The organism is Lunatimonas sp. (assembly GCF_020832325.1).
GTDB lineage: Bacteria > Bacteroidota > Bacteroidia > Cytophagales > Cyclobacteriaceae > Lunatimonas.
The window spans coordinates 1-57,671 of record NZ_JAFIEU010000029.1 but is presented as its reverse complement, the minus strand read 5'-3'; the positions used below and the strand labels follow the sequence as shown (position 1 = coordinate 57,671).

The following is a 57,671-nucleotide window of genomic DNA, read 5'->3' as shown; positions in this document are numbered from 1 at the left end:
GGTATTTTGATCGTGGAATTTGCCAATCAGCGCAAAGCTCAGGGCATGAGTGTGCGTGAATCCATCGAAGGAGCCGCTTCGGCGCGCTTTAGGCCTATATTAATGACCAGCTTTTCCACCATTTTGGGAATCCTCCCCATCGCATTGGCTTTGGGTGCAGGAGCGGAAAGCCGGGTGCCGATGGGTGTGGCAGTTATCGGTGGGATGTTGATCTCAACGGTGCTTACACTATTCGTAATCCCCGGTATTTACACATATTTAACCTCCAAAGAAGGAAGATTAGCAAGAGTTTGATGAAGAGACTATTTTTAATGATCGCGTGCGGGTTTTTCCTAGCCCAGGATTTGTATGCTCAGGAAATCGAAGAACTTAATTTTGAAAGGGCCATTGAGATCGGCTTGGAGCGTAATTTTGACGTCAAGATCGGCATCAATGAGGGCCTCTTAAGAGAAAATGACCGCCGGGTTGGAGAGAGTGTGTTGATGCCCAGCCTTGGACTCACAAATATTCGGACCTTTAGACGGGAAGATACCGAGCAGCGCTTTGTAAACGACCCGCAACCCCGTTTGATTCCCGGTGCCGAGACCCGTACCAGCAACTATAGTCTAGTAGCCATCTACGGTTTTCGACCCGAAGCAGTAGTAGCCCTAAAGCGTCTTGGGAAGCTAAGCGAAGTGGGTGAGTTGGAGGCCAAAGTGATCATGGAAAATACCGTGGCCGCAATCTCAACGGCCTACTACCGGCTGGTACTTGAACTGCAGCGATACAATGTGTTAAACACCACGCTGGAGTTGTCTAATGAGCGAAAGGAAATCGCCAAAGCTCAATACGAGTTTGGCAGGGCTTCCAAACGGGATTTTTTAGCTGCTCAGGTAGATTACAATGCAGATTTGACAGCACTGGTTAATCAGGAGCAGATTATTCAAAACTCCCGTGTCAATTTAAATCAACTGCTAGCGCTGGAGCCCAGTAAGGAGTTTGCCGTCAAGGACACCATTCTGATCCAGGAAAACTTAAACTTTGACGATTTGATCGATAATGCGTACGAGCACAACAAGCAATTGCTCATTACGCAACGTATGCAGAATGTGGCCTACCTACAGCTGCGCGAAATACAAGCAGAGCGGCTCCCATTCGTCACTCTCAATGGTGCCTACAACGACAATACGTTGAATTCACAGGCGGGCTTTTTGATACAAAACAAGCAGGATGGGTATACGCTGGGCGCTACCGTTGGGATCAATATTTTCAGTGGATTCTCCATCAACCGCAGAGTGCAAGGTGCCAAAATTCAGATGCGAAATCAGCAGAACATGCTGGACCAATTTGAGCTTCAGATGAAATCAGACTTGCAGCGTACCTACAATATTTACCAAAATAGTAAGCGATTGCTGGAGATCGAAAAAGCCAATTACGAAGTGGCCATCGAAAATGCAGACATCGCGTTGGACAGGTTTCGCTTGGGGATTGCCAATTATTTGGAGTTTAGGGACGCACAGGTAAACCGACTGACCGCGGAAAGTCGCTTGATCGAATCCCTGTATAATATCAAGGAAAATGAGATTGAACTGATGCGACTTTCAGGTCGGATTTATTTTGCAAGCCCCTACGAAAATATCTATTGATTAAGTTGTTTTTTGTTGTTTTTTAAGCAGTATATTCTAGTTATTTTTCAAAAAGTTTGGTATCCTGTCAATTATCCCGTATAATTGAGGAAATCAATTCCTGAATGACAGGAGCTACTGCATGAAAAAACATACATGGCACGTCTTTGTATTCGGAATCCTCGTTTTTTTTCTCCCCGCCTGTAACAACAGCCAACCAGCAGAATCAGATTTTTGGGATAACCCGGTAGAGATAGACTTTGACGCCATCAAAGAAAGGGGTTTCATCCGGGTGGTGGTGGATAATTCATCCACTAGCTATTACGTGTACCGTGGGCGTACCATGGGATACGAGTTTGAGCTTCTTCGAAACCTATCCAGCCGTTTGGGCCTGGGGCTTCACTTGGTTATTAGCAATGGGCTGGAAGAGTCCTTTCGGTTTTTGAACGAAGGGAAGGCAGACCTTATTGCGATCAATTTTGAGCTATCTGAAGAACGCGAGAAGTATGCCGCTTTTACCCAACCAATCAACGAGATCAGCACGATCTTGGTACAGCGAAAGCGGGAAGATCTCATTACTTCTTTTGAAGAGCTAAGAGAGGCCGAGATGCATATTAAAAGAGGTACCATCTACAAAGACAAGTTGAGTGCGTTAAGTGATTCCCTCGCACTCGGGATGGATATCGTCGAAAACGATGAGTCTTTAGAGTCTCTGATCATGAAGGTAGTGGAAGGTGACATTCCACATACGGTGGTTGATGAGGATATTGCCTTGGTAAATGCGACTTATTACGACGAGCTCGATGTGAGCTTTGCAGTAAGTTCTCCCTCTCAGGTGGCTTGGGCAGTCCGGAAAAATGCGCCACAATTATTGGAAAAAGTAAATGAATGGATTGCTCGTATCCATAAGACTGGCTATCAGGCTGTGTTATATCAGAAATACTTTCTAAATAAGAAAAACAGCTATTTCCGCAGTAGTTCCGCTTTTTCTTCCGTGTCGGGTGGGCGGATATCGGCCTTTGACGAGCTGATCAAAGAGGGGGCAGATATGCTCGGATGGGATTGGCGTCTGCTTGCCTCTTTGGTGTATAAGGAAAGCCGGTTTGACACCACAGCCGTTTCTTATGCCGGTGCTGTAGGCTTGTTGCAGTTGATGCCGGTCACGCTCAGGCAGTTTGGAGTCACCAATCCCAATGACCCCAGAGAAAGCTTACGCGGAGGGGTCAATTATTTACGGTATTTGGACGGGTTTTGGTTAGAGCGAATTCCAGACAATAACGAGCGCATCCGCTTCATCCTCGCTTCGTACAATATTGGGCACGGGCACGTGCAGGACGCCTGGAGATTGGCCTTGAAGTTTGGCAAAGATTCCCGCCTTTGGTCCAGTGCTGCATTTTATTTGGAGCGCAAATCCAAGCCTGAGGTGTACCGGGATCCATTGGTTACAAGCGGCTATGCCAAGGGGCATTTGGCAGTACAATATGTGACCGACATTATGAGCCTGTACGAGTCTTACAAGGTACTGGTCAGTCCATAACCTGCTTTTCAAGGATCATTTCTGTCATGATTTTTGCCGATAGGAGGCTAAGGGGTATGCCGCCTCCAGGGTGTACACTCCCTCCGCAAAAATACAACTGATCGATGTCTGAGGAATCATTGGCATGGCGCAGAAACGCGGCGTATCGGTTATTGGAGCTATTGCCGTAGAGGGCGCCTTGCGAACTGGAGGTCTTGGATTCGATGGTCCTTGGGTCCAGTACCTCTTCCACTTCAATAAGGGGCTCTAGGTTGGTGTTCAGGATACGGTTTACCTTTTGAATAATGCTTTTTCGCGCGTCGGAGATCAGTTTTTCCCAGTCCTGTCCTTGGTTATTGGGCGTATTGATCATGGTAAACCAGTTCATGCCCCCCTCTGGAGCGTCATCAGACTTGTATACTGAGGTGATGTTGATATATACCGTTGGGTCGTGGTAGATACTGCCCCGTTGGAAAATGTGGGAAAATTCCGCTTGGTAATCCTCGCTGAAAAAGATATTGTGCAGGTCCAGCTCGGGAAAGGATTTTTTTATGCCCCAATAAAATATCAGCGCTGAGCTTGATTTGGGTTGTTTGAGGAGGTATTTCGGTTGTTTTTGGTCGGTAAGAAGGTTCCGGTAGGCATTGACCATGTCCATGTTATTAACTACTAAGTCTGCGCTGTGGGCTTGGTCTCCGATCTGTATCCCCACAGCCTTTCCCTCTTCTACCCGGATTTTGTCCACTTTTTGATTAAAATGAAAATCCACGCCCAGCTCCTTTGCTAGCTGGTAGATGCTCAACGTGATATCGTGCATGCCTTTTTTGGGAAAGAAGGCGCCAATATTGTATTCCAGGTGGGGGATGATGTTTAGGGTGGCGGGGGTTTGGTAGGGATCGGATCCGTTGTAGGTGGCGTATCGGTTGAAGAGTTGCACCAGCTTAGGGTTGCGAAACTGTTTTTGGTTGGCCCCATTCATGGTACCAAATATGCCCAGCTTACCCATTCTCAAGTAAGAGGCCATTGCCTTGCGGTTGATCCATGTTTTCCAGCGGTGCAGGGATCGGTGCATGAACAAGGGGGCTAGGTGTCGGTACATGTAAGCGGACCTCTCAAGGGACTGCCGTACGTTTATTGCTGGTTCGCCCAGTTTTTCTTCCACTTCCCGAGCAAACATTTCCGGTTCGGCATGGGCCGTTAGCCGAGTGCCATCTTCCCAGAAATACTGACAAAGCACAGGCAATCGCACATACTCGAAATGATCTTTGGGCTCCCTTCCGGAAAGCTGAAAGAGTTCTTCAACCTGTTCGGGTAGGGTAAAGAGTGAAGGCCCGGCATCGAAACGGTAGCCTCCGAGCTGAATTTCGGAGAGTTTCCCACCCGGATAGGCATTGGCTTCAAACACCTCCACGGCATACCCCAGGTTTCTTAGTCTTACGGCAGCTGCCAATCCGGCTATTCCGGATCCGATAATGATGGCTTTTTTGCTCATGGTGATACAACCTCAGCAGTCAGAAAGTGTTTTGGGGCAAATAGGGGACGATCTATTTAGTTAAAGATGATGGTGCGATTGCCGACCACTTGGATCTTGCGGGCCAGGTGGTATTTGATCGCTCTTGAGAGTACTACCTTTTCCACATCTTGGCCCATCTGAACCATCTCTTCTACGGTGTTGTGGTGCCTCACACGGGCCACATCCTGCTCGATGATAGGTCCTGCATCCAGTTCTTCGGTCACATAGTGGGCGGTGGCACCGATGATTTTTACTCCTCGTTTATGCGCAGCGTGGTAGGGCTTAGCACCCACAAATGCCGGTAAGAAGGAATGATGAATGTTGATGATGCGATTGGGGTAGTTGCGGATAAATTCCCCGCTCAGGATCTGCATGTACCTGGCCAGCACCACGAAGTCTACCTGATGTTCCTCCAATAGTTCGAGTTGTTTCTGTTCCTGCTCCTGCTTGTTTTCTTTGGTGATTGGCAGGTGATAAAACGGAATGCCAAATCCCTTCACCACCCGTTTCAAGTCGGTGTGGTTGGAGATGATCAGGGGAATTTCTACCTGAAACTGCCCCGAGTAGTACCTGCTGAGGATATCAAAGAGGCAATGCGATAGCTTGGAAACAAAAATAGCCATCCGTGGCTTTGGGGTATTGAACTCCAGCGAACAATTCATGGAAAACTGCTTTCCGACTTCTTCGTGGAACACTTGGGATATCCGATCTTTTGGTATGGCAAAGCTTTCCAATTCCCATTCGGCCCTCATGAAGAAGTCACCGATCTCTTCGTCTATGTGTTGGTCCACTTCGATGATGTTGCCATTGTATCTGAATAGGAAATCCGATACCGCAGCGACGATTCCCTTGTCGTCTCTGCACTGAATGATCATAATCGCTGTTTGCATGGATTATTCGTTGGATAGGAATATTAGGATAGTAGCGCGGAAATATCCTCGCTGTTAAGGCTTTTGATGAAGCTCTCTTCCGTGTGGATCAGTTCACCCGCCAGGGCCATCTTTCGCTCTTGAAGGGCCATGATTTTTTCCTCCACGGAGTCTTTGGTGATGAATTTGTAGATGATCACCTTGTTTTCCTGCCCGATGCGATGTGCCCGGTCTATTGCCTGCGCTTCCACGGCAGGGTTCCACCAAGGATCCAACAGGAACACGTATTCCGCTTTGGTTAGGTTGAGCCCCACGCCGCCAGCCTTGAGGGAGATGAGAAACACCTTGATATCCTCGTTCTGCTGAAAGGAAGTCACCTGTGCCTGTCGGTCCTTGGTGCTGCCATCCAAATAGGCGTATTGAATATGCGCTTTGTCCAAGACCTCCCGGATAATGGTAAGGTGTTTTACAAATTGGCTAAAAATCAGAACCTTGTGTCCTTCACTGGCCGTGGAAGCGATCATGTGGGTGATGTCCTCCAATTTGCCGGAGTCTCCGATATAGCCTTCGTCGGTCAGCTTAGGATGGTTGGCGATCTGTCGCAGTTGGGTCAGCCCACGAAGCAGGGTAAAGGAATTTCTGGAAAAACCGGGAAGCGATGTTTCGTCCATGATCTTTTCCCGGTAATACTCTTTGGTCTCCTCGTAAATTTTAGCCTGATCTTTCGACATGGTGGAGTACTTGACGTTCACTACCTTTTCCGGAAGGTCTGTGGCTACCTGCGTTTTGAGTCTGCGTAAAATGAACGGCTTGATCATGGCTTGGAGTTTCTGGGTCTTATCCATGTCTCCTTTTTTCTCTATGGGCAGTAGAAACTGTTTTTTGAAGCTGCCTCTCGATCCCAGCAGGCCGGGATTTATAAAGTTTACCTGAGACCAAAGGTCCATGGTGCCGTTTTCCACGGGTGTACCGGTGAGTATCAGTCTGTAATGGCTTTTAAGCTGAATCACAGATTTCGATATAATGCTTTCAGGGTTTTTGATTGCCTGTGATTCATCCAGGATTACGTAGTTGAACAGAAAGCCCTGTAGGATATCGATGTCAATGCGGGTGATGCCGTAAGAGGTAAGCACCAGGTCGTACCGGCTAAACTGCTCCACGTCCTTTACCCGTTGACTCCCTGTGTATACCAGAATCTTGAGTTTAGGGGTAAATTTGCGGGCTTCCAACTCCCAGTTGTATATCAGGGAGGTGGGCATCACAAGCAGGGAGGTAGAGCCTTCGGAAAATTCCTTTTGGTGGGCCAGTAGGGCTAGGGTCTGTACCGTCTTGCCCAGACCCATGTCGTCGGCCAGGCAGCCACCAAACTGGTATTCGTTCAGGAAGCGAAGCCAGTTGTACCCTGCTTTCTGGTAGGGTCTCAGCTTGCCTTTGAAATACCGTGAAAGTTCGTAGTCTTCAAACTCGGTGAAATCTTTGAGTCTGGCCAGTCGTTCGCCCAGTGACAGTTTCACCAAGTTGGATTTTTGAAGCTCCTGGGCCAAGGCTATGTGATGTTTTTTTAGTTTCAGATTGCCAGCATTGGCTTCCTCTTCTTCCATGAAGGAAAAAATCTCCCCGTAATTAGCAAACCAAGATTTGGGGATAATGGCGATTTCCTTATTGGGCAGTTCGATCTCCGTGCGCCCATTGAGCAGCATTTTCCGGAATTTCTTAAACGGGATCTCGTAGTCGCCAAAAGTGACCATGGCTTCTACGTCAAACCAATCTATTTTTTCTGAAATACGAATGGAGATGTTGGTTTTGCCGATAAAGTAGCGCTTATTCTTATCTGTATTGGACTGTATCAGGGTGATGCCCAGTTCGTCCATGGATTCTTTATGAACGAGCACCCATTCGTAAGCCACCCGTTTGGACATCGCGATCTTTCCGTTGCGGAACGACAGGCCCCGGCTTTTGAAAAATTCACAGATGTCTGCTTCCACTACTAGGTTCCGAATGATCTTGTGAAAGGTGTATTCATCGCCCTGTTTTTCCAAGGCTACGTTGGTCGTGGTCAGCTGATCTGCCCGGTAGGAATTTGACCCATATTGAAAACGCAGGTCAAAAACCAGCTTCTCTTCGTCTTCCACCTCGATTTTCTTTCCAAACAGATCGGTGGTTGGGCTTCCAGGTAGGTCGCTAAGTATCAGTTGCGGATCCGGTTTGGATCGGTCAACCTTAATATCGAAACCCTTTGCAAATACATCAAACGAGGCTACCAGCTGGGTGACGAACTTGCGGTAGTAGTCCTCCTCCATCTTTCGGGGGATTACGATAAATTTCTTATTCAGGAAAGGGGCTAGCTTCTTTCCATCCACGTTTTTCTCAAAGCTGTAGAGTTTGCCATTTACCACCAGCCACGCAGGTTCCTTGCAGATGAGGAAGCCACCACGGTATTGCCAGTCCAGCTTTTCATCGCCGTATTTCAGCGTGGGAAAGTAGTGTGTGTTTTCTTCGTTTCGGCGAAAGTGGAATAGGACCGTGGCTTTTTCAGGGAGGATTTCAATCTCCTTCCACGCGGGGTTTCCATCGCTACCGGTTTCAAAAAGCCGTTTACCTCCCAGAAGGTTTAGGATCTTCGCCCGGGTGATTTCCAGTCGATTTTCAATGAGTTTTTGGGTTTCTTTGCTATAGGCGCTCTGCGGTTGCTCTTCGTAAATCTTACGCAGGAAATCTTTGGGTTTGACGTTTTTGCTATTGAATTTTTTGACTATGGCTTCCTGCTGCATGCTGTCCATCAGGCGGATGAGTTCGTAATCTGCCTCGTCCAGTTCATTGGCAAATTCCGCTGCATTTTGATAGGAAATGTTCTGGTAGGCAAACGAAAGCCGCCCCTTTTCATCCAACTGTACCGCATAGGATTCAAACAGAATTCCCAGGAATTCGTGGTTGAAGAGGGCGTAAATAATCTTGAACGGCTTTTCAGCAGAAACTTTCATGATAATGTGCTATTACGGTCAGAATCTGAAAAAATCACGGATTCTCGAAATTAACCAGTTTGCAAATTACATAATAAATTAAACATTCCTCCATGCCGGGGGTATTATTTGGCACTAGAGGTGGTCCACTGTGCGGACCTTAGAGGCGATCAGTGCCGGCCTGTAGGAGGCCAAAAAGGTAATGATGATCACGCTCAGGCTGGTAAACAAAAAATCGCTGAGCTGCATCTTTACGGGGTAGCTGTCTACGACAGAGGAGGTGACGCCAAGGGACACGATACCAAAGGTGTCCTGTAGCCAGCAGACCACAAAACCCACCACCAGCCCGATCAGCGCACCGGACAGAGCGATGATAGCGCCTTCTTTTATATAAATGGTTTTGATCAATTTACGGGTAGCCCCCATCGCAAAGAGGACCGCAATGTCTTTCTTCTTTTCGATGGCCAACATACTAAGGGAAAAGAAAATATTGAACGAGGCCACGGCTAGGATAAAAGTGAGGGTAATAAATACAAAGAGTTTTTCCAATCGGATGGTCATGAGCAAACTAGCGTGCTGCTCGTCGGTGTCTTTGACAGTAAACTCCTCGCCAAGCTGGGTGCGGAGCGTACGCTTTACTTTCTTGATATCGTAGCCGGGACTCACCTTGAGCTCCAGGGCCGTCCGCTTGTCGCCGTAGTTCATCAGGCGCCGAGCAAAGTCCAGAGGCACGATGATGTATTCGTCGTCAAACTGTTTTTCAATGCTGAAAATTCCCACAGGGCGCAGCATTTCCCGGTTATACATGCTGCTAGGGTCGATGCTGCCTGCGCGCGGCGCTTTGGGGTAATAGGCCTGCAAGAGGTCAAATTCGTTTTCCAAGTCGATCAATAGGTAGTAGGAAACGCCTCTTCCTACCAGCGCAAAAGGCTTGGTATCCGTTCCGAGGGACATTTCTCCGGCAAATAGGCCTTTTTCAAATCTCCCTTGCTCGAGGAAATTGTCCGATACGCCCTTGATGGTGGCTACCAGTTGGTTTTCGCCGAAGCGGAACAGCGCATTGTCTTCAATCACCTCGGTGAGCACTTCCACGCCCGGCGTTTGGCGGATGCTTTCCAGCCATTCCTCGGTTACCTCAAAGGACTTACCCCTGCTGGCTTCGACTTTTAACTCCGCGTCAAAGGACGCATACAGGCTTTTGATGAGATCCTCCAGCCCGTTGAACACCGATAGCACGATGACCAACGCCATGGTGCCCACGGCGACTCCTATCATGGAGATCCGGGAGAGTACCGTGATGAAGTTCCGTTTCTTTTTACTCCGGAAGTACCTGGCCGCTATGAAGAAGGAGAGATTCAAATGCTTTGTACAATAAGACCTTGGTTATGCTTCTTCTTCTTCCTCATCGTCCTCGTCCTCGTCCGAGGCCTCGGGGATGTCCAGTTTGGAAATCACCCCATCCATATGTTGGGCGTAGGCTGCGGATTCATCCAAGAAAAAAGCAATCTCTGGCGTGATGCGGACAGACTTACCGATCCGCTTTCCCAAACCACCCCGGATCGATTTTTTTGCCGAATTGATCTTGTCAAAAAGCACTTGGTTGTCGGCATTGAGAAAGCTCAGGTACACCTTGGCTACGCTCAAATCAGGGCTCATCTGTACCCTGGTCACCGTCACCATGGCGTTTCCGATCAGGGACCGGGATTCCCGCTGAAAAATATCCCCCAGCTCTTTTTGGATAAGTTTTGAGTACTTCAACTGTCTTTTGCTTTCCATGATAATAAAGTTAGGACAAATTTAGTGAATTATATCCTTAACGCTTAATTTCGTATCCTTCAAATCAACCATACGGTTCCCTTGCTGCAATTTTTCAAATTAAATGATCCATTTAGGCTGGTTGGAATCCTGCTGTTCCTAGGGCTTTTTAGGGTGCCTTACTACCTGATCGGTATGCCCCTGATCCAACCTGAAATGGTATGGCTGATTATTGGAGAGCGCATCGCAGATGGGTTCCCGATGTATGGAGGGATCATGGATGATACAGGTCCTTTTTCCGCCCTTACCTACGGGCTGCTGCATGTGCTTTTTGGCAGGTCTCCCGCTGCGCACCACCTGTTAGCAGCCATGGTGATCTTCTTTCAGGTATTGTACCTCAATGTTCTCTTTATCCGTTTCAAAACCTACAAGGAGAACACTTACCTGCCGGCAATTGTTATGCTGTTGTTTTTTCATTTGTCTTATGATTTCCTGATTCTTTCCCCCAGCCTGCTGGGCAATACGTTTATCTTGTTGGCTTTTGGGCAGTTGTTTTCACAGACCGCGGTGAATAAGAATTCCACGGAGTCTATCCTGTTGCTGGGCCTGTTTGGCGGGATCGCCCTGTGCTTTCACTTTCCCTTGGTGGTATTTCTGCCTCTGATGGTGCTGTTTGGTATCGTCATCGGGGGATTTAACTTTCAGCAACTGCTTTTATCCGTTACAGCTTACCTCTTACCTTTTGCGCTGGTGGCGGTGTATTTTTTCTGGATTGATGGGTTGGAGGAGTTTTTTGTCGAATTTGTACTGGCCTCGCGCAAAATCGACGGGCTGGTTCATACCAGCTTAGGTGAATTGGCTTTTGTTTTTTTTCTGCCCCTGCTGCTTTCTACGTTGGGTTTCTTTGCTATCCTGCTGGTCAAAAAACTCTACATCAACCAGCAAAAGCAAAATCAGTTGATGATCTTGTACCTGGTATGCGCCTCCTTCACCGTTTTCTTGGCCAATCGTACGATTGGATACCAATTCTTGGGGCTCATACCGGTATTTACCTTCTATACCGTTCATTATTTGGTGTCTATTCGTAAGCCCTTTCTACAATCGATGCTTTTTTATGTGCTGTTTTTGGGTACGCCGTTTATAGGAATTAGCTGGTTGTTTTACAAACAAAACGACCCGACTTTCTACGAATATGCCGTCAAGGACGGGCCAGCATACGAATTCACCCAAGGGGCGTCCGTGCTGGTATTGGGTAGGGATCTGGGGTATTACCGTCATGCTTCCTTGGCCACTCCCTATCTGAACTTTGCCATGGCCAAGCCCTACCTTTCTGACAGGGGAAGCTTTGAAAGCATGGCGAAGATCAACCGCTTTTTTATAGAGGAAAGGCCCGAATGGGTAATCGATGAAGAGGGGATCTTTGGCGAATTACTGCCTTATTTCCCTCAAATTAAAGCGCTCTATGAACTGGATGGGGAACTTCGGTACCGGTTAAAAAAATAAAGAGGCCGTTTCAGGAAGCGGCCTCTCGTAGGATGTTTATTCGATAGCTTGCAGCGTTAACAGGGGATCTTATTCACCCGGGTGGCATGCCGCCCTCCTTCAAAGTCCGTCGTCAGGAAAATTTCTACCATTCGGACGACCAGATCAAATGCTACAAATCGAGCCGGGATGGAGATGAGATTGGCGTCGTTGTGCTGACGGGACAGGGCGGCCAAGTCTTCGTTCCAACAAATGGCCGCTCGAATCCCTTGGTGTTTGTTTGCGGTGATCGCTACGCCGTTTCCGCTGCCGCAGATGATGATGCCGCGTTGGTGCTGTCCAGCCTCTATGCTGTTGCAAAGCGGGTGAATATAGTCGGGATAGTCCACCGAAGCATCGGAACTGGGTCCAAAATCCCGAAGCTGGTACCCTTTTTTTTCGAGGACTTCAATGAGTCGCTGCTTGTATTCAAATCCGGCATGATCGCCGCCTATGGCTATGATTTCAGACATGATGGAAGTTAATAATCGTTTTTCAGTTCTTCTTCCCGCTGCTGACGCTCCAGTCGCTTGGCGATAAATATGCCCGCCTCATACAGTACCAATATGGGCATCGCAATCAGAATCTGACTAATGACGTCCGGTGGAGTGATCAAGGCAGATACCACAAGGATACCTACGATAGCATGCCTGCGGTAGGTTTTGAGTAGAACAGAGCTCACCAAGCCTGCCTTGGTCAGAAAGTAAATTACGATCGGCAATTGGAACATCACCGCCGACGCCAGCACCAACATGGCTAGGGTTGAAATATACGAGGTGATGTCAAACTCGTTGGCAATGGATGGATCCAGTTGGTAGTTCGATAGGAAATTGATAGAAAGTGGGGCGAGGATAAAGTACCCAAAAGCAGCGCCCATGAAAAACAGCAAGCTTACGAAGAACACGGCTCCACGGGCGGCATTTCGTTCTTTGTCGTAGAGACCCGGAGAGATAAACCTCCACACTTCCCAAAATACATAGGGAAAAGCTACAATAAGCCCCACTATCAGACTGGAGGTGATGTGCATCGAAAACTGCCCGGTCATCTGCCGGCTCTGAATGATAAAGGGCAGCTCCTGTATGCACAGGGCTGGTATGGACAATGCGTCAGAGATTTGGCATAGTACCCGGTAAGTGATGAAGTCAATCTTGGATGGACCTAAGATGACTATCCCAAACACAAAACTTTTGGATAGAAATGCGGCCACCATAAAGATAAGGATGGCCGAAATAGACCGAAGCAGGTGCCAGCGAAGCTGCTCCAGGTGGTCCAAGAAGGACATGCCCTCTTCTTCCTCGTCGTCTTTGTATTGATCCAGTGCCACGTGCGCTCGTTAGTCGTTTAGTACAAGGGAAATTGAACCATCCACTCGTTCACTTGCTGCTTGATATCGGCAAGGAGTGACTCGTCCTGATGGTTGGAAAGGGCTCTATCGATCAGATCCACAATCTTACGCATATCGTCTTCTTTCAATCCTCGGGTGGTAACGGCAGCCGTGCCGATGCGCATGCCGGAGGTGACGAATGGGGAACGGGTATCGAAGGGCACCATGTTTTTATTGATGGTGATGTCTACTTTGCCGAGCGTCTCTTCAGCCAGTTTGCCGGTCAGGTCTTTGTTTCGCAGATCGATCAGCATGAGGTGGTTGTCCGTGCCTCCAGAGATGATTTCATAGCCTTTGGCCACGAAGGATTCCGCCATCACGGCAGCATTTTTCTTCACCTGTAGGATGTAGTGCATGTACTCGTCCGAAAGGGCTTCCTGAAAGGCCACCGCTTTGGCAGCAATGATGTGCTCCAGCGGTCCACCTTGGGTTCCGGGGAATACACCGGAGTCCAATAGGGAAGACATCTTTCGCAGTTCGCCTTTCGGCGTAGTAAGTCCAAAAGGGTTGTCGAAATCTTCCCGCATCAATATAAGACCACCACGAGGACCTCGTAGTGTCTTGTGCGTGGTAGTAGTTACAATATGGCAATAATCGAGCGGGTCGTTTAACAAGCCCTTGGCTATAAGTCCGGAGGGGTGCGAAATATCCGCCAAAAGGATAGCACCCACTTCGTCGGCAATTTCACGAAGGCGCTCGTAGTCCCAGTCCCTGCTGTAGGCTGAGGCGCCACATATTAATAGTTTGGGTTTTACCTCACGGGCTTTTGCAGCCACTTTGTCGTAGTCAATCAGGCCGGTTTCCTGCTCCACCCCGTAGAAATTAGGCTGGTATAGTTTGCCAGAAAAGTTTACCGGTGACCCGTGGGTGAGGTGTCCGCCATGCGAAAGGTCAAAGCCAAGTATGGCATCTCCCGCCTGTAGGCAGGCCAAAAAAACCGCCGCATTGGCCTGAGCTCCGGAGTGCGGCTGCACATTGGCCCAAGTAGCTCCAAAAAGTTCCTTGGCACGGTCAATGGCAAGCTGCTCGATTTCGTCTACCACCTCACAACCTCCGTAGTATCGTTTATTGGGAAGACCTTCTGCATATTTGTTGGTCAACACACTGCCCGCAGCCTCCATGACCTGTTTGCTGGTAAAGTTTTCGGAGGCGATCAGTTCGATTCCCCGCCGTTGTCTGTCTTCTTCTTTTGCAATTAGGTCAAATATTACCTGATCTCTTTCCATTTGGATGTACGCTAATTTGTATCTTTGGTGCCCTAACCATCGATGGCATGCCTGGCAGTCGGTCTCAGCCGCCCCAAACATAAGGCTTATTTTTGGATGGGCAAAATTAGTCCGAATCGCTGTATATTCCAATCGAATAGGGGATTTGATGGGCAGGGATCCCGTATATTTTTAAATATGTGTATCTTTGGATATCTACAACCGATTATGAAAAAAATACTGATAAGTACCGGAGGGGGTGATTGCCCCGGTCTGAATGCAGTCATCCGGGGAATTTATAAGCGTGCCAAACAGGAAAAGGGCTGGGAGGTATATGGCAGTATCGAGGCACTCAGCGGAATCATGCGCGACCCCCCTGAGGTCGTCAAACTGACCCGGTCTAAGACAGCCGGTATTCACGTTCGGGGAGGTACCATCCTAAAGACCACCAATAAGGGAAATCCCTTGATGTATCCCGTTAAAGACGAACAGGGTCAGATCATTTTTCACGACATCACCGACCGGGTAGCCGCCCGGATCCGCGAGCTGGGTTTTGACGCGGTGATCAATATAGGGGGTGACGGCTCCCAAAAGATATCCGAAGCCTTGCACCGCCACGGCATCCCGATTATCGGCGTGCCGAAGACCATCGATAACGACCTGCGGGGTACCGACATGACCTTCGGGTTCCAGACTGCCGTGCAGATTGCCACCGACAGTTTTGATAAGCTGGTAACCACGGCGGAAAGCCACCACCGGGTCATGATTATGGAGGTCATGGGAAGGGATGCCGGCTGGATTGCGCTGCATACCGCCATCGCCGGCGGCGCCGAAATTTGCCTTATTCCGGAAATCCCCTACGATGTTCATAAGGTTTTAAAGCGGATCAGTGACCGCTATGAAAAAGGCCGTGGCTTTATCAACATCGTCATCGCAGAAGGAGCCAAAGCCAAAGATGGTACCCTTACTTTCTCGGCAGGAGAAGAAGGCTCCGAGCACGTGCGGCTAGGTGGGGTGGCCTTTGAGTTGGCACGTCAATTAAAAGCCATTGGCTGCAAGCAGGAGATTCGGGAGACGGTCCTGGGCCATGTACAGCGTGGAGGCACTCCGGTGGCTTTTGACCGGGTATTGGCCACCTTGTTTGGGGTCAAGGCGTTTGAGTTGGTCCTTGAAGGAGCCTTTGGCAGGATGGTTTCGTTTCAAAACAACACCATTGTCTCTGTGGAGCTGGCAGAAGCCACCCAAAGCTACAACCACGTGGATCCGGAAGGGTTTCTGGTCCGGGCGGCCAAGGGAATGGGTGTCTCTTTTGGAGATTGATCCAATGGCAAAGCCCTGGTTACTCCGAAAGGCTTTCATCAAAGGGTCGCTTGGATGGCGCTGGTCTAGCAGGTAGGAAATTTTTATTCTTGACTGGCAGCGTTGTAGGTGAATCTTGCAAAAAAAAAGGGGGGCTGACTCGTGATGAGCAGCCCCCTTTTTCGATATATAAGAGAGTAAAAAAATGCTTACCAACTTCTGGCGCCGCCAGGTCGCATGCCTCCACCTCCACCAGGTCGCATTCCGGGGCCAAATCCTCCTTGGCCAGGTGCTTCCTCGGCTTTCTTGAAGTTGCCGATGATGTAAGTGAAGCTAAGCATGCCGTATCGGGTCAGGACATTTGAGAAAACGTCTGTGATGGCCACATCGGATACGGTTCGCGAGATGGCGTTGTTTTGGCTCAGTACATCGAACACAAACAGCTTCAGCTCGGCTTTGTTGTTTTTCATAAACCGGTAGCCGGCCTCTATGTTCCAAAGCCATACCGACTGGTCCAACCCTTCGGAGAGACCCCTATACAGCATGTTGTTGGCACTGTTGGCGATGAACAACTTGCCGTCGTTGGGGGAATAGTAAAACCGTAGGTTGCTGCTTTGGATGTAGTAGTTGTTATCCAGGTTGCTTTGCAGGCTGCTGTTTACCACGGTGTAGGTACCGTTGGTTGACAGTGTGAAGTCGACGTCTTTGCTGATGTTGCTGGCCAGGGTCACGCCACCACGGAAGTCGAAGTTTTCGTTTACATTCATCTGTCCGTTGATGATGCCGGGGGTGCGTCCGTAGCTCAAGCCTGGGTTGAAATTAACCTTGGTTTTCAGCTTGGGGATGCTGGTCCCATAGTTCACGAAAAAGCGGGTCATCCACTGTCCGTTTAGGTTTACAGGCCGGGTAATCTGTCCACCGCTCCGAAGCAGGACCTCGTTGTTGATCAAGGTGTCTTGGGTCGCTACGAAGGTGTTTGTGCCCACGAAGTTGTCGGTGATGGAGGCAAACAGGAACATAAAGAGGGTTTTGTTTTTCTCCATATCCACCTTCGACATGTTCAGAAAAAAGGTGTTGTTGAAGGCCTGTGCCAACTCGGGGTTACCCACTGTTAGGTTAAGTGGGTTGTTGTTGTTGATGACATTTTGAAGTTGGTTTACGCTGGGTTCCTGTGTTCGAGTGCGGTACCTGAACCGGTAACTGATGCCTTTTTCGGTTCGGTAATTGATCACGGCAGTAGGCAGGAAGTTGCGGAAATCCCGGTACACATTGCCCTCTTGGGGGAAAACGATGTCGTTGTCCAACACAGCGTATTGGTAGTCCATACTGACGTTGGCATTGAAGCCCTTGTGGCTATACATGTATCCCAAACCTGCCCGCTGGGTAAAGAAGCGATTGTCAAATTCGTTGCTCAGTGCGGTGTCCAACACCATGATGCCTTGCTCGTTGGCGAGCTGGAAGGTTTTTTGGTCCGCGGCGCTCTTGTTGTTTCCGAAGGAATACCGGGCAGTAGCTACCGATCGCTCGGAGATGGGTTCGGTATAGGTCAGGTTGATGTTGTAATTGAATCCGTCGGATAGAGCGGTTGTTTCTTGGATGAGCGTGTCTTGCGTAGAACGTACATAGTCCCTGTTTGCAGCGATTAGATCCGTGAGTTGGTCGCGCTTGTTGAGAGCAGTAAACACGTCGGTAGAGAGCGTTCTTCCCTTTTTCTCAAATTTATACCGGTAGGTTAGGGAGTTGGACAGGTTATACCCCTGGGTTTCGTTTTCGGTAGTCGTTCTGGTGGCACTCAGCGGGTCCAGTGCGCTATTCAGGTTTAACCCGTCCAAGTCACTGTAGCGGCTGTTGTTTTGAAAACTAAGCGAGGGACGGAGGATCAGGGCATTTTTATCGTTGATGTCGTATTCGATCATACCGTTCATCCGGTGGTTTCGGTTGTTGATCGAGGAAAGTTGGTTTTCCTGATAGAACTGTCGCTGCTGTTCGCTCAGGATAGTCTCGCGGTTGGTGATATCCAGCACCGCATTGTCTGTGTCGTTATAGAAGTAGCTGCCGGTAAAGTTTATTTTTTCGCCCCATTTGTCGCTGTAATTTAGCCCCAGGGAGTTTGTAGTCACGATACCGTTGTTTTGCGCTACGGCAAAGTTGCCGCCTCCGCCTCCGGGACCACCACCGCCACCGCCGGGTCTTCCACCGCCTCCACCTCGTCGGCCACCGCCGCCCATGGCACCGCTGGTGACACCCAGTAGGTCGTCAGAGGAGAAGTTTTGTTGGTTGACGTTGTTGAATAGCCCGATGATCGAGAATCGTTTGGCGCCTTTGAAAAAATTGATATTGCCACCAAGGGAATACCGGTCATCGGAACCATACCCGGCGTAAACACGGCCAAAGTGGCTATTGCGCATATTGCCTTTGGTGATAATATTGATCGTTTTAGCGTAGTTGCCGTCATCCAGTCCGGTGAGGCGGGACTGGTCGGAGCGCTGATCGAGTACCTGCACACTCTCGATCATGTCTGCGGGAAGGTTGCGCAGGGCAATGGAGGGGTCGTTGCCGAAAAACTCCCGGCCATCTACCAGGATGCGTTGTACCTGTTCGCCTTGTGCCTGCACCTGCCCGTTTTCGATCGTCACGCCTGGCAGTTTTCCAATGAGGTCTTCCGCCATGGCATTTTCGCGGGTTTTGAATGCATTGGCATTAAACACGGCGGTATCGCCTCTCATTTCGCCCACTGCGGCCTCCCCTTGGATCACCACCTCTCCCAGCAGCTTGCTATCCTCGCTGATGGCAATTACCCCCAAGTCTAGGGGAACACCCCTGCTCATATTACGGGTTACTTTTTCATAGCCCACGTAGGTGATTTCCAGCTTGAAGGATTGCATGCGGGGGTAGGCTATCTCAAATTTGCCGTCCATGCCGGTTACCGTGTTGCTCACCAGGGTGTCTCCCATGGTTTTGATCAGGATATTGGCTCCGATCAGTGGATCTTTTGTGGTACCCTCTACCACCTGCCCACGGATCATGGGCGTATCGCCTCCGGGGGCTCTTCGCTGCTGGGCTTCAAGAATCTGTAGACCAAAAAGGAATACGAAAAGTGTAGATAATGTAAATATTTTCATGTGTCTATAATTGTTTTTCAGCGGTCACATGGAATCTCGCATGGTCAATAGTCATTCTGTTGTTTGATGCCTACTTCATGCTCGATTTCATTTCTGATGTCTTGTTTGTCCCAGTTAGACACCGCTAGCCCGATGAAAGTTTAACGAGCCTTTTCAGAAAGGGTGTAGATTGTTTTAAATGGGTAAAAATCCCATTGGAAGGTTAAAAAAAGGGTTGGAAAAAATAAAAGGCAAAAAAAATCGGTCCAGGGTTAATTGGACCGATCCATTAGTTCTTGGTAACTGATGCCCATGTGGCTGGTGTCGTATACGGCCTCCCCGTTTTTTATCAGGATCACCTGTGGCGAGGCATGGGGTACGTCAAATCTGCTGGCGATGGCGTCGGAGATGCCCCGGTAAGCAATTAGGTCCAAATAGTAGGGAGCTACCTTTTGGCTGTCCTCTTCCTTCCAGCTACGTGTGATGCGGCTCCAGGCCATACTGCTGATCGAACAGCGCGTAGAATGTTTGAAAACCACCACCGGCCGCGTTTTGCTCTCTTCGATCAACTGATCGATTTGGGATAGTTCTTCCAGTTTTTTCCAACTCATGAGGACAATGTGTTTTGGGCCATTACAGCCTGCTGATACGATAGCTACAACTGAATGGAAGGTGATTTGAGTTCACCAGCGGAAAAAAAATTATACCCTTACGCTTTTCCGTGTTAACTTCGTTATAGTTTTGGCCCATGACGATCCACGGATAGGTCGGGGCCACCCGGTGTTTTTTGACACTGACCTCCCGATAACCCACCTTGATTTATGCGTTTTAGACAACTTTCAACCTATATTTTCCCGGGTATTCTCATCGTGGCCCTGTTGGGCTGCCGAAAGATTGACCCAGCCAAGCCTACCTATGTAGGAGAGCGGCAGCCCCTCCCCAAGGCGGTTTCCGAAATCAATCTCCGCCTGGCCCTGCCACTTTCCCTGTTTGAAAGCAAATTGAATGAGCAGTTGGGCGAAAGCCTTTTTTCCGAAAAAGGCATTGACCTCGGCAATGGGCTATTTTCCGATGTGACCGTGCTCAAGACGGGCCTGCTGCGGCTGTCAGCCACCGAATCGGGTAAGCTGCGGGTTACCCTTCCGGTTTTTTTGGATGGCAAAGTGAGCTTGGAGAAGCGCATTTTTGGGCAGGTAGTATCGGCGGGGGTGCCCTTTAAGGAATCCCTTACGCCACAGGTCAGTTTTCGTCCGCATTTGGGTGAAAACTGGGAGGTGGAGATCAACGAATTGGAAGTAGAAAGTTGGGGCAGATCCCTGCGTTATGACCTGTTGGGCTATTCGCTGGACCTGGAGCCGATCATGAAGCAGCAGCTTGGAAACATGCTGGAACGGAAGCTAGCCTCCAACCTGCTCGCCAGCCTAGACTTGCGGCGCATAGCAGAGCAAGCGTGGGAAGCTTATAGCGAGCCCATCGCCCTGCAAAGTAAGGGATTGTCGCTTTTTTTGACCGCGGTACCCGAGCGGGTGATGATCCGCGAGCAGTTTACCGAGGACCAGCAGCTGCTACTACATTTGGGTATAGACGGCGAAGTGTTCAGTCAGTTGAACCCACCGGCAGCACGTCCCAAGAGCCCACTGCCCAGGGTGTATCCCAACGACCGGGAGGAGAGCAGGGCAGTCATCACGCTCCCCTTGGCACTTTCCTACGCGTGGATGGATCAGTACCTTCAGGAGGAAATGGTGGGCAATGCCTTTCGGGTCGACAACCGGACGACGCTTATTCCGCATTCCTTTGCGACGCAGGCTTACGGTGACCGCGCGCTGGTTAGGATGGAGTTTACCGCAAAACGCACCCGGAAGAAGGATGTGAAAGGGGAGCTTTACTTGGTGGGGATGCCCGTGTATGACGAGGAAAAGCAGGCGGTCGTTTTTGAGGAAGTGGATTTTGATCTAAAAACCCAGCATTTTCTTACCAACAGCGCCAATTGGCTCAAGGGAGGCAAGATCCGTTCGGCGATCGAAAAGCAGGCGGTTTTTCCCATCGGAGATTACCTGGCGGAAGCAAGAAGGGAGCTCCGGGAGTTGGGCAGCTGGCAGACGGGCTTTGCAGATTTTTCGCTGGTAAGCCCCGAGCTGGAAGTGCAGGGCATCTACGTGACCGAAGAGGGCATTCAGGTTTACGTGCGGTCCATGGGAGATATCTCGGTGCGCATGAAGTAGTATCGGTTATCCTAGGGTGTAAGGGGGTTCCTGGCGTACTATTCAGCATGGCAGATGCCTCTGGATAGGTAGGTTAACGTATAATAGCTGTCTAGTTACAAGCTATGTGTAGTTGGGGCGGGCGGCTCCGGAGATATCCAAATCTAAAGCCCGTAAATCCATCCGCTGTCATATATGGCCTACGGGATTGGGGTATCGGGTGTGTATTAATCGGTGCCGGATACAGTAGGTTTTTGGTAAGATGGGATAAAAATGTATTTGCAATTCAAACCGGCTTCTCAATCCCGAAGGGATGAAAGGGTTATAGCCATCAAGAATCCAAGCTGTGGCAAACCCCGCAGGGGTGACATTGTTGACCGAGCGGGTTGCCGATTTCTTTGGTGTAAGTTTTGATTGCTGCCAAGCAGGGAATTTCCCCATCCAAGCTAATAGCGATGACTTCTCTACTGGGGCAAAAGGGGATCCTTCAATAGGGCAATCATCCTCTAAAATTCCCTTTTATTGCCATCAATAGTACATGAGATATATTACAAAAGGGCACTTTTTATTATCTTGTAGGATGGCAAAGCGATTCCACAACCTTCACGACCTCTTTGTTAGGGAGTCATTCTCCGATTCGGAAAGGGCTGTGGCATTCTTTGAGCGTTGTATATGCATTGAATGTTTCCGAAATTACCGAGGCCCAGTTAGGCGAGACAATACGATCAATTCCCGAACCTCTAAAAGAAAAAATCATGACAACCTACACCATGCTTATTGAAAAAGGCAAATCGGAGGGCAAGATTGAAGGAGAACAGATTGGAATTCAGAAGGGCAAGCTTGAGGAGAAAACCGAGGTTATCGTCAGCCTTTTTGATGAGGGGTTTGACGTGCCCAAAATTGCCAAAATCGTTAAATTGCAGGAGGAGGAAGTCGTCAGAATCCTCACTGAAAAGGGAAGGGTGAAATAAGAATACTCCTTAAGTTACGTATTTTGTTGCATGGTGCAGATGCAGTTTCAACCTACCCAATTGGCGCATATTAAATCCAAATTCCGTCCGTTAGCATATATATCACCCTTTCGGGGTTTTTTATCTTCGTATTTCCGGTGTTCTATAATACTGCCATCCCTTCGGGATTGGGGGACTGGGAGTATTTTAATCGGTGCCTTTATTAGGAGATTTTGGTAACACCGAATAATCATGCCATCCAAGATTAAATAGGTTATAAATCCCAAAGGGATGAAAGGGTTATAGCCATCAAGAATCCAAGCTGTGGCAAACCCCGCAGGGGTGGCATTTTTGACCGAGCGGGTTGCCGATTTCTTTGGTGTGGGTCTTGCGTAGGAGGAAGTACAACAAATCAAAGCAGTGCAGTTTCCCATGCGCCCCTGTTTTGGTCCTCGCTATGGTGGGAGCTGTATAGGGAGCATGGGAGGGATGGCGTGGAATCGACACTTGCTTGGTTGGGGGAGCAGGCTGCTCCCGGTCGGGCGAAAGATTGGTACGGTTATTTGGATGACTCCAATTAGCGCATACCGCTCAGTAAATGCCGGTAGGTACACCCCCTTGCCTACTGTGTTACGCTGTTACTCGGTAATCAAAATCAAGCATTAACTGGATGTAATATAGCTTAACTGCGATTAATTGTAATATAAATTAAAAATAACTTACTGATTACTTGTATAATTGGGTTTTTTTTTCTCACTTTCGATACCATACAATCAATTTTCACATTAAACCCAAAAATAGTATGGAAAAATTAGTCAATCAATCCAAAAGATGGATGGCTGTCCTAGGAGCAGTTGCGTTTTTGATGGTGGCCGGATGGCAGGTAGGCATTAGTGGCACCGAAGCGGTGTTTGCGGAGACAGAAGTGGCGTTGGAGAATGCGGTGGCGAATTCTGATGGCGGTGGACCCAATTCATATTGCTCGGTATCTTCAAACCCGGCAAATAACGAGGGCGGATGCCGCGAAAACCCATATGGAGGGGATGTGTGCGTGAAGTATAGTCATGGGCCCGCTTGCAGCGGGACAAGAAACTAAAAAAGTGCCATCTTTTAGTTGTCTTTTGGTCTCAAATGACTGTGGTATGTCTAAAGTTACTTTTAGAGCGCTAAGGTGAAAATATATTGGAACTTGAAGACAACTCTTTTTAAATTTCAGTGGGTTGATGTTTCGGCTCTATAATTTTATCCAAAGATGAAGAATTTTAGGCTCTTTTGTTTATTGATGCTGGTTGGTTTTACCTGCACCGAGAAGAAACCATTTAACGCCTATTTTCAGAAGGAAAATGCTTCGGTGTACAACAAGGCCATGGAACTGGTATCCCTGGAGATACTGGAATTTCCCCTGGATTCCAACCTTCGGTTTTCTACCTACTCCATTGGTGTATCCACCGTCGAGGGCAGGGAATACTTGAGTTTTCTGGATGCCGACCTTATGACGCTTATGATATTTGACTATACGGATACCCATAAGTTACATAAAGTCCAATTCGAATATGAAGGACCAAACGGGGTGGGAAATTTGGCAACCTCTGGACATTACCTTCATTCGTTTGACTCCATCTACCTATTCCATCACTGGTCTGGGGTTTTATTACATGCGACGGATTCGGGGGAAATCATTAATCGGTATCCACTTACAGACTACGGGAATACTCCAAAACTTCCGATGCCCTTCCCAAATACTGGCGCCCCTATGCTATATTCACAGGGAAAATTATTAATCCCCTGCACAATTACGCTGTATCAGAATGATTACCGGGACTATCCAAGCGCATTAAGCGTGGATTTGGCAACGAAGAAGGTAAATTACCTCAGTGTGTTCCCAGATTTATATAGCGAGGCATATTGGGGCAACAAATTCAAATACGAGCCAGCTATGGCCTATAATCCTACTACCGAGGAATTGGTCCTGAGCTACCCTGTGGATCATTTCCTGCAAAGCGTCAATCTTCGTACTGGGGAGGTGAGCCGGCACTTTGTAGGTTCTGAGCACTTTGAGGCAATCCCTCCTTTCAAGCAAGACATCTCCCACCATCTCAAGAGGGTAAAGGGTAGCCGGGATCTAGAAGAAGATGACCACGGCTCATCTACCTCCGATTACAGGGGAATATATTATGACCAGCATAATAACCTCTATTACCGGGTGGCGCTAATTAGGCCTTCTTTGGAAAGGTTATCCGTCTCAAGGGTGCCGGACTTTTCGATTATAATTCTCAATGAGCGCTTCGAGAAGTTGGGAGAGCGTTTATTTTCCTCAAAAGTCTACGATCCGTCGAAGGTTTTTCTATCTTCCACCGGTATCAACCTGTTCCGCAGGGATAAACACAATCAAGACGAAAACAAAATAGCTATTGAGGTATTTGAGCCGGTTATGGTCGGGGATATATAGGCCGCCGGTTTATACAGGGGTGCCTAAAAATTTTCGGGGTGCGGATGGATGTGCGGTCCGACGGGCGCTCATACGGGCAGTAGTTGGCGGACCGTCTCCCTTCGTAGGATCATCATTATCCAGTAATCATACATGTTGCTTTGACCAACCATCCATGAGAACAATTACCCTAAGTATTCATTTTTTAGTACTTTGTGTAGTTACGGCCTGTATTCCCCAAGCTGAGAGGATGATACTCCCCGATGAGCTTGAGGTGGTAAACCAGCAATCGGAAATGGACAGTGTCTGTATGACCTGTACCCACCAGGTTGTCGTATTTTACGATTTTGATCAGGGGAGCTTTTTCCCCTTTGGGAAGGAGTTTCTATGGGACCAAATGAAAGATCAATTTCGGGAGGTTGGCTTTATCTTCTATTTTTCAGGTAAGGAATAGGTAAATCGTCAAATTACCAGAGGAGGAAGTCCTAAAAATCCTCACTGAAAAGGGAAGGGTAGAATAAGAACACGCCTTCTTTTACCAATTTTTGTTGCATAGTGCGCATGAAGTTCTAACCCTCCCAATTGGGGTATATTAAATCCAAATTCCGTAAATCCGTCCGCTGCCATATGTATCACCCCTTTGGTGTTTTTTATCTTCGTATTTCCGGTGTTCTATAATACTGCCATCCCTTCGGGATTGGGGGACTGGGAGTATTTTAATCGGGGCCCATATTAGGAAATTTTGGAAACGCCGAATAATCATGCCATCCAAGATTAAATAGGTTCTCAATCCCGAATGGATGAAAAGAATATAGCCATCAAGAATCCAAGCTGTGGCAAACCCCGCAGGGGTGGCATTATTGACCACTGCTATCATTCCTGTCGTAAGTAGAAAAAAGAGCCGCCCGAAATCCATTTGCAAAGGCTAAAACTGACTCTTTTTTGGATCGAAATTCATGATAGCTTTCCGATAAGATCCGGCATAATAAATGCCTACGGTTACGTATCCCATGGTATATTAAGGATGTAGATGCAATCTACACCTAGTCGAGGGGTGGATTATCCTTTTAGGTTTCCATCAGTTCACCAAAAAAATGGATGCCTTTGTCGGAGGCCTTGCGTAGCAGCTTGATCAGTAGCTGCGCCGTGGCAAAGGCGTCTCCGGCGGCGGTGTGGCGGTCGTCCAGGCTTACGCCGTACCGTTGGCACATGGCATCGAGCGAAAAGTCTTTATAATTGATCATGCGGGGATCTGTGTGCTTTCCCAGCTCCAGGCGTATGCCCAGCTCCAGGGTGTCGATCACGGGGTTTTCGATTTTTGCCAACCCATAATCGCGGCCTGCCCGCTCCAGCATCGCCAGGTCAAAGCCCAGGTGATGACCGACCAAGACATGGTTTGACGCATCCCTCAGAAAAGTACGGATCAGTTCTTCGCGGCTGCTATACGATAGTGTGGGTAACAGTTCGTGTACTTTTATGGCTTCGGGAGAGGTTTTTTTGGCATGGAGGTACATTTCCCGGGCCTGTTGCAGGGGGATGCTGTTGCCTTTTACACAGACGGACCCATAGGAGAGGATGTAATCGGATTTGGGATCCAGGCCGGTGGTTTCGGTGTCCACTACCAAAAAGGTCAGCTCAGCAATGCGTTTTTCCTTCGGAATAGCCCTGGCCACCTCCCGTTGGTAGGCTATAACGAAATCCCTCGGCTCGGGCGCAGAAGGGGAGAAGATCCGCCACCACGCCATATCAGTTACCGAAATAATCCAGTTGGAAACGTACCTTGATGATCTTTTGCAGTTCATCGATGGGAAAGAAGGCATTTTTCAGCAGCTGCCGCTGAAGTTTCCCCAGCTTTTCGGGCTGGATGTACCGGCCCGAGGTGCCGCTGGCAAGCCCCTCGATGGCGCGTATGCGCATAAAGATCTCGTAGGCCCTGCCTGCTTCCAGAAAGAGCTCCTGCTGACTTGGCTCCAGATCTGCCAGCTTTTCGAAGCGCTTAAAGGTATTGTTGATCCCTACCTGCCGGTGGCTGAGCATCAGCAGCCTGGCGGCGTCGGCCAGCGGCATCATGGCGCGGAGCTTGATGTCAAACTTGTCCCGGTGCTCGCCGGATTTTTCGACGATAAAGTTCCGGAAAAAGCCCAAGGGAGGTGGATTCAGCAGGGCATTTTTCGCGAAGAAATTGAGAAAAAGCTTTTCCTGCTCTATTTCCGCATACACATGATCGGTCAGTTGCAGCGCAAGGTCTGCATCACCGGCGACGGGGCGATAGTCAAAGAACACAGTGGCCAACATAAGGGACTCGTGGTCAGGGTGCCGAATCCAGTTGCTGAAATACCCCTTCCATACACTCAGGGGCTGGCACCACTTGGGATTGTTGGCCATCATGTCGGCGGGGCAGGGCGCAAATCCGCAGGCAAAGAGGATGTCCATCACGTCCCTGGCGACGAGGTGAAAGAAGCTGAGGGCCTGGCTTTTCATCGATTCCGGTACATCCGCATAGATCAGGGCATTGTCCAGATCGGTGCGCAGTAACTGTTCGCCTCTGCCTTCGGACCCTAGGCCCAGGAAGCAATAGGGGATGGAGGCCATTTCGGGAAAGGCCTTGAGGTGTTTTTGGCGGGCCATCTGCATGGCACGCTGCACGATGATGTCGTTGATCTCGGTGATGATACCGGCGATAAAGTCTATGGAAATCTCGTTTTCGAGGTAGTAGTGCAGCAAAAGTTCCGCTTGGTCGCGCAGCTTTGCGATCTCCTGGATATGGTCGGTGCCCTGTAGCGCGTGGATGATGACCGCGGGACTGTTGCCCTGTGAAAGCAGGATGTCGTGGTCGGAAATGATCCCCACCAGGGCGCTTTGGTCGGTTCCGTCTTCGGTGATCAGCAGGTGGTGCAGGCGGTGCTTGATCATGGTCAGGTACACATGTGCGAAGTCATCTTCCTTGCGGGTGGTCATCACCGGGGAACTCATGATCTCGGCTACCTCCGTGTCGTAGGGTTTTCCTTGGGCAACCAGCCGGCTTCGCAGGTCTTTGTCGGTGACTATGCCGACCGGAAACCGACGCTCATCTACGACGATGATGGAACCCACGCCTTTTTGGCTCATTTTTTTAGCGGCATGGCCCACGGTGTCTTCTTCCCGGCAGGTAAGTACGGGTGCGGAATAGCGCACGCTGGACTGCCCCGAAAAGAGCATGAGCCCATTGTCCTGGGCCGGTTTGGAGAAAAGCTTGTTGGCCTGCTGGGATTGGGAGAGATCGGTGCGGACGACCACCTGTCCGGAAGCGAATCCGGCAGCAAAGTACATGCTCACCCGGTTGTTTTGCTGCATGATTACCTCAAACACCTGCACGGGAATCGCATACACGAGGCTGTTCTCGGCTGCTTGGGCGGTAAGGATGTAGGGTCTTTTGCCCAACAAGGCCAAGACGCCGAATACATCCCCCTCATCACAATGCTCCCGAATGACAGATTCCTCACCCACGCGGTCGGAGAGGTGTATGGCACCCTCGCGTACGACGAAGAAATGCTTTTTCGCAGGGTCGCCTTTTTCGAAGAGTAAGTCGCCCTTCTCGAAATACTGTAGTTCCACCTCACCGGCTACGCGCAGCAGCATTTCTTCGGACAAGAAGCTGAAAGGAGGGTATTTTCTGAGAAATTCTCGTACGCGGTTTACGATTACATTTGCCATGCATGGGTAGTCAGAACATGTAAAAATAGAAAAAGAGCAGCCACTTTCCATGGCTGCCGTTTTTTCCAAAGATAGATACAATCTCTCTATACCCTGCCGGCGATAATCTGCTCCACTACTTCCGGATCGAGCAGTGTGGAGGTGTCGCCCATACTATCCAGGCTGCCTTCTGCTACCTTTCGCAGGATGCGGCGCATGATTTTACCGGATCGGGTTTTGGGTAGCCCTGGCACAATCTGGATTTTGTCCGGCTTGGCGATGGGTCCAATAATTTTGGTTACCGTGTCCTTGATTTCACTGACTAGGTTTTCTGCCGTACGGTTTTTCATATCGCAGATCACGTAGGCATAGATCCCCTGACCTTTGACCTCGTGGGGGTACCCTACCACGGCAGACTCGATCACGAGCGGATGTTCGTTGATGGCATTCTCCACCTCGGCAGTTCCCATGCGGTGCCCCGATACGTTGATCACATCATCTACCCGTCCCAGGATGCGGTAGTAGCCGTCGTGGTCGCGTTTGACCCCGTCGCCGGTGAAGTATTTGTTTTTATAGGCTGCAAAATACGTTTGCTGACAGCGCTCGTGGTCCCCGTAGGTGGTGCATAGCATGCCCGGCCAGGGGAATTTTACGCAGAGGTTGCCTTCCACGGCGTTGCCGGTGAGTTCATTGCCATCGGGATCCATGATGGCGAGCTGAATGCCGGGAAGCGGAAGGGTAGCATATGCGGGCTTGGTGGGCGTGATGCCTGCCAGGGGTGATACCATGATGCCACCGGTTTCCGTTTGCCACCAGGTATCCACGATAGGGCAGCGGGTTTTACCTACATGGGTATGGTACCAATGCCAAGCTTCTTCGTTGATGGGTTCCCCTACCGATCCCAGTACTTTCAGCGAGTCCAGCGAGTAGGCCTCCAAGGGTTCCGTGCCGTGGGCCTGCAAGGCCCGTATAGCGGTGGGGGCAGTGTAAAATTGGTTCACCTGGTATTTGTCCACAATGGCCCAGAACCTGCCTGCATCGGGAAAAGTGGGAACCCCTTCAAACATGATGGAAGTGGCACCTGCCAGCAGTGGTCCGTACACAATATAGGAGTGTCCGGTGATCCATCCTATATCCGCCGTACACCAATATACATCTCCTGGCGAGTACTGAAACACGTTTTCGAAGCTGTACTTGGTGTAGACCATGTAGCCACCTGTGGTATGCACCACGCCTTTGGGCTTGCCGGTGGATCCCGAAGTATACAGGATAAAGAGCATGTCTTCACTGTCCATGGTTTCCGCCTTGTGGGTTTCGGCCTGACCCTCCACACAGTCGTGCCACCAGGCGTCCCGTCCATCGACCATGCGGACTTCCTGCTTGGTGCGCTGGTATACGATGACATTTTGCACGGTAGTGGTTTTTTCGAGGGCTTCGTCTACCACGGCCTTCACTGGGATTTTTTTGGCACCGCGGAAGTTGCCGTCTGCGGTGATGACCATCTTGGCCTCGCAATCATTGATACGGTCTGCCAGTGCGGTGCTGGAAAAACCCGCAAATACTACCGAATGGATAGCACCCACCCGGGCGCAAGCCAGCATGGCAATCGCAGCTTCCGGTACCATGGGCATGTAGATGATGACCTTGTCCCCTTTTTGAACACCTTTTTCCTGTAGGGCATTGGAGAAGCGGCAAACTTCCCGGTACAGGTCGTGGTAGGTAAGTGTGCGCCCCTCTTCGTTCGGGTCATTCGGTTCCCAGATAATGGCTGGGCGATCTCCAATGGTATACAGGTGGCGTTCGAGTATGTTTTCGGTGATGTTCAGCTTGGCATTTACAAACCACTTCACATCGGGTCCTTCAAAGTTCCAATCCAATACTTTGTCCCAGCGTTTTCTCCAATGAAAGGAATCGGCAATCCGGGCCCAAAATTCCTCGGGCTGGGAGACGCTCTTCTGATACTCATGGAAGTAACCGCTGAGGGTATGAATTCTGTCGCTCATAATCTGATCTATTTTAGGTTATTATCTAATATGGAATGAATGACTGTGGTTAGTTTAGGAGCAGCTTTACCCGCCGTACCAGCTCTTTGTTCGAAAAGGGCTTGGTGAGGTACAGATCGGCTCCCAGGGCCAAACCGGCCTCGATATCGGCGGTCTTGCTTTTGGCGGAAAGAAAGACCACCTTGACGTGATCAAAATGTTCCTTCACATGGGTGCATACTTGATAACCGTCTACATTGGGCATCATGATGTCCAATACAATGAGATCTGGCGGCCCGGCTGCAATCTGCTCCATGGCTTCGGCGCCGTCCCGCGCGATGCGCACATCGTAGGCTTCCTTGCGGAAGAGAAACTCCAGCGAAAGGAGGATGTTGGGTTCGTCGTCTACGAGCAGTATCTGTTTCATCTGTTTATTGAATCTGTTGTTGATGGCAAAGCCGGTATACGTACCCGGAAACATGTAAGCCCATCGCACCGGTCTACCGCAAGGGTGCCACCGTGATGCTCCACGATGCGCTTGGAAATGGGTAGCCCGAGTCCGCTGCCCTTGGGTTTTCGGGATCCCTGATTTTTTGCTTGGTAAAACTTGTCAAAGATCAGTGGAATTTCTTCCAAAGGAATCCCCGGGCCGTCGTCACTGACAGTTAGCTCAAAGTTACCGTTTTTATAACGTACTTCTACCAAAATTTTAGATTTGGCAAATTTTGTCGCATTGCCCAGTAAGTTCAGGAAAACCTGTCTCAAACGGTCCCTGTCCACGTACGCAGTGGGCAGGTTGGCGTCGGTTTTTACCTCCGCATGCAGCCCTTGCTCCGTCAGGGCCCCCTCCAGCGACTCAAGGGTGTCCCGCATCAAGGCTCCCAGATGTGTGGGTTCCTTTCGCAGCGATTGCTGTCCGGAATCAAACCGCTCCAAGTCCAGTACCTGATCGATAAGACGGCCCATGCGCTCCGTTTCGTTTACGATTATGGACAGAAAACGTTTTTGATCCGATTCATCCAGCCCGGGCTCCTGCAGGATTTCCGCAAATGCCCGGATCGAAGTGATTGGTGTCTTCATCTCGTGGGTGACCGTAGAGATGAATTCATCCTTTAGCGCGTCGGTTAGTTGCAGGTTTTCGTTGGCTTCGCGTAACTTTTGGGAAGTCTCCTCCAGTCGGCGTGTGGCTTCCTGAAGTTCCTTGTTGAGTTGTTTCAACCCCTGCGTTTCTTCCAGTAGGTGGATAAGCTCCTCCAGGGATATCTCCTCTTCCTTGGCAACCGAAGCCACCATGATGTGGGCCGCTGCGGTACCGATTACCCCGGAAAGCAAGCGTTCGAGGTAATTGACCAATGCCGGGTCGGCAAACCCCGACATAGAGGCAGGCTTTCCATGTTTCTTTTCGTACTTTTTGATGGCCTTTTCGGTTTTTTCCTGTCCCAGAAAGCGGATCAGCAGTTCTCGCAGATCGCCTGCCATCGCTTTGCCGCGCCAGATCACCGCATCATCCAAACGCTGGCTAAGGGCAAAGATGTCTACAAATACCGCGGCCTCGTTATGCTCTTTCGAACTTTGCCGGGAATAGATAGAAAGGAACACGTACACGAGGCTGTTGGCCAGCAGGCTAAAAAAGAAGCCATGTGCCACCGTACTCATATCCTCCATCCCCAGCAGGGAGGTGGGGCGTAACAGGCCCAGACCAAACGGACCTTTTTCTATAAGGTCTTGAGAGAGGAATCCGGCGTCGGCCATGCCTGGTAGGATCAGCGTATAAAACCACAGGAGAAATCCGGTTAACATGCCACCTATCGCACCCGGACGGGAGCCCTGCTTCCAATATATCCCCCCCAAGATGGAGGGGGCCAGCTGGGCAATGGCCACGAAGGAAATCAGCCCAATGGAAACCAAGCTTAGCTGAGTGCCCAGGTAGCGGTAAAACAGGTATCCGAACCCCAGGATGATGAAGATGCTGCCCCGCCGTACCTGAAATACCAGCCGGTCCAGTCGAAGAATACCCCCGTCAGTTTGCTTGGCATTGGGTACCAGGACAGGAAGCACGAGGCTGTTGCTGACCATGGTGCTCAATGATATCACCGCCACGATGATCATGCTGGTGGCGGCGGAGAATCCCCCCAAGTAGACCAGCATGGCCAGCCAAGGCTGCTCGAAAGCAAGGGGAAAGGCCAATACGTAGGTGTCTGCGTCGGTCCCATCCATCGGAAAAAGGGTGCGCCCACCCACCGCAACGGGCAGCACAAACAGGTTGATGAGCAGCAGGTAGGCTGGAAAAAGCCACATGGCTTTCAGCAGGTGTTTCTCGTCGGTATTTTCGATGACCGCCATGTGGAATTGCCGGGGGAGAAATAAAATCGCCACCATGGATAGCAGGCCTATCCAAAACCAATCCGAGACGCCGGTATCGTCAAAGCGATATAAATGGTCCAACCCGGAGGCTGCCCCACGTTCAAAAATATCGGCGAATCCGTCAAAGGCGACAAAGCTAACAAACACACCCACCGCGAGGAATGCAATGAGTTTAAAGACCGATTCGAACGCAACGGCCATGACCAGCCCTTCTCTTCGAGCCGTAGCTTCGATGTGGCGGGTGCCAAAAAAAGTGGTGAATGCCGCCAGGCCCAAAGCCAAATAGAAGGCGGTGTCGAGGTAGATGGGTAAGGTTTGGCCTGCCGTGGAGCCGCGGTTGATGAGGATGTCAAAAGATTGGGTAATGGCCTTTATCTGCAAGGCGAGGTAGGGCATGATGCCAAAGAGGCAAATGACTGTGACCAGACCACCTACGAAGACGTCTTTTCCGTACCGGGCAGAGACAAAGTCGGCCAAGGTTGCAAATTGTTTGAGTTTGGATATACGGATGATTTTTCGCATCACCAGCCACCAAAGCGGTGCACACAGAGTCGGGCCTATGTAGACTGCTAGGTAGGAGATGCCTTTTTCGGCGGCATTGCCCACACTGCCGTAGTAAGTCCAGGCACTGCAATAGACCGCCAATGTGAGGGTATAGACGTAGGGGTTATTGGAGACCGCCCAGCCTCTCTTGGACCGATTGTCCGTCAAGTAGGCGATGGCAAAAAGCAGGGCCAGGTAGCCGAAAGTGAACGCTATGACTACAGCAGGTTCAAACATGGTCTTGGTTATCCCGGGAGCGCAGGGCTGCGTATGTGATAAGGATCAATCCCAGCCAGGAAGCAAATACGGAGAAGAACAAAACCGGTATTCCCCACACCGTACCGCCGCGGTCAAACAGCGTGATCAATGGGTAGTTAAATACCACCAGTCCCAGAAGGAAGGCTGTGACAAGTTTTTGGTTTCGCATTTTCCGTGGTCTCTGCCAACCGATTTTCGGAGGGCTTGTGATTTTGGGATAAGTTAAGGATTTCTTTTGCAGGTAAAAAGGCAGCAGGCACGGAAACGGGGTTTCTGTACCTGCTGCCGGTAGGGGTTAGTGGTTTTTATTATCAGTGATCGTGGGCTTGGCCTGCGCCACGTGGTATCCGTATCTCCTGAATCATGTCCTGTACGGCCTGTGGCGGCGCGGGGGTGAACATGGAAACTGCAAAGCAGGCGATGAAGTTGATCAACATGCCGATGCTTCCGATGCCTTCGGGGGAGATGCCAAACCACCAGTGTTCGGCGGTATTCAGTTCCGGCTGAATAAATTTGAAGAAGATGATATACCCCATGGTGAATATCAGTCCCGAAATCATACCGGCGATGGCCCCTTCCTTGTTCATCCGAGTGGAAAAAATACCCATGATGATAACCGGAAAGAAGGAAGCTGCGGCAAGTCCGAAGGCAAAGGCCACCACTTCGGCCACAAAGCCTGGAGGGTTTACACCGAAATATCCGGCGATTACCACAGCTGTGGCCGCAGATAGGCGCGCGATCCGAAGTTCTTTCTTTTCACTCATGTTGGGCGAAAACGTTCGGAACAGGTCCCGAGATACCGAGGTAGAGATCACCAATAGGAGTCCCGCTGCTGTGGAGAGCGCTGCGGCCATGCCACCGGCGGCCACCAAGCCTACCACCCAGTTGGGGAGTTTGGCAATTTCGGGTGCAGCCAGCACCATGATGTCTTTGTCAATGTTAAGTTCATTGGTGTCGGCATAGGGTGTATACCTGACCATCCCGTCTCCGTCTTTGTCGTCCACGGTGATCAGATTCGTTTTTTGCCAGTTTTCGACCCATACCGGTAGTTGGTCCACGGGCTTGTTGGCCACGGTTTCGATGGCATTGTAGATTCCAAAGGCGGCTACAGCAGGTGCTGTGGTATACAGGATGGCAATGAACACCAGGGCATAGCCCGCTGACAGGCGGGCGTCTTTGACCCGAGGGACTGTAAAGAAGCGGACGATCACGTGGGGAAGCCCGGCAGTGCCGACCATCAGTGCCAGGGTAATGGCAAAGATGTCCGCTACCGGTTTGCGCCCGGATGTATACTCGGCAAAGCCTAGATCACCCAATACCCCGTCCAATTTGTCCAAGAGGTATTCACCCCCTTCTACGGTGCCGCCCAGGCCTACCTGTGGGAGGATGTTGCCGGTAAGCTGCATGGAGACGAAAATGGCGGGAACCATAAAGGCAAAAATCAGCACACAGTATTGGGCCACCTGGGTGTAGGTGATTCCCTTCATCCCTCCCAATACGGCATAGAAGAACACGATCATCATACCGATGATTACCCCGGTATTGATGTCCACTTCGAGGTAACGGGAAAATACGATCCCTACCCCGCGCATCTGTCCGGCCACGTAGGTAAAGGAGATAAACAGGGCACAAAAGACAGCTACTACCTTGGCTTTATTGGAGTAATAGCGGTCTCCGACAAAATCCGGAACGGTAAACTTACCGAACTTTCGCAGGTAGGGTGCCAGCAGCAGGGCCAACAGCACGTAGCCGCCCGTCCATCCCATGAGATAGACCGAACCGTCGTAGCCACTAAAGGCAATGATCCCCGCCATGGAGATAAAGGAGGCTGCCGACATCCAGTCAGCAGCAGTAGCCATGCCGTTGGCCAAGGGAGAAACCCCGCCGCCTGCGGTGTAGAACTCCTTGGTGGAAGAGGCCCGGGTATAGATGGCAATGCCGATGTATAGTGCGAAGGATAATCCTACCAAAATGTAGGTCCAGGTTAAAATTTCCATGCTTTTAGGATATGGGGTTTGGGTTTACTTTTCGTTTACATCAAATTCCTCGTCCAGCTTGTTCATCAGGTAGACGTAGACAAAGATGAGAATGACAAAGGTGAATATGGAGCCTTGTTGGGCAAACCAGAATCCAAGTTTGAAGCCGCCCAGGCGAAAGGCGTTGAGCGGTTCTGCCAGTAGAATGCCGAACCCGAAGGAAACGGCAAACCAGATGGCAAGCAGGGACAAAACAATCTTGATGTTTCGTCGCCAGTAATCTTTCATGCGTTGTTTTTGGTTTTCCATGGTTTATTGTTGGAGTTATAAGAATATTTGGGTTTGCAGGATCAGTTCTCCCGCGGTTCCGTTTTTTCGATAATTTTCAAATACCGGCCGTTGGCTGTATTGGAGGGTGATTTTTGCCTGATGGCTATTGATGAAATAATTCATGCCTAGATCAAATTGATGTGTTGATTGCTCAAAGTAGTCAAAGTTTTTGATGGTGTAGGCACCAAAGGGCTGAAGTCTGCCCTTGTCTTCACCCAGAACCTTTTCGGGCAGCAGGTAACCGGCCTGTGTATACCAGATTTTTCCCGTGCCGATGGTGGGTTGGGCATTGCCGGGGCCGTTTTGGGAGCTGCCCGCACCCATGCCTACGTTCATCACGCCCACATTTCGGATATAGTTTGGGCCGAAGTCGTAATTATAATACACCGAGTAGACCGTAAGCGCTGTGCCACTGACTTTGTTAACTGGCACATCCAAGAAGGCATCTAGGGCCATCAACCGTATGTCGTGGCGTGTTAGGTTACCGGAACTGTCACGGGAGGAGGTGGCCCCGGGATGGTGGTGCCAGCCCCCGCCCAGGTTCAATACCGACTTTGTCCCCAAATAGGTGCCCACAAAGTACGGTAATTTATTGTTTTCTTTATCCAAAAATTGATAAGCGAGATATCCCTGGGAGGCCCAGTTGTCATTGATGGTGTTAGCGGCGATCGGCCGTTGGGTAGTTTCTTCAAAGGAGCCTCCGCTGCCCACGGAATAGGGTTTGTTGTATGCCAAGCGGTAGTCTATTTTGCCGACCTGTCCCTTTGCATAGAAGCCAAACTGTCGTCCAAACTGATCGGTGAGATCAATCAGTGGCCAGTTGAATATGGGAGCGTCCAAGGTCATAAAATTGAGCGTGCTGGCACTGGTCATTCGAGAGATTCCATTCCAATAGTGTAATCCCATGCCCCAATAGAGTTGATCGGTGATCTTGTATTCTGTCCAAATATCGTGGAAGAACAATGCGGGTTTCTTACTGCTTACCAGGATATTTTCGTCCGGTGAAATGGCCTGGGCGTTGCCTGTAAACCCACCCGCCGGAATGCCTCCATTGGTAAAGGTTTGGTTATTGATGCCCCAGTGCGTCAGGATAAGGAATTTTGGCGATATCTCCGCATAGGCCAGTACCCTGGCACGCCGCAGTCCCACATCCGAAGACCTTCCGGCCAGATTGCCTTCTACGCCCTGAGTTCCGGGGTTGTTCTGGGTCGCCCGTGCCCACAGTTGATTCCAGAAGAGAAAGCGGATGTATTTGCTGCCGTCTTCGGTGAGTTTCAGCGTAAGGGGCCGGTAGGTGTGGTCTACAAATTCCCGCTGGGCGATGGTTGGGCCCGACTCCAGGGTCAGGGTGTCCTGGGCTTGGCTACTGGCGGGGAGCTTCCAGTAGAGCAAGAGTGTTAGCAGTGTATAATGAATTGATTTCATGATTATTCCGGGTTGACTTAACCTCTCGCCGGGCCCTGGCGATTTGCGGAATCTAAAGTGGGGATTAGAATGGAAAAGAAAAAAACGGATATATTTATTTGTAAACTTGCAATAGCTACCCCATATTATTTGGGATTACCGGTGTTTAAACCGTTCCCATTGAATGATCATGTATTTGTCTCCCAGTTCGGTAACCAGCATGCTGGAGTCTTTCAGATTACTATTCTTACTCATAAAGTTCACTAGCTCAGTATGGTTAAATACTTTGTAGGTGGGCCTGTAATCGTAGTTTTCCGGCGCCTTGATGCGGTATTGCCGTACCCAATTCATGACGGAAACATGTGACACACCCAATATTCTTTCGATTTCTCGGTAGCTGACTCCCTCAATATATAGCTGAAGGGCTTTGACCACATAGTATTTGTCGATGGCTTTCCCCTGCTTTTGCACGGTAAAGTGGTACCCGCAGTTTTTGCATCGAAACCGCTGTTTTCCGTTTATTATACCGCTTTTTACTACTTTGGAGGAATCACATTTGGGACAAGAGGTGTCTTTCATAAGGGTTCATAGGATGATGTATACTAAATTAGCGAATATATACCAATTTAGCAACAAAAGTAAAAAAATGGGAAATTTGGGAGCTTTTCGCTATTAAACGATGAACTCGGTCAGGATAGCCAATGCCGAGGCGGCAATGATAATGAGTAGTTTGTGGAGTTGGAAGCGGTGCTGTGGACTGCTTTCGAAGAAAATCGTGGTGGAGATGTGCAGGAATCCACCTGCTACCAACCCAAAGAGGATGTTGACAGCTTGCTGCCCGATCACTGCATGGGTATAAAGCCAATCGGTAGATAGTAGTCCCAGGGGAGAGGCCAGTGCAAACAGCACCAACAAGGCAAAGCTTTGCCGTTTGCTCAGCCGCGTCAGCAGCACCGCCACCAATGCAAAGGCCTCGGGCATCTTGTGCAGAATGATCCCGATCAGCAGGGTTTCGCTGCCATGGTGGTGGTGTAGCAGGGTGGGTTGCTTGGAAAGCAAGGTTCCCTCCAGGAACGCGTGTAAAAAAAGTCCCATCATCAATGTCCACACACTGTTTTGCAATCCGGGACTCGCATGGTGGTGAATATGCCCATGTTCTATGCCCGAAGACATGAAGTTAAGCACTTGCTGCAGGAGAAAGCCCAGCAAGATAAACAGGCCCATGTGATAGGCCGATTCGTGGTCCGCAAAGAGTTCGGGAAGCAGGTGTAAGATGGTGATGGAAAACAGGTAAGCTCCGGCAAAGATCAAGGCCAGTTTAAAGTCTTTTTCCTGCCACCGGGGCAACAGTAGGGCCAGTGAACCGGCAATAAGGGCAGAAGCAAAAAGTATGGCGGCATGAAGCATGGCGTCTACGGGTTTCTTTGGGGAAAGGAAAGGTAGGGTTTGAGGCCTTCGCTGGCGTAGGATTGGAGCTTACCTTCCCCGTCGTTGTAGATGAGGAAGATTTCCAGTCCGGGGACTTTTTGTTGCAGGGCGATGGAGGCCTCTGTACCCACCACCATCATGGCCGTGGCATAGGCATCGGCCGTCATGCAGTCATCGGCCAACACCGTAGCACTAAGTAAGCCATGCACCACCGGGTATCCCGTAAAGGGGCTGATGGTGTGGGACAGCTTTTGACCATCCTGCTCGTAGAAGTTGCGGTAATTGCCGGAGGTGGCCATCCCTTTGTTGTCCAGGGCCACAATGCTGTAGAGCTCATTGGCCTGTCCTTCCTCATCGGGTTGGGTGATGCCCACTTTCCAGATTTCGCCGGCGTCGTTCGTGCCTTTGGCCACCAGTTCGCCTCCGATTTCTACCAGGTAATGGGCAATGCCCCTTTCGGAAAGGTATTGGGCTACTACATCGACACCATAGCCCTTAGCGATGGCGCTGAAGTCCAGGTACAGGTCAGACTGAAGTTTGACAACGGCATGTTGATCGAATTGCACCTTGTCAAAGCCTACCCGCTGTAGAAGTTGTTGAATTCCCAAACTATCTTTGCGTTCGGCACCTTCAGGCCCAAAGCCCCAAGTGTTCACCAGCGGACCTACTGTGGGGTCAAAGGCGCCGTCGGTGGCTTCGAAAACCTCCTTACTTACGGATAGTACCGGATAGAAATAAGGCAGCTCAAATACCAGTGTATCAGAGCGGTTGAATCGGCTAATTTCAGAATCCGGAATATAGGTAGAAAGCGATTGGTTGAATACGTTGAGTAGGGAATCGATACCGTCCTGCAGGTCACGCCGCTGTTCGTCCAGGTAGACGATGCGGTAGGAGGTGCCCATGGTGGTGCCGGAAAGGACTGTTTTGGTGTCAGTGTTTCCGGATTTGGTAGGGAGGGGTTGATTTTGCCGGTACAGGTATACCAAAAACATCACAAGGAGCAGTACAATGCTATAAATGATATTTTTCAGGGCGTTCTTGTTCATTATATGCTGCGTAGACTAAGTTTTGCGAAAGTTAACGCTATTTTTTCAATTGAGGGGTGTCCAGCACCTTAGATTGCGGAAAAGGGAGGCACCTGCCTACATGATGAAACCGATAATACATAGGGAATAGAAGCAGCCTTGCAGCCATAAAATTAGGAGACGTCGCAAATCAGATCGGTATTTTGAAAGTTTTGAAAGAGATATGGTGAAATCTACGCAAAAAGCGTCGTATTTTTACTAATTAGTCCGCTCCTCCATCGAGGGGTACGGTTTTCGATCAGGTTTATTACATATGAACGGTATGGCCACTAGCACGTTTTTTTCACTCATTTTCCTTGCGATGGCGTGTTCTTCGCCGGACGGACGTCTGATGGACCTGGGTCATCCTGACCGGGAATTCGAAGAAATGCTGGATATACCGATCACCGAACAGCCTCCTCCACCCATGGAGGGAGCCAAGGTAGAAGAGACACCTAGCGAAAAGATAATCCGCCGCGGAGGGATCGATTTCCGCTCACGGGACCTGGAGGAAGATTATAGGAAGCTAAAAAACCTTTTGCCGACCTTCCAGGCCTTTGCCGAAAATGAAAATAAGTCTGCTTCCGTCCACCAAAAGGCCTATAACCTGACGATTCGCGTACCTTCCGAGCAGTTTGACACGCTGATGTCTGCGATTTCGGGTCTTGCCTTTCGGCTCGATAATCGGTATAGCAACCGGGAGGATATAACGGGCAATTATTATGACCTGCAATCCCGCATCAAAAACAAAAAGGCACTGGAAGAGCGATACCTTGAATTGCTTAAGCAGGCTACCAATGTAAAGGATATGTTGGAAATCGAACGTGCCCTGAATGAAATCAGGACAGAGATAGACCGAATGGAGGGCCGGTTCGTCGTCCTTGGCAATCAGGTCGCTCTCAGTACGCTGCATGTCTACTTATACGAAAACCTTTCACCGGGTTTGACGCCTGTGCTTGACGAGGGGGTAGGCCAAAGCATTTTGCTCGCATTGACTAAGGGTTGGCAGGGTTTTGTCCTGTTTCTCCTATGGCTGGTGCGTATATGGCCCTTTTTGATAATCGGAGGTGTAGCGGTGTTTTTTTGGCGGCGCCGAAGGCAGAGAGTCAAGGGTAATTCCCCTAGTCAATAGGACTGTCAAAAGCCCGAAGCCTGCCATTCCCCTTTAGTTTCAGGTAGTAGCAACCTAGAAGCGGCATAATCAATGGGCCTTTTTCTTCATTGCATCCAAATGATTTGCCCTTCGCAGAGGTTTTATGCGTTTCCTTTAGCGCATTTCATTTCGGCTCGTTTACTTATGGGGTTTGGCCTAGATCTAAACAATTTAGGGCTATAAACCGTACAATGTATTGTTTAAGTTTAATTTAAAAACTGATAAAATACAAATAAGGTATGACGATGCGATTGATTTCTATGTTTTTTATAGCCCTTGTTTTTCAAGTTTCCAAGGTGAATGCCCAACGCCCAGACGATATCGTAGGTCAGTGGTATACCACCGAAAGGGATGCCAAGGTGGAGATATTCAAGGAGCGGGGCAAGTACCATGGAAAGGTTGTTTGGATGGATGAACCCGAGACCAACGGCAAACCTAAGGTGGATGAGAACAACGCCGACAAGGCAAAAAGGGATCGGCCAATTCTTGGTATGCGGTTGTTGAGTGATTTTAGTTATGAAGACGGCAAATGGGAGGATGGCACGATCTACGATCCCAGAAACGGCAAAACCTATTCCTGCACCATCAAGAAAAAAGATGCTTCCACCCTGGAAGTAAGGGGTTATGTAGGTGTTTCCCTGATAGGTAGGACGGTGGAGTGGACCAAGGCCAACCAATAAGGGACCTTTTGCCTAGCAGGCGGATGTAGGTAGAAACAGGATTTGTGTAATCAAGTACCGATCATCGGCAAAGGATGCGTATCTTGTGGGTGCATTTTACCTACAATTTCTTTCTTGGCCAATTAACCCTTTACTCATGAATAGGAATCTGAATCCACTGGTAGATCGGTATTTGATAGATGGGTGCATGCGTTGCAAATACGGGGGGACTCCCCAGTGCAAGGTGCTCAACTGGACAGCGGAACTGGAGGAACTCCGGCAGATCGTGTTGCAAACCGGGTTGACTGAGGAAATCAAGTGGGGTGTGCCGGTATATACCCTAAACGGGAAAAACATCGTTAATGTCAGTGCCCTCAAGGAATCTGCCAATATCGGGTTTTTTAAGGGGGCCGTCCTGAAGGATCCCCACCAACTATTGGAGCAGCAGGGGAACATTCAGGCGGCCCGGTTGATACGTTTTACCGACGTGCAGCGAATCCGAGAATTATCAGACATTTTGAAATCCTATGTAATGGAAGCTATCGCGGTGGAGGAAAGCGGCCAGAAGGTAGAAACGGTCAGGAATCCCGAACCCGTTCCCGAGGAGTTGGAAAGGGCCTTTGTGGAGGATGCGGCATTCAAGAAGGCGTTTTACGCGCTGACACCCGGTAGGCAACGGGGGTATGTCATCCATTTTTCCCAGCCCAAACAATCGGCGACCAGATTGAGCCGGATTGAGAAATACCGGCAGCGGATTTTAGACGGTGTGGGACTACACGACAGGTAAGGGGGTACTAAATTTGGATTCGATGTACTGCTGCACCTGTATCACCAGTTCATCGGCATGGTTTCGCTGTCCTTTGAAAATGATAAACGGAGACTGGGATTGCCGTCCCAAATCCACCTGAAAGATCTTGGAACAATACACCGCACACTCCCGGCCTACCATCTTTTCGATCAGATACAAAATCAAGTTGACAGAGGAAAACGCACCGCCTCCGGTGTAAAGCCCATCGTGGTCGGTTAGGATTTTTTCCGAAACCAGGTTGACCTTTGGAAACAACGATTTAAAGGCATCACCTGCTTTCCAGTGGGTCACGCAGTCTCTGTCGTCCAGCAACCCCGTCCGGGCCAGAATAAATGCCCCCATGCATAGACTCACGATTTCTGCACCTTTTTGCCGTTGGGAGCGTATCCATGGAATAAATTCCATGTTTTTTCTTAAGGCGTCTTCCAGTGGCGACTGAACTGGCGGAATGATGATCAGGTCGGTTTCTCCCAAGTGGGAAATCTGATTTTGGGCCGTAATGGAAAAAAGTCCCTTGTTCACTGTAACTCTGTTTTGAGCCCCCACCACCTCGACTTCAAACATCAGATCCATTCCTTTTTGAAGGAGGAATTGATTGGCTTCCAGCAACCCCTGCCGTGCGTTGTCAAGGCCCGCAAGATTGACCTGCTCTAGAAGTAGAATGGATACGTGTTTCATCTGTCTATAATTGATTTTTAATGGTCAGATGGAATCCCTGCCTGCGGCAGGCAGGTCGCATGTAGCATAGTAATCCCAGTGTGTGTCGCTTGCGTCATGCTCGATTTCATACACCAATAATAGGCAGTTTATTTGTCGTATTCAACCCTTTATATTGTCGTTTTTGCCACATGTAACTTTTTTCTTATTGGCTAACTTTGTAGTATATTTGGATTAAGGGTTCTATTGGAAAGTCATTTGCGGTTAGTTATAGGAAAGACCAAAGGTTTTTTTGGATCACTAAAATTAGAAATAAATGGAAAGGCTAACGTTTTCAATCATGATCAATGCCCCTAGGGAAAAAGTTTGGGATACCATGTTGGGTGATGAAACCTACCGAAAATGGACGGAAGTATTTATGCCGGGGTCTTACTTTGTTGGAGATTGGAGCCAAGGGAGTAAAATCCTGTTTTTGGCCCCTGATGGCAAAGGGAACAACTCCGGGATGGTGAGTAGGATCAAGGCCAACAGGTTACATGAATTTATATCTATAGAACATTTGGGTTTTATAGAAAACGGTATAGAAGATACTAGCAGCGAAGCCGTTAAGGCGTGGGCTGGCGCGTTTGAAAATTACACCCTCAAAGCATCGGATGGCTCAACAGAGGTTTTGGTGGAATTGGATACCACCGAAGAGCACAAGGAGATGTTTGAAAGTACCTGGAATGATGCGCTCAAAATACTCAAGACCCTATCTGAAGGATCTAACGGAAAATTTAGCTAGACTCCACCAGGAGAGGAGCTCCAATAGCATTTCAATTTCAACATGGATATACATTGCGCTGCTGAAAATATAATTTCACTGAAAAATGCTTGGTTCTGATGCAAATGGAAGTGAAACAAACACTGCATGAATTGAGGCAAAAGGCGTATTTAACTGACCGTATAGCGGTATTTGAAGGAAAACCACAGCAATACGGAACCCAATTCGATTGGGATGACGATGGGCTTTTAAGCCCAAGTCCCTTTGATGATTTGGAAAAGGTGAATGAAAGACGATGGTATATCGGTCTAAATTCGCTGGAAGAGCAGACAGCAGTAAGTCGAAATCAGGCTAGAATTGATAATCAAACTCCACCAACCAACTTAAAAGCAAGAAGAAGGGAGATCGATTTCTGGAAGGAGAAGGTGGGATGGATTAGAGAATCAAGTTGAGCTGGATTCTGAAAGAGAATTGCAATCAGAAATCCAAAATCCCATAAAGTATGAACCAAGAAGTCCAAGCTTATAACGATTCTCAGTCAGCTATATATCGTGAGGTTTGCAAAACCCTATCAGAAATTATCGATAAGGAATTGCCCTTAGCCGAAAGCAAAATCTGGCACCGGCATCCGGTTTGGTTTCTGGACGGAAACCCTACTGTAGGGTACAGCATCCAAAAACATGGAGTACGACTGATGTTTTGGAGCGGGGCAGATTTTGGGGAACAGGGGCTGAACGTGGTTGGTAAGAAATTCAAGGATGCCTCCATCTTCTATCAACAGGTATCTGAAATCGACCAAGAGGATTTGGTTCGATGGTTGGAGAAGTCCAAAGCCATCCAATGGGATTATAAGAATATTGTCAAGAGGAAAGGGGAGTTGGTGAGGTTGAGGTGTAAGGAATAAGGAAATAGGAATAAGGGATTAGGTATAAGGAATAAGTCACAAAGAGGAAGAAAAAGGGGCGATAATGGATGCAGTTTTCACGAGGTGTATTGTGTAATGAGGTGCATATAAAAGCTGAGAAGTATGGGAATTCAACGATTTGAGGACATAATTGGTTGGCAGAGGGCGCAAGATTTGGCCGTGGATATTTATGGTATTTTCCAGCATTCGAAGGATTTCGGGTTTCGGGATCAGATTTGTCGCGCTGCGGTTTCTGTATCCAATAACATTGCGGAAGGTTTTGATCGAAGTTCAGATTCGGATTTTTGCCGATTCCTGTACATAGCAATTGCTTCGTGTAGTGAAGTGAAGTCCATGGTTTATCTTGCCCAAAGGTTAGGATATATCACGGATGACCAAACCCAGACTTTGGTGAGAAAATCGGAAGAGGTAGCCAAAATACTTAGAGGTTTAATTAAATCCCTCAGTTTAATGAACTATCCCCGATGAGGAAGGAAATGCCATCCCAAAAGTCTAATCAACCATCGGCTTACACAATTCACTTACTCCTTAGACCTAATGACTGAGACCAAATGATCAACTAAACCCAACCCATAATGATACAATCCATTTATGTAAACCTTCCTGTAGAAGACCTACAGCGATCCAGAGACTTTTGGACTAAGCTTGGATTTTCGTTCAATGAAGCATTTTGTGACGAAAAGGCCCTTTGCCTGATGCTGAACGAAGGTAGCATCTGTGCCATGCTCCTTAAAAGAGAGTTCTTCGCCACCTTCACCAATAGAGCCGTGGCAGATCACAGTACCACGCAGGTTTTGTTGGCCATAGCAGTGGAAAGTCGCCAACAGGTGGATGATATGGTCCGAACGGCCCTGGAAAACGGAGCCACCCGCTATAGGGAAGCGCAGGATCACGGCTGGATGTATTATGACAGCATTGCCGACCCTGATGGGCACCAATGGGAAATAATGTACAGTGATCCTAACCAACTACCAACCTGATATGAAAGCGGAGAAAATAGTTATATCTACGCATGTAAACGCCAAAATCGAAAATTACAGCAAAATGGCTGGCAGGCTATCTTGAACAATTTCAAAAAGTATGCGGAAACCCAATAATCCTCCTTTCCAACAATATCAGGAATTGTCAGGATTTCAAAATATGTCAATGAGCAATAAATATCAATAAGTGTCCAATATCCATAAATATCTCGAATCCAAAATTCAAAAAAATGGATGTTTCAACCTATAAACCCTCAGGGTACAATTCTGCTTCCCCCTACTTCATCCTAGAGGACGCAGACAGATTTGTGGCATTGATGCAACAGATTTTTGATGCCAAAATGCTCCGGGAGTATCGGATGCCGGATGGCAGCATGATGCATGCCGAACTGCAGATTGACGATTCGGTCATCATGTTGGGCAATGCCTCCGACAGGTTCCCTGCGGTTCCTATTGTGATGCATGTGTATGTGCCTGATGTGGATAAAACCTGGGAAAAGGTTTTAGCAGCAGGCTGCGAAGCAGTAGAAACACCCAAAGAAAGGGGAGACGATCCTGACAGAAGGGCCACCTTTAAGGATTATGCGGGAAATATGTGGTCCATCGGGACGCAGTTGGAAAGCAATACCTAGCAATAATGTTAATTTCATACTATCCATAAATATCTTGTCCGCCGAGGCGGATCGAATATCAATTAATATCCATTTAACCATGAAAAACCCAGCACAACCCTACCTACATTTCCAGGACAACTGCAAGGAAGCCATGCAGTTTTACCAGGAATTATTTGGCGGAGACCTTGAAATCATGCCCATCGGAGCATCTCCAGCCAAGGAACATTTTCCGGAAGACCTCCACAACCAAATTCTCCACGCCAGCCTAAGCAACGGTAACTTCAAATTTATGGCCTCCGATATGTGTGGCCAAGGTGATTTGGTGCAAGGCAATTCGGTTCAATTAAGCCTGGATTGCGATTCCAAAGAAGAAATAGATCATCTATACGAAAAACTTTCCGAAGGGGGAACCGTGGTACAAAAACTCGAGCCCCAGTTCTGGGGAGCGCTGTTCGCCATGGTTATAGATAAGTTTGGCGTGCGTTGGATGCTGTCTTTGGAGAATCCTTGATAATGTGTAGTTAAACCTTCCAGGTTTTGGAGGATAGAAAGCATTTTCCTTCATGTTAGCAAGTAGCTTCTTACGTAATGGAAGCGCTACGATTACTCAAACGCCGGCAGCAAATGCTCCCAGATCAGGTTAAGCTCGGCCTGCATGTTTTGGATGTGGGCCGTAGTGACGATCACGGCGTTCTTTTCGGGCAGTATCAACACAAACTGTCCGTTGGCCCCATCGGCCCGGTAGGAGTTGTACCGGCTTTGCCAAAGCTGGTAGCCGTAGCCCTGCAGCCAGTCGGAATCCTTGGCTTCCACTTTCAGGTTCTCTTTTTTCTGACCTGCGGGAAGGGAGGGTACTTGGGCCGAACTGGCTTCTTCAATCCAAGCGGAGGGCAGCAGTTGCTTCCCGTTCCATTCCCCTTTTTGTAGGTAAAAAAGGCCCAGCTTGGCCATGTCCTCGGTTTTTACCTGTAGACCCCATCCACCCACATCCAATCCCTGTGGGTTTTGGTCCCAGGTGGTGCCTACGATACCCAAGGGCCGCAACAGTCTGGGCTGTAAATAATCCAACAAACGCTCTCCGGTGACCTGATGTAATATGGCGGAAAGCATAAAAGTGGCCAGGCTATTGTAGACGTATTGGGTGCCTGGCGGATGCACCACCGGAAAGGCCAAAAAGGCCTCTACCCAATCGGCATCCTGATTTTCCCGGATCGTCCGGGTAGGATCCACGTCATGCCCGGCGGTCATGGTCAGCAAGTGCCGTATCTCCATGGCCTGCAGGTGGGGACTGATCTCCGCCGGCAACTTATCCGGAAAGAAGGAGATGACCTTATCGCCTACATTCAAAAGCCCCTCCTGAACGGCAAAGCCAATCGCCGTGGCGGTAAAGGTCTTGCTGACCGAAAAGAGGGCATGGGGCTTGTTTGCGGCATGGTCCCCAAACCATCGTTCAAAGACCACCTGGCCATTCCGGAGGATCATCAGGCTGTGCAGGTCTTGATTGGCTGCCTGTACCGCTTGGAGGTAGTTCGAAATGGACTCGGGACGAACCTTTTCCGCCTCCGGATCAGACCGGGGCAGTGCTTTGATGGCCGTGATGAAGTTGATCAGTTCAACCCCGTTGTTTGCCACCGCCTCTTTTACCTTTTCGCTGGTCCAGGTATCGGTGACCCCCTGTCGGTCTGCGGCCACGTCTTCGTAGCCGATATGGCCGACGCCCTGCATCTCCAGGTTGTCATAGGAGGGGTGGTCTACAAATTGATAGGATCTGCCCGATTCCAGTTTTTCCAGCATGCGGATAAAGGACGCTTCCTTTTCGGAGGAGCTGCCTTTGGGTCCTTCGTAGCTGACTCCGGAGATCCCCAATCCCTGCATAACCTCCCGACTCATCACGGGCAGGTCGTATTCTTCTGATAGCCGGGAGACCATTTTTGCCACCTCGGGATCAAAGCCCGTGGAGCCCATGTGTCCGGAAAGGTGGCTGACCGGGGGTACCTGCTTTAGGGTCAGCTCGATCTGTGCCCGGAACTCCCGTTCGATTTCTTCCAGTTTCCAGGCCCTTTCGGTGATGGCCAGTCCGGGGTAGTTTTGGTGGGGCCAGATCATGGGCAGGAAATAGCCATCTGCATCCGTGAGGCTGGGGCAGGGAGTCAGCGGCCGCCATTTGATGCCGTCCCACTCGCTGGTCAGCACAAGGTGTAGGCCCACGTCCACGCCGGTATGTTTGCGGAGCAACTGCACCGCCTCCGGAAACCAGGGCGTGACCACCATCAGTTCGATGGAAGTTTCGATCCCCTTTTCAAAGGTTTCTATGCTGGCCAGGTTTGCCGAGCGGGAGGAGCCCATGTCGTCGCCTCTGACGATCAATCGGGGGCCGGGAAGTTCCTGCGCGTAGGAAAGCGTGGCAAAGAGGGTGAAGAAAAGGAGAGAGAGGCGTTTTAGGAAATGCTGCATGGTGGCTACGGTTGGGTTGCTTAAAAATAGCAAATTTTCGGGTAGGTTGAGCACATGGCGCAAAAAGCAGGTAAGCGCGGTACGAAGAAAATTCGTTCCTAATGGCTTAATCTTTATAAAATAGTATTTAATCGTAATATAAGGTAAAATAGTTGATTAAAAACACCCTGAATGGGGTATTTTTTTATTTGGTGTAAAGCCTTATCTTTAGAACTGAGCAAACCCGGCATTAGAGATCTGAAGCTTTCGGATGGGATAGACGAAATCTTACTATAGGTGTATCGATCAATTCACTCACCTGTTGAGGAAAGGAATTTTTAAAGCCAACCATACCGGATCAATCCGACAAGCTAGACGTTAGCTGGGTCTGGAAGATACAGAGCAATAAGAAAGTTGGAGTGGGTTAAAAGAACGTCCCACTTTTGGAAAATGTTATCCTTTGAGATAACTTTGTGGATATGGTAAGAAAGATAATTTTTTATGAAAACCACTTCATAGCGTTTTACCAAAACCAGAATGAAAAGGTCAAGAGTAAGATTCAGTATGTTTTTGAACTGATCAAGTAAGTGGAAAGGGTGCCCGAGAAGTTTCTCAAGCATCTTGAAGGAACTGAAGGGTTATTTGAAGTGAGAGTGGAATACCAATCAAACCTTTTCAGTCCCGATAGCTATCGGGATCTGCTGCTTTGATGAAGGAAAGTAGGTAGTTCTTTTCAATGGATTTCAAAAGAAGACTCAGAACACCCCGAAGAAAGAAATAGAGAAAGCGGAAAGATTAATGAAGGAATATTTTCAAACAAAGAAATAAGGATATGAAAGATTATAGCAAAGTCAAGACATTCGATGAATTGATTGAACTGGAACACGGCAAGATTGGAAGTGAAAGCAGGAATAAGTATGAAGAGAATGCCCAGATGTTCATCATCAGTGCAATGCTAAAAGAAGCTAGGAAGGAAGCAAATTTGACCCAGGAACAATTGGCTGAAAAGGCAGGAACAAAGAAGAGTTATATCTCAAAACTAGAAAATGGAAAAGGGAATATCCAGTTATCGACATTGATCCGGATTTTTGAACAAGGATTGAATAAAAGAATTGGGTTTACATTCCTGTAAGCACTCGAAAGGGATAACGCACGCTAACATCACCTTGGATCCAGCTTGCCTTCTGTAGGCGGGCGGTTCCGAGTAAATGGAAAGATTAGTATCTTTAAGGCGTTAGGAGTAGGCTGGAAGAGAACGTTTCCAAATTCCTGCCTCTCCAAGCTGAATATCATTGCGGAGCAGCTGGGCGGCTTCGGGAAACCAGGGCGTTATCACCATCAGTTCGATGGATGTTTCGATTCCTTTTTCGAAGGCTTCTATGCTGGCCAGGTTGGCCGAGCGGAGGAGCCCATGTCGTCGCCCCGGACTATCAATCGGGGTCCGGGTACCTGCTGTGCCTGGGAGAGCGCGGCAAAGAGGGTGAAGAAAAGGAGGGAGAGGCGTTTTAGGAAATGCTGCATGACGGCTACGGTTGGGTTGGTTATAAAAATAGCAAATTTTCGGGTAGGTTGGGAAAATGCCACAAAAAGCAGGTAGGCACGGTACCAAGAAAATTCGTTTATATTGGCTTAATCTTTATATTATATTATTTAATCATGCTATAAGTTAAAATAGGTACTTAAAATTACCCCGATCAGGGTATTTTTATATTTAGGGTAAAGCCTTATCTTTAGAACTGAGCAAACCCGGCATTAGAGATCTGATGCTTTCGGATGGGATAGACGAAATCTTACTATAGGTGTTTCGATCAATTCACTCACCTGTTGAGGAAAGGAATTTTTAAAGCAAACCATACCGGATCAATCCGACAAGCTAGACGTTAGCAGGGTATGGAAAATCCAGAGCAATAGGAAAGTTATGCACAAATAATCAATAAAAATGACAGCTAATCAAGGAAGAAATGTTCAGGCAATTATCCAAACTATTGCAATTTTATTGGGAAATACAGTTGGAATTTGGTTATCCTATTTTCTAATACAGTTTTTTTTCAAGGGAATAAACCCTGATATTACTTATCCAGGTTTTAGATCATTCTTATTAGATGGAACTTTATTGGTCGTAACTTTTTCTTTTTTAACTACCATTATTATTTCAATGACAAACATAATTAAATTCAATTTCTACAATATTTCGGCTGCTATAGTACTGTTATTTTCGTCAATAATTTACTCAAGATTTATAGGACTAGGAAGTACATTAGGAAGTGGACATTTACTGGACGCTTGGTATATGTGGACCCCCTTTATAATTGCGACAATTTTATTGTTTTTTTCACTTAAAAATCAAAAATCTGTATTCCGAAGACACTCCTGGCTTAAAGGTGCAAAAAATGACGATTTTGATTATTCTGTTTTTTTATCTTTTGCCATAGCAGGAAATAAAACAAAGAAACAGAGAGAAGATTTAAACAATGATATTAAAAAACTTGAATCTAAACTGGAAGAAATTGGTTATAAGCCGAACTTTAACGCATCTAATTACTTTTCCGATGAACATGAATACCAACCACCGGAAATTGCAGCGAGAGAAGACTTCAATGCAATTGAAAAATGTAGAAACTTCCTATTTTATTACCCAGAAAAAGTACCAACAAGTGCTCTAATTGAACTCGGGTATGCATTAAGAGATAGAGATAACATAATAATATGCTCAAAAGATAAGCACACTTTACCTTTCTTAGCTCGCGGTTTAGGTGATCTTAGTGAAAACGTAAAATTAATTGAATGCGAAACAATTGATAGGCTGATTAAAATTCTTGAAGAAAACCATGAAACATACCTAAGAAAGTAATCTGTGCATAACACGTGATATGAGATCAGACTTGCTATCTCTGCGTCTGCTCGATATCACGGAACCGGTACCCGCAAGCTTAAAAAACGAACTGCGTAAAAATGAACGACAGAAATAAAAAGAAAATAAGGACAGAAAAAGTGAATATTCAGACAGCCGACCCAAAAGCCAACGCTTCTGTATGTTTATTTTTGCCCACCGCACATTTTTTTAAAACAATTTTAACCAACCGCACAAATGGCACATTTGCAAAACAGCACAAGGCAACCCACAGCCCAAGTATTGCAAAAGAGCCATTTTTTGCCAACGCTCGACAAAACCATTTGAATACTATAAATAAGATGTAAATGAAACTGATTCAAGACAACCCATATAGAATTGCGGGCATTCTTGCTAACTCTTCTGAAAAAGAACTGCAAAAGCAGAAAAGTAAAATCACCAAGTATGCAAGTATTGGCAAACAAGTTGAATCTGAACTCGATTTCCCATTTTTTGAAAATGTTGACCGTTCAGAAAGCTCCATCACAAAAGCTTTTTCAGGAATAGAGCAAAACCAAGATAAAGTAAGTCATTCTTTGTTTTGGTTTCTTAAAGCCAACACATTTGATGAAACTGCAATTAACTACCTAATAAATGGAGACAAAGAAAAGGCAGTCGAGATTTGGGATAAAATCACCTATGGTAAAGAAGTAACCTCAAAAAACTTCTCTTGCTTCAATAATATCGGAACATTGAAATTACTTGGAGAATCTAAACAAGAACTACAAGAAGGAATAGAAGCCAAAATCAAACTGATTGAATCACCCACTTTTGAAAACTTCGTCCATACAGTAGCCGACCAAACATATACAATTGACAATCAAAAGCAAACTGAAAAGTTTGTAGATGACATACTTAAACAAATCAAAGGAAAGTATTCTAGTGCCGACACTTTGAAACTATTTAGTAATTGCAATGGAACTACACAAAAATATCTGTCTCAAAAATTCACAGAAGAACCGCTACACAAGATTGAAAGCCAAATAGACAGTTGCAAAAAGAAACGTAAAGAGAATAAAGGTAATGCATATGAGTTTGGTTTAAAACTATATACAAATACCAAAGACGATTTAACATTACTAAAATCTATACTTGGCACCAACGATTTAAAATACAAGGCACTTGCAGACCAATTAGCAAATGAAATAATGCAATGTGGTATCGATTATTTCAATGAAAGTCAGGAAAATAATTCTTGTGACAATTATCTTGAATCTTCTCAGAAGCTTACCAAATTAGCTGACTCAATTGCTGTGGGGAAAATGGCAAAAGACCGAGCAAAAGATAGTCTTGCAACCCTTGAAGATATGAAAGACCGAGAGATAAACAAGGCTATTGCTATTTTAAGTTCTATTAAATTGGCTTACGAAAAGGCTATAAGCGAAATTGATGCCCAATTAGCTAGCATGCGAATGACAATGTCCTACAATCAAACCATCAACTATTCAAAAGTTGATAAATTGAAGGCAGAATGTTTGAATTGGGATAAAGTTGTTGAAGTTGTAAGTGATGGAATAAGTGTAAATGACGTTGAAATAATACAACGTTGCTCAAATCCAAGCAAAGTTTCTGAATATAAAAATCTAGTTGATTTTCTGATTGGTAAATTAGGCTTTGCTCAAACGAACAGGGTAAAGTATTTGGCTTATTGGATTAAAAATGACACTCTTGCCAGTGCCCAACTTACAGCTAAGTCATTGCCATCTTGGGCTAAATGGGCAGGCGGCATTGCTGTCTTATTACTTCTTGTAGGTTTAATTTGGGGTGAAGAAGGATTGGAAGTTGTCTTTAGCATTGCCGGTATCCTAGGGGTTCTATTTTTTATTGGATGGTTAAGAAGCTTATAAAATTTAAAAAATGAATAAAATAATACTAATGGTGGCCTTGTTAGGCTCTTCAAATCTTTTTGCTCAAACGCAATCAGACAGTTTGTTGATTAAACAAATTCCAGCTATTCAAAAAACCATTGAAAAGCAAAAGCAAGAAATTGACGGTTTAACATCAAAAGTCAACAGTCAGCAAACGACTATAAACCAGCAACGAAATTCTATCAACGGTTTGAACGGTAAAGCCGTCACACTTGAAAATACGGTTGACAGTTTAAGTAGCCTGATCGAAACAAACCGAAGCAATATCAATACAATTGCGGACGATTTAGGTACTAAAATTCAAGAAACAGGACAACAAGCAGAGACCAGAATTTCTGAATTGGGTGGTGACGTTGAGAAAAACCGATTGTATTGGATTATTGCCACGTTAGTAACGTTACTTCTCGGTGCATTGATGTATTTGTTCTTGGGTAAGCGGATAAAGTCAAGTCAAACTGACATAGAAACACAAATTAGAAATACCAAAAAATCATTGGAAGAAGAAAGTCTAAAGCTTGACAATAAGCTAATTGATGTTCTTGAAACCCAATTGAAAGTTCAACAAGAAGAATCTAAAAGCCAACCAATTACGACAAACGACAAAGCAGACCATTCACTTGCGCTAAAAGTTGCTGATGAAATCGTAAGGATGCAAAAGAACATTTCAAGAATGGATGCAGATATAAAAGGTCTAAAACCATTGGAAAAGGGAATTGAGCGTATTCAGGCAAATTTCGCAGCCAACGGCTACGAAATGGTGAATTTACTGAATAATGAATATGACGAAAGAATGAATATTGATGTTATCAACTTTGTAGAAGATGACACCTTAGAATCAGGCAAAAAAATAATTTCTAAAATCATAAAACCGCAAGTAAACTTTAATGGCATCTTGATTCAAAGAGCACAGGTTGAAGTTTCTCAAAATTAAATTTTTACACAATGGCAAGAACAAAAATTGACTACGGAATTGACTTGGGAACAACCAACTCGGCAATTTCAAGAATGGAAAAGGGAAATGTTGAAATTATTAAAGCGCTTCCAGACAGAAAAAAAGAGACAACTCCTTCTTGTGTTTCATTTAGAAACAATGGAAGTATTTTAGTAGGTGACCCAGCATATGCCAACTATAGATCTGAAAGTCTAAAATCACTCTCAGGAAATAAATCTCTCAACTCCTTTGTTGAGTTTAAAAGAACAATGGGAACCGACAAAAGATTTTCTGTTTCAAATGTCAATAAAGAATTTTCTTCCGAGGAGCTTTCAGCAGAAGTATTAAAAAGGCTAAAAGAATATGTTCAAGATGAAAATATTAATGCAGCCGTAATTACTGTTCCTGCTGCATTTAAAAACAACCAAATAGATGCTACAAGAAGAGCAGGAAAGCTAGCGGGGTTTGACCACGTTGAAGTTCTTCAAGAACCAGTTGCAGCATCAATGGCTTATGGTCTTGACAGTAAAAAGAAAGATGGTTTTTGGTTAGTTTTTGACTTTGGTGGTGGAACTTTTGATGCTGCATTACTCAAAGTTGAAGATGGAATAATGAAAGTAATTGACACAGAAGGAGACAATTACTTAGGCGGAAAGAATTTAGATTATGCTATCGTTGACCAACTTATAATACCTCACATCCAAGAAAGATTTTCAATTGATGATTTGCTTTCTGATGACATCAAGAAAGAAGAGTATAGAAGCGGATTAAAGTTTTTCGCAGAAGAAATAAAAAACAACCTTTCATTCAATCAATCACACAATATATATGTTGACCCAGGTGAATGTGGAGAAGATGATGAAGGTGAAGAAATAGAAATTGACATTACAGTTACACAGGAACAACTTAGAAATGTCCTTGCTCCAATTTTTCAAAAAGCAATTGATTGTAGTTTAACTCTTACAAAAAGGAATAACCTTAAAGGAAGTTCTTTGGATTCACTCATTTTGGTGGGTGGTCCGACTTTATCACCTACATTAAGGGAAATGCTAGAAAAGCAAATTTGCAAACCTGACACAAGCGTTGACCCTATGACAGTTGTTTCAAAAGGTGCTGCATTATATGCTTCTACTGTTGAATTGTCAGAAGAAATCAAAGAGCAAACCAGAGACAAAACAAAAATCCAGCTTGAAATTGGTCACGAAGCATCAACCGTTGAAACAGAAGAATTTGTAACGCTTAAAATATTAGAAGATAAAACTGAAGGAGAAATACCCGATAAAGTTTTTGCTGAAATCAAAAGGGGCGACAACGCTTGGTCAAGTGGTAAAATCGAAATCAATGCAATTGGTGAAGTAATTGATGTCCAATTGAATGAAGGGAAAACCAATGTTTTCACAGTTACCCTTTATGATGACAAAGGTAACTTGCTAGAAAGTGAGCCTAATTCATTTAGTGTAATTCAAGGTTTAGGGGGAATAGGATCTATGCAAACATTGCCCTACAATTTTGGAATAGAGATAAAACAAAAATTAACAGGAAAGATTGTTTTTTCTTTAATTCCAGGCTTGGAACGAAACAAATCTCTTCCGTTAATTGGGATAAAAAACGGGCTGAAAACACAAAAACAAATTAGGCCAGGGATGGAATCTGATTTCATCAAGATACCACTTTATCAGGGTGAACATGCTTCTGAAGGTACTAGAGCTATTTATAACGAACACGTTTATGACATATTAATTAGCGGGACAGACTTACCCGCTCTATTACCTGAAAATAGCGATGTTGATTTGACAGTTAAAATTGATAAATCACAAGAAGTTACTATTCAAGCTTATTTCCCATATTTAGATTATACTGAAGAAATAAAAGTTCTAACCGATACGGTTCAATCCGTTGATACAAAATGGCTTTCAAATGAAATTAGAAAGGCAAAAGGAGCTGTTTCAGAACTGAAAATAGACGGAAATCATTCTGATGATGCAAAGCTGAAAAAAGCAGAATCCGAGTTAGAAACAATCGAAAAATCTTTTGAAAATAATAAGAATGATGTTGACGGAAAACAGGAAGTTCTGACTAATCTTCGGAAAACTCTCAAAACCATTGACGAACTTAACGAAACAACAGAATGGCCAAAATTAGAAGGCGAATTAAAAGAAGAATATTACAGACTTGTAAAAGCTAATAAGGAACTTGGTAACGAAAAAACAACACAGGTTGTAGATCAAATAAAAAATCAATTAGAAGAAGTTATCAAGGTTAAAGATGTAAAACTTGGTAATGTTCTACTAGATGAAATTAACAGCATTTTTATCCAATTAACATTCATTTATCAATTGATTGGTTTTATAAGAAGACATAATCTAAACTTTGGTTCTTACAGATGGAGAGACCCAAATAAAGCAAGAACACTTTTAAATCAAGGATTGCAAAAAATCGGAGAAAGTCCTGATGTTGATGAACTGCATCCAATTGTAATTGCCGTGATTGACTGTTTGGAGCCAGTAGATAGACCTAGTGGTGATGATTCGGTATTAATTGGTTAAAAGTTAATAATATGAAAGCAAAATTCTTTATCCCAATCATTCTATTATCCTTTGTCCTTGCTTCATGCGAATCAGAAGAAGAAAGACAAAGGCGATTAGCAAGAAAAGAGCAACAAAGGATAGAACTTGAAGAAAGGCGTAAGGCTGAAGAAACGGAACGTGTTTTCAAGTTGGAGCAAGAGCGAATAGCAGAAGAGACTAAACGTGAACAGGAAAGACAAGAAAAAGCAATCTATGATAGGTATATCAATAATTCCCTTTCTTCAGGATCAGCTCCTTATGCTTATTGTTTTGGTTCAAATAAATCATGCTCTGATTGGGGTTGCTCAGAGATAAAAGTTAGGGCTTCTAATAATTCGGATGTTTTAGTCACTATCAAAAAAGATGATGTGGTTGTAAGGCATGCTTATATTAGAGCTGGAGGCAATTTTACTTTCCAATTACCCAACGGAACTTATCAGCCATTCTTTTATTATGGAAAGGGTTGGAACCCGGAAAAGATAATGAAGCAAACTAAATGTGGCACCTTAAAGGGAGGCTTTATTGATGAAGAGGTATTTGGTAAAGATGGTCCACAAATCCTATCTAATGATATCCTCACTTATGAATTAGTACTTCAAAAAAGTGGGAATTTCAGTACTAAGCCAAGTAATGTAAATGAAGCTTTTTAAATGAATAATATAAAAAACATATTAACCAAAGGTCAGGTCATTGATGACAAGTATACCGTTACTTTCTTTTTAAAAAAAGGGAGTTATGCAGAGTCATATCGTGTAAAAGACAAAGAGAAGACGACAAAACTTTTAAAACTCTTTTCTTACTCAAAATTGCATAGAACACAATTTGATCAAAATGGTGATGTGCTTGAAATTGAAATTTTGAAAAAGTTGAAGCATCCGAATATTGTAAAGTTTGAAGATAGTGGTAATCTATTAATAGAAACCCAAAAATATGCTTATGCCATATTGGATTTTATTACTACTTTACTAAGTTAAACTAGCCATCGTTTTTGTAATACCGGTCGATGTCTCTTTTACGTTTTTTATGTCTGGTTTTCATTTGGTTGAGCTTTCTTTCAAAATCCTCCGGGCAGCCAAAGAGCAACACGACCATCAAT

Annotated in this window: 53 protein-coding genes and 2 pseudogenes (1 of these 55 running past the window's edge); 29 read left to right on the top strand and 26 right to left on the bottom strand. The window is 47.2% G+C overall.

All coding sequences use genetic code 11. The annotated features are described in order from the left end of the window. From JJU34_RS11120 to JJU34_RS11110, 3 genes are all read left to right on the top strand, one after another. Window positions 1-294, top strand: partial view of an efflux RND transporter permease subunit gene (locus tag JJU34_RS11120; protein ID WP_228692434.1) — the final stretch only. The gene continues 2,769 nt to the left of window position 1, outside the view; 294 of the gene's 3,063 nt are visible here — the last part of the coding sequence; the start codon falls outside the window, past its left edge; it ends in the stop codon at window positions 292-294. Then, complete coding sequence (locus JJU34_RS11115; RefSeq protein WP_228692433.1) at window positions 294-1,625, top strand: TolC family protein; 1,332 nt, start codon at window positions 294-296, stop codon at window positions 1,623-1,625. Before JJU34_RS11120 ends, JJU34_RS11115 begins: the two co-directional genes overlap by 1 nt. Before the next feature lie 121 nt (window positions 1,626-1,746). Beyond that, window positions 1,747-3,141, top strand: a complete 1,395-nt coding sequence (locus tag JJU34_RS11110) for a transporter substrate-binding domain-containing protein (protein ID WP_228692432.1) — start codon at window positions 1,747-1,749, stop codon at window positions 3,139-3,141. On the opposite strand, the gene crtD is transcribed toward JJU34_RS11110, so the two are convergent. The 5 genes from crtD to rbfA all read right to left on the bottom strand — a co-directional run bounded on the left by crtD (window position 3,131) and on the right by rbfA (window position 10,238). Beyond that, on the bottom strand, window positions 3,131-4,612 hold the full coding sequence (gene crtD / locus JJU34_RS11105; protein ID WP_228692431.1) for a 1-hydroxycarotenoid 3,4-desaturase CrtD: 1,482 nt from the start codon (window positions 4,610-4,612) through the stop codon (window positions 3,131-3,133). The genes JJU34_RS11110 and crtD overlap by 11 nt on opposite strands. Window positions 4,613-4,668: 56 nt before the next feature. Further along, window positions 4,669-5,523 (bottom strand): formyltetrahydrofolate deformylase, encoded by an 855-nt coding sequence (gene purU / locus JJU34_RS11100; RefSeq protein ID WP_228692430.1) that lies wholly within the window; start codon window positions 5,521-5,523, stop codon window positions 4,669-4,671. 23 nt (window positions 5,524-5,546) lie between these two features. Then, a complete protein-coding gene (locus tag JJU34_RS11095; RefSeq protein ID WP_228692429.1) occupies window positions 5,547-8,483 on the bottom strand; it encodes a DEAD/DEAH box helicase in 2,937 nt (978 codons plus the stop codon). A gap of 114 nt (window positions 8,484-8,597) precedes the next feature. Then, entirely contained in the window at window positions 8,598-9,821 is a 1,224-nt protein-coding gene (locus tag JJU34_RS11090) for an FtsX-like permease family protein (RefSeq protein ID WP_228692428.1), read from the bottom strand. Window positions 9,822-9,845: 24 nt separating this feature from the next. Next, window positions 9,846-10,238 (bottom strand): 30S ribosome-binding factor RbfA, encoded by a 393-nt coding sequence (gene rbfA, locus JJU34_RS11085; RefSeq protein WP_228692427.1) that lies wholly within the window; start codon window positions 10,236-10,238, stop codon window positions 9,846-9,848. An 81-nt stretch (window positions 10,239-10,319) separates the two neighbouring features. Here rbfA and JJU34_RS11080 point away from each other — a divergent pair, with 81 nt between their 5' ends. Continuing rightward, entirely contained in the window at window positions 10,320-11,720 is a 1,401-nt protein-coding gene (locus JJU34_RS11080; RefSeq protein ID WP_228692426.1) for a hypothetical protein, read from the top strand. A gap of 56 nt (window positions 11,721-11,776) precedes the next feature. On the opposite strand, the gene rpiB is transcribed toward JJU34_RS11080, so the two are convergent. Genes rpiB through glyA form a run of 3 tightly spaced genes read right to left on the bottom strand, consistent with a single transcriptional unit; the run spans window position 11,777 to window position 14,348 of the window. Beyond that, entirely contained in the window at window positions 11,777-12,211 is a 435-nt protein-coding gene (gene rpiB / locus JJU34_RS11075) for a ribose 5-phosphate isomerase B (protein ID WP_228692425.1), read from the bottom strand. A gap of 8 nt (window positions 12,212-12,219) precedes the next feature. Beyond that, window positions 12,220-13,062, bottom strand: a complete 843-nt coding sequence (tatC, locus tag JJU34_RS11070; RefSeq protein WP_228692424.1) for a twin-arginine translocase subunit TatC — start codon at window positions 13,060-13,062, stop codon at window positions 12,220-12,222. 17 nt (window positions 13,063-13,079) lie between these two features. Then, entirely contained in the window at window positions 13,080-14,348 is a 1,269-nt protein-coding gene (gene glyA / locus JJU34_RS11065; protein ID WP_228692423.1) for a serine hydroxymethyltransferase, read from the bottom strand. Between the two features lie 207 nt (window positions 14,349-14,555). Between glyA and JJU34_RS11060 the strand changes: the two genes are divergently transcribed. Next, window positions 14,556-15,647, top strand: a complete 1,092-nt coding sequence (locus JJU34_RS11060) for an ATP-dependent 6-phosphofructokinase (protein ID WP_228692422.1) — start codon at window positions 14,556-14,558, stop codon at window positions 15,645-15,647. Window positions 15,648-15,835: 188 nt separating this feature from the next. Here JJU34_RS11060 and JJU34_RS11055 read toward each other — a convergent pair whose 3' ends face one another. Further along, window positions 15,836-18,748: a TonB-dependent receptor gene (locus JJU34_RS11055; protein ID WP_228692421.1), complete on the bottom strand. Its 2,913-nt coding sequence runs from the start codon at window positions 18,746-18,748 to the stop codon at window positions 15,836-15,838. A 251-nt stretch (window positions 18,749-18,999) separates the two neighbouring features. After that, window positions 19,000-19,338 (bottom strand): bacillithiol system redox-active protein YtxJ, encoded by a 339-nt coding sequence (gene ytxJ / locus JJU34_RS11050; protein WP_228692420.1) that lies wholly within the window; start codon window positions 19,336-19,338, stop codon window positions 19,000-19,002. A gap of 210 nt (window positions 19,339-19,548) precedes the next feature. On the opposite strand from ytxJ, the gene JJU34_RS11045 reads away from it, so the two are divergent. The 5 genes from JJU34_RS11045 (at window position 19,549) to JJU34_RS11025 (ending at window position 24,760) form a co-directional block, all read left to right on the top strand. After that, window positions 19,549-20,949, top strand: a complete 1,401-nt coding sequence (locus tag JJU34_RS11045; RefSeq protein WP_228692419.1) for a DUF4403 family protein — start codon at window positions 19,549-19,551, stop codon at window positions 20,947-20,949. A gap of 734 nt (window positions 20,950-21,683) precedes the next feature. Beyond that, on the top strand, window positions 21,684-21,899 hold the full coding sequence (locus JJU34_RS11040) for a hypothetical protein (RefSeq protein ID WP_228692418.1): 216 nt from the start codon (window positions 21,684-21,686) through the stop codon (window positions 21,897-21,899). A gap of 781 nt (window positions 21,900-22,680) precedes the next feature. Further along, a complete protein-coding gene (locus JJU34_RS11035; protein WP_228692417.1) occupies window positions 22,681-22,974 on the top strand; it encodes a hypothetical protein in 294 nt (97 codons plus the stop codon). A gap of 156 nt (window positions 22,975-23,130) precedes the next feature. Then, window positions 23,131-24,327, top strand: coding sequence for a DUF4221 family protein (locus tag JJU34_RS11030; protein WP_228692416.1), 1,197 nt, complete (start codon window positions 23,131-23,133; stop codon window positions 24,325-24,327). A gap of 154 nt (window positions 24,328-24,481) precedes the next feature. Continuing rightward, a complete protein-coding gene (locus JJU34_RS11025) occupies window positions 24,482-24,760 on the top strand; it encodes a hypothetical protein (protein WP_228692415.1) in 279 nt (92 codons plus the stop codon). Window positions 24,761-25,373: 613 nt separating this feature from the next. On the opposite strand, the gene JJU34_RS11020 is transcribed toward JJU34_RS11025, so the two are convergent. From JJU34_RS11020 to JJU34_RS10965, 12 genes are all read right to left on the bottom strand, one after another. Further along, window positions 25,374-26,051, bottom strand: coding sequence for a 3'-5' exonuclease (locus JJU34_RS11020; RefSeq protein WP_228692414.1), 678 nt, complete (start codon window positions 26,049-26,051; stop codon window positions 25,374-25,376). 1 nt (window position 26,052) lies between these two features. Then, complete coding sequence (locus JJU34_RS11015; protein WP_228692413.1) at window positions 26,053-27,999, bottom strand: DUF294 nucleotidyltransferase-like domain-containing protein; 1,947 nt, start codon at window positions 27,997-27,999, stop codon at window positions 26,053-26,055. Window positions 28,000-28,085: 86 nt separating this feature from the next. After that, window positions 28,086-29,981 (bottom strand): acetate--CoA ligase, encoded by a 1,896-nt coding sequence (gene acs, locus JJU34_RS11010; protein ID WP_228692412.1) that lies wholly within the window; start codon window positions 29,979-29,981, stop codon window positions 28,086-28,088. 49 nt (window positions 29,982-30,030) lie between these two features. Then, window positions 30,031-30,387 carry a response regulator gene (locus JJU34_RS11005; protein ID WP_228692411.1) on the bottom strand — a complete coding sequence of 119 codons (357 nt, stop codon included), beginning with the start codon at window positions 30,385-30,387 and terminating at the stop codon, window positions 30,031-30,033. Continuing rightward, window positions 30,384-33,104 carry a sensor histidine kinase gene (locus tag JJU34_RS11000; protein WP_228692410.1) on the bottom strand — a complete coding sequence of 907 codons (2,721 nt, stop codon included), beginning with the start codon at window positions 33,102-33,104 and terminating at the stop codon, window positions 30,384-30,386. Before JJU34_RS11000 ends, JJU34_RS11005 begins: the two co-directional genes overlap by 4 nt. Further along, window positions 33,097-33,294 (bottom strand): hypothetical protein, encoded by a 198-nt coding sequence (locus JJU34_RS10995; protein WP_228692409.1) that lies wholly within the window; start codon window positions 33,292-33,294, stop codon window positions 33,097-33,099. Before JJU34_RS10995 ends, JJU34_RS11000 begins: the two co-directional genes overlap by 8 nt. Window positions 33,295-33,436: 142 nt before the next feature. After that, complete coding sequence (locus JJU34_RS10990) at window positions 33,437-35,122, bottom strand: sodium:solute symporter family protein (protein WP_228692408.1); 1,686 nt, start codon at window positions 35,120-35,122, stop codon at window positions 33,437-33,439. A gap of 24 nt (window positions 35,123-35,146) precedes the next feature. Next, window positions 35,147-35,410 carry a DUF4212 domain-containing protein gene (locus JJU34_RS10985; RefSeq protein ID WP_228692407.1) on the bottom strand — a complete coding sequence of 88 codons (264 nt, stop codon included), beginning with the start codon at window positions 35,408-35,410 and terminating at the stop codon, window positions 35,147-35,149. 15 nt (window positions 35,411-35,425) lie between these two features. After that, window positions 35,426-36,856: a porin gene (locus tag JJU34_RS10980; RefSeq protein ID WP_228692406.1), complete on the bottom strand. Its 1,431-nt coding sequence runs from the start codon at window positions 36,854-36,856 to the stop codon at window positions 35,426-35,428. A gap of 135 nt (window positions 36,857-36,991) precedes the next feature. Then, a complete protein-coding gene (locus tag JJU34_RS10975) occupies window positions 36,992-37,414 on the bottom strand; it encodes a helix-turn-helix domain-containing protein (RefSeq protein WP_228692405.1) in 423 nt (140 codons plus the stop codon). 93 nt (window positions 37,415-37,507) lie between these two features. Continuing rightward, window positions 37,508-38,242 (bottom strand): ZIP family metal transporter, encoded by a 735-nt coding sequence (locus tag JJU34_RS10970; protein WP_228692404.1) that lies wholly within the window; start codon window positions 38,240-38,242, stop codon window positions 37,508-37,510. 5 nt (window positions 38,243-38,247) lie between these two features. Further along, window positions 38,248-39,309, bottom strand: a complete 1,062-nt coding sequence (locus tag JJU34_RS10965) for an FAD:protein FMN transferase (protein WP_228692403.1) — start codon at window positions 39,307-39,309, stop codon at window positions 38,248-38,250. A 301-nt stretch (window positions 39,310-39,610) separates the two neighbouring features. Here JJU34_RS10965 and JJU34_RS10960 point away from each other — a divergent pair, with 301 nt between their 5' ends. The 3 genes from JJU34_RS10960 (at window position 39,611) to JJU34_RS10950 (ending at window position 41,926) form a co-directional block, all read left to right on the top strand. Next, entirely contained in the window at window positions 39,611-40,459 is an 849-nt protein-coding gene (locus JJU34_RS10960; protein WP_228692402.1) for a DUF4349 domain-containing protein, read from the top strand. Window positions 40,460-40,719: 260 nt separating this feature from the next. Then, entirely contained in the window at window positions 40,720-41,160 is a 441-nt protein-coding gene (locus tag JJU34_RS10955; RefSeq protein WP_366512697.1) for a DUF2147 domain-containing protein, read from the top strand. Between the two features lie 136 nt (window positions 41,161-41,296). Continuing rightward, complete coding sequence (locus tag JJU34_RS10950) at window positions 41,297-41,926, top strand: DUF1801 domain-containing protein (protein ID WP_228692401.1); 630 nt, start codon at window positions 41,297-41,299, stop codon at window positions 41,924-41,926. Here the strand turns inward: JJU34_RS10950 and JJU34_RS10945 are convergent. Next, a complete protein-coding gene (locus JJU34_RS10945) occupies window positions 41,912-42,625 on the bottom strand; it encodes a DJ-1/PfpI family protein (protein ID WP_228692400.1) in 714 nt (237 codons plus the stop codon). The two genes, JJU34_RS10950 and JJU34_RS10945, sit on opposite strands and share 15 nt — an antisense overlap. Before the next feature lie 295 nt (window positions 42,626-42,920). Here JJU34_RS10945 and JJU34_RS10940 point away from each other — a divergent pair, with 295 nt between their 5' ends. From JJU34_RS10940 to JJU34_RS10915, 7 genes and pseudogenes are all read left to right on the top strand, one after another. Next, the gene (locus tag JJU34_RS10940; protein WP_228692399.1) at window positions 42,921-43,388 is read left to right on the top strand and encodes an SRPBCC domain-containing protein; all 468 of its coding nucleotides are present in this window, start codon (window positions 42,921-42,923) and stop codon (window positions 43,386-43,388) included. A gap of 80 nt (window positions 43,389-43,468) precedes the next feature. After that, a pseudogene (locus tag JJU34_RS10935) lies at window positions 43,469-43,819 on the top strand (DUF6624 domain-containing protein); the annotation flags it as partial. 50 nt (window positions 43,820-43,869) lie between these two features. Next, window positions 43,870-44,271, top strand: coding sequence for a DUF1801 domain-containing protein (locus JJU34_RS10930; protein WP_228692397.1), 402 nt, complete (start codon window positions 43,870-43,872; stop codon window positions 44,269-44,271). A gap of 123 nt (window positions 44,272-44,394) precedes the next feature. Further along, window positions 44,395-44,760, top strand: coding sequence for a four helix bundle protein (locus tag JJU34_RS21820; protein WP_366512696.1), 366 nt, complete (start codon window positions 44,395-44,397; stop codon window positions 44,758-44,760). 107 nt (window positions 44,761-44,867) lie between these two features. Next, window positions 44,868-45,272 carry a VOC family protein gene (locus tag JJU34_RS10925; RefSeq protein ID WP_228692396.1) on the top strand — a complete coding sequence of 135 codons (405 nt, stop codon included), beginning with the start codon at window positions 44,868-44,870 and terminating at the stop codon, window positions 45,270-45,272. Between the two features lie 230 nt (window positions 45,273-45,502). Continuing rightward, a complete protein-coding gene (locus tag JJU34_RS10920) occupies window positions 45,503-45,904 on the top strand; it encodes a VOC family protein (RefSeq protein WP_228692395.1) in 402 nt (133 codons plus the stop codon). Window positions 45,905-45,983: 79 nt separating this feature from the next. Beyond that, window positions 45,984-46,397: a VOC family protein gene (locus tag JJU34_RS10915; RefSeq protein WP_228692394.1), complete on the top strand. Its 414-nt coding sequence runs from the start codon at window positions 45,984-45,986 to the stop codon at window positions 46,395-46,397. A 92-nt stretch (window positions 46,398-46,489) separates the two neighbouring features. Here the strand turns inward: JJU34_RS10915 and JJU34_RS10910 are convergent, their stop codons facing one another. Further along, on the bottom strand, window positions 46,490-48,340 hold the full coding sequence (locus tag JJU34_RS10910; protein WP_228692393.1) for a ChbG/HpnK family deacetylase: 1,851 nt from the start codon (window positions 48,338-48,340) through the stop codon (window positions 46,490-46,492). Between the two features lie 458 nt (window positions 48,341-48,798). Between JJU34_RS10910 and JJU34_RS10905 the strand changes: the two are divergent. Both JJU34_RS10905 and JJU34_RS10900 read left to right on the top strand, forming a co-directional pair. Beyond that, a pseudogene (locus tag JJU34_RS10905) lies at window positions 48,799-49,147 on the top strand (type II toxin-antitoxin system RelE/ParE family toxin). A gap of 4 nt (window positions 49,148-49,151) precedes the next feature. Further along, window positions 49,152-49,451 (top strand): helix-turn-helix transcriptional regulator, encoded by a 300-nt coding sequence (locus JJU34_RS10900; RefSeq protein ID WP_228692392.1) that lies wholly within the window; start codon window positions 49,152-49,154, stop codon window positions 49,449-49,451. A gap of 102 nt (window positions 49,452-49,553) precedes the next feature. On the opposite strand, the gene JJU34_RS21815 is transcribed toward JJU34_RS10900, so the two are convergent. Continuing rightward, on the bottom strand, window positions 49,554-49,679 hold the full coding sequence (locus JJU34_RS21815; protein WP_366512699.1) for a hypothetical protein: 126 nt from the start codon (window positions 49,677-49,679) through the stop codon (window positions 49,554-49,556). A gap of 17 nt (window positions 49,680-49,696) precedes the next feature. After that, the gene (locus JJU34_RS10895; RefSeq protein WP_228692391.1) at window positions 49,697-49,840 is read right to left on the bottom strand and encodes a hypothetical protein; all 144 of its coding nucleotides are present in this window, start codon (window positions 49,838-49,840) and stop codon (window positions 49,697-49,699) included. A gap of 418 nt (window positions 49,841-50,258) precedes the next feature. On the opposite strand from JJU34_RS10895, the gene JJU34_RS10890 reads away from it, so the two are divergent. The 7 genes from JJU34_RS10890 (at window position 50,259) to JJU34_RS10860 (ending at window position 57,549) form a co-directional block, all read left to right on the top strand. Continuing rightward, complete coding sequence (locus JJU34_RS10890) at window positions 50,259-51,170, top strand: hypothetical protein (RefSeq protein WP_228692390.1); 912 nt, start codon at window positions 50,259-50,261, stop codon at window positions 51,168-51,170. A gap of 101 nt (window positions 51,171-51,271) precedes the next feature. Next, window positions 51,272-51,517, top strand: coding sequence for a hypothetical protein (locus JJU34_RS10885; RefSeq protein ID WP_228692389.1), 246 nt, complete (start codon window positions 51,272-51,274; stop codon window positions 51,515-51,517). Beyond that, window positions 51,518-53,056, top strand: a complete 1,539-nt coding sequence (locus tag JJU34_RS10880) for a hypothetical protein (protein ID WP_228692388.1) — start codon at window positions 51,518-51,520, stop codon at window positions 53,054-53,056. It abuts the gene before it with no gap. Between the two features lie 10 nt (window positions 53,057-53,066). Then, window positions 53,067-54,008, top strand: a complete 942-nt coding sequence (locus tag JJU34_RS10875) for a hypothetical protein (protein ID WP_228692387.1) — start codon at window positions 53,067-53,069, stop codon at window positions 54,006-54,008. A gap of 11 nt (window positions 54,009-54,019) precedes the next feature. Next, window positions 54,020-56,554, top strand: coding sequence for an Hsp70 family protein (locus tag JJU34_RS10870; protein ID WP_228692386.1), 2,535 nt, complete (start codon window positions 54,020-54,022; stop codon window positions 56,552-56,554). 11 nt (window positions 56,555-56,565) lie between these two features. After that, complete coding sequence (locus JJU34_RS10865) at window positions 56,566-57,225, top strand: hypothetical protein (protein ID WP_228692385.1); 660 nt, start codon at window positions 56,566-56,568, stop codon at window positions 57,223-57,225. Beyond that, window positions 57,226-57,549, top strand: a complete 324-nt coding sequence (locus tag JJU34_RS10860) for a hypothetical protein (protein ID WP_228692384.1) — start codon at window positions 57,226-57,228, stop codon at window positions 57,547-57,549. The last annotated feature ends 122 nt before the right edge of the window (window positions 57,550-57,671 follow it).

Coding starts and splice junctions, on each gene's coding strand:
- JJU34_RS10975 (WP_228692405.1), bottom strand. CDS start 37,414: ATGAAAGACACCTCTTGTCCCAAATGTGATTCCTCCAAAGTAGTAAAA.
- JJU34_RS10990 (WP_228692408.1), bottom strand. CDS start 35,122: ATGGAAATTTTAACCTGGACCTACATTTTGGTAGGATTATCCTTCGCA.
- acs (WP_228692412.1), bottom strand. CDS start 29,981: ATGAGCGACAGAATTCATACCCTCAGCGGTTACTTCCATGAGTATCAG.
- JJU34_RS10900 (WP_228692392.1), top strand. CDS start 49,152: ATGAAAGATTATAGCAAAGTCAAGACATTCGATGAATTGATTGAACTG.
- JJU34_RS11000 (WP_228692410.1), bottom strand. CDS start 33,104: ATGTTTGAACCTGCTGTAGTCATAGCGTTCACTTTCGGCTACCTGGCC.
- JJU34_RS10890 (WP_228692390.1), top strand. CDS start 50,259: ATGACAGCTAATCAAGGAAGAAATGTTCAGGCAATTATCCAAACTATT.
- JJU34_RS11015 (WP_228692413.1), bottom strand. CDS start 27,999: ATGGCAAATGTAATCGTAAACCGCGTACGAGAATTTCTCAGAAAATAC.
- JJU34_RS10980 (WP_228692406.1), bottom strand. CDS start 36,856: ATGAAATCAATTCATTATACACTGCTAACACTCTTGCTCTACTGGAAG.
- JJU34_RS11095 (WP_228692429.1), bottom strand. CDS start 8,483: ATGAAAGTTTCTGCTGAAAAGCCGTTCAAGATTATTTACGCCCTCTTC.
- JJU34_RS11060 (WP_228692422.1), top strand. CDS start 14,556: ATGAAAAAAATACTGATAAGTACCGGAGGGGGTGATTGCCCCGGTCTG.
- JJU34_RS10940 (WP_228692399.1), top strand. CDS start 42,921: ATGGAAAGGCTAACGTTTTCAATCATGATCAATGCCCCTAGGGAAAAA.
- JJU34_RS10860 (WP_228692384.1), top strand. CDS start 57,226: ATGAATAATATAAAAAACATATTAACCAAAGGTCAGGTCATTGATGAC.
- JJU34_RS10885 (WP_228692389.1), top strand. CDS start 51,272: ATGAACGACAGAAATAAAAAGAAAATAAGGACAGAAAAAGTGAATATT.
- JJU34_RS10880 (WP_228692388.1), top strand. CDS start 51,518: ATGAAACTGATTCAAGACAACCCATATAGAATTGCGGGCATTCTTGCT.
- JJU34_RS11045 (WP_228692419.1), top strand. CDS start 19,549: ATGCGTTTTAGACAACTTTCAACCTATATTTTCCCGGGTATTCTCATC.
- JJU34_RS10865 (WP_228692385.1), top strand. CDS start 56,566: ATGAAAGCAAAATTCTTTATCCCAATCATTCTATTATCCTTTGTCCTT.
- JJU34_RS10985 (WP_228692407.1), bottom strand. CDS start 35,410: ATGGAAAACCAAAAACAACGCATGAAAGATTACTGGCGACGAAACATC.
- JJU34_RS11110 (WP_228692432.1), top strand. CDS start 1,747: ATGAAAAAACATACATGGCACGTCTTTGTATTCGGAATCCTCGTTTTT.
- JJU34_RS11040 (WP_228692418.1), top strand. CDS start 21,684: ATGACAACCTACACCATGCTTATTGAAAAAGGCAAATCGGAGGGCAAG.
- JJU34_RS11115 (WP_228692433.1), top strand. CDS start 294: ATGAAGAGACTATTTTTAATGATCGCGTGCGGGTTTTTCCTAGCCCAG.
- purU (WP_228692430.1), bottom strand. CDS start 5,523: ATGCAAACAGCGATTATGATCATTCAGTGCAGAGACGACAAGGGAATC.
- JJU34_RS11025 (WP_228692415.1), top strand. CDS start 24,482: ATGAGAACAATTACCCTAAGTATTCATTTTTTAGTACTTTGTGTAGTT.
- JJU34_RS10995 (WP_228692409.1), bottom strand. CDS start 33,294: ATGCGAAACCAAAAACTTGTCACAGCCTTCCTTCTGGGACTGGTGGTA.
- JJU34_RS21820 (WP_366512696.1), top strand. CDS start 44,395: ATGGGAATTCAACGATTTGAGGACATAATTGGTTGGCAGAGGGCGCAA.
- ytxJ (WP_228692420.1), bottom strand. CDS start 19,338: ATGAGTTGGAAAAAACTGGAAGAACTATCCCAAATCGATCAGTTGATC.
- JJU34_RS10955 (WP_366512697.1), top strand. CDS start 40,720: ATGACGATGCGATTGATTTCTATGTTTTTTATAGCCCTTGTTTTTCAA.
- JJU34_RS10970 (WP_228692404.1), bottom strand. CDS start 38,242: ATGCTTCATGCCGCCATACTTTTTGCTTCTGCCCTTATTGCCGGTTCA.
- JJU34_RS11035 (WP_228692417.1), top strand. CDS start 22,681: ATGGAAAAATTAGTCAATCAATCCAAAAGATGGATGGCTGTCCTAGGA.
- JJU34_RS10895 (WP_228692391.1), bottom strand. CDS start 49,840: ATGCAGCATTTCCTAAAACGCCTCTCCCTCCTTTTCTTCACCCTCTTT.
- JJU34_RS11020 (WP_228692414.1), bottom strand. CDS start 26,051: ATGGCGTGGTGGCGGATCTTCTCCCCTTCTGCGCCCGAGCCGAGGGAT.
- crtD (WP_228692431.1), bottom strand. CDS start 4,612: ATGAGCAAAAAAGCCATCATTATCGGATCCGGAATAGCCGGATTGGCA.
- JJU34_RS10930 (WP_228692397.1), top strand. CDS start 43,870: ATGAACCAAGAAGTCCAAGCTTATAACGATTCTCAGTCAGCTATATAT.
- JJU34_RS10950 (WP_228692401.1), top strand. CDS start 41,297: ATGAATAGGAATCTGAATCCACTGGTAGATCGGTATTTGATAGATGGG.
- JJU34_RS10910 (WP_228692393.1), bottom strand. CDS start 48,340: ATGCAGCATTTCCTAAAACGCCTCTCTCTCCTTTTCTTCACCCTCTTT.
- JJU34_RS10960 (WP_228692402.1), top strand. CDS start 39,611: ATGGCCACTAGCACGTTTTTTTCACTCATTTTCCTTGCGATGGCGTGT.
- rbfA (WP_228692427.1), bottom strand. CDS start 10,238: ATGGAAAGCAAAAGACAGTTGAAGTACTCAAAACTTATCCAAAAAGAG.
- glyA (WP_228692423.1), bottom strand. CDS start 14,348: ATGGAAAGAGATCAGGTAATATTTGACCTAATTGCAAAAGAAGAAGAC.
- JJU34_RS10925 (WP_228692396.1), top strand. CDS start 44,868: ATGATACAATCCATTTATGTAAACCTTCCTGTAGAAGACCTACAGCGA.
- JJU34_RS10915 (WP_228692394.1), top strand. CDS start 45,984: ATGAAAAACCCAGCACAACCCTACCTACATTTCCAGGACAACTGCAAG.
- JJU34_RS10870 (WP_228692386.1), top strand. CDS start 54,020: ATGGCAAGAACAAAAATTGACTACGGAATTGACTTGGGAACAACCAAC.
- JJU34_RS11055 (WP_228692421.1), bottom strand. CDS start 18,748: ATGAAAATATTTACATTATCTACACTTTTCGTATTCCTTTTTGGTCTA.
- JJU34_RS10945 (WP_228692400.1), bottom strand. CDS start 42,625: ATGAAACACGTATCCATTCTACTTCTAGAGCAGGTCAATCTTGCGGGC.
- JJU34_RS10920 (WP_228692395.1), top strand. CDS start 45,503: ATGGATGTTTCAACCTATAAACCCTCAGGGTACAATTCTGCTTCCCCC.
- JJU34_RS10965 (WP_228692403.1), bottom strand. CDS start 39,309: ATGAACAAGAACGCCCTGAAAAATATCATTTATAGCATTGTACTGCTC.
- JJU34_RS11005 (WP_228692411.1), bottom strand. CDS start 30,387: ATGAAACAGATACTGCTCGTAGACGACGAACCCAACATCCTCCTTTCG.
- rpiB (WP_228692425.1), bottom strand. CDS start 12,211: ATGTCTGAAATCATAGCCATAGGCGGCGATCATGCCGGATTTGAATAC.
- JJU34_RS11030 (WP_228692416.1), top strand. CDS start 23,131: ATGAAGAATTTTAGGCTCTTTTGTTTATTGATGCTGGTTGGTTTTACC.
- JJU34_RS10875 (WP_228692387.1), top strand. CDS start 53,067: ATGAATAAAATAATACTAATGGTGGCCTTGTTAGGCTCTTCAAATCTT.